Consider the following 57671-nt stretch of genomic DNA (forward strand, 5'->3'; position numbering starts at 1 on the left):
ATAGGATAGGGGTGGAAGCGTGGCGACACGTGGAGCTGACGAATACTAATCGATCGAGGACTTATCCTAAAAAATATACGCACTTTCGAGTGCACAAGTAAACACCTATGGCAGGTTGTTGCGGTTACAATACTTATTATCCAGTTTTGAAAGAACAAACTCTTTCATCTTTATACAGTCTGGTGGCGATAGCGAAGAGGCCACACCCGTTCCCATCCCGAACACGGAAGTTAAGCTCTTCAGCGCCGATGGTAGTTGGGGGATTCCCCCTGTGAGAGTAGGACGCTGCCAGGCAAAACCCCTAAGGGGTTTTTATTTTGTTTACTTTACATAATCGGCCCCTTGGTCAAGCGGTTAAGACACCGCCCTTTCACGGCGGTAACACGGGTTCGAATCCCGTAGGGGTCACCATTTGGAGGATTAGCTCAGCTGGGAGAGCACCTGCCTTACAAGCAGGGGGTCGGCGGTTCGATCCCGTCATCCTCCATTTTTTGTTTCATAATAAGCTGGTGTAGCTCAATTGGTAGAGCAACAGCCTTCTAAGCTGTCGGTCAGAGGTTCGAATCCTCTAAGGCGCGTAAATGATAAAAAAAGCATCTGGCCAGTTTCATGTAGACTAGCCTGATGCTTTTTTGTGCCTATTAAGGAAATTTCTTAATTTGCATGACGTTCGATTAATGATAGTTACTTTTTGGTAAAAAACGCCTTTAAACCTTCCCATAAATCCTCATGTACGAAATATAATTGGCATGCGTTATAAATTTTGTTATCTTCTGTTTTAAACTTAATCATCCAAGAAAGATGATCTTGAGAAAAAGTACTATCTGGGTCCTTAAAAGCATCTATGAAAAATACTCGATCCCCAACGTGAAAATCTCTAGATTTTTCCCATTCAAATTCTATGCCTTCTTCACAGCACGTAAAATCTTCTAGGATATAGATAGGGTCATTATCTAGACATTCATTAATCATCACAACATCTCCTAGTTAATTTACATCATGCTCGAAAGCGGAAGTCGAAGTAAGGTTTGAATGGCAACACGATTTGCTCCGTTACTATTTAGGAATGACCAAAGTATGTTGGCTTTTGCTGTTCTACCCATCAAAGCATAGGCAGTGTACCAAACTTCAGGACTTGCTACTTGAATCCCTTTCCAATTTCGGAAAGGCAGAATAGGAAGGTTACAAATCCCTTTCTCAGTGACAATAGAGAAATGTCCAATTACTTCAACCTGCGGATTGTTTTGATGAACTAATAATTTATAATGGCTTGCAAAAGGAAACACGCCGCTCTCAATTTCTTCTACATGTAATGAGTCCAAAACTCCTAAAACCAGTTCCTTAGGAGCATCTGTTGTCATATCCCAATCTCGGATAGTGTCAGTCAAACCTAAACTGTACAACAAGCCACTCCCTCCTAAAGCATAGGAGATACCCTGTCGTTCAAAACGTTCTGTAACTGCAAGTAATTGCAATAGATTTGGTTTCATTAGAGTCCTCCCTCAATACAACTTTATCATTCAAGTATATTATGTCGGATACTAAGGTTGTATATTCTATTCACCCGCAGTTGACACAAGGCGACAGGAAGGAAAGCTAAACCTTATCAAATTCAATTTGCGACTCTGTCACCAATTCCACAATGTACGAATTTTCCTTTTTGATTTCCATCATTCCGGTGTCGTAAAGATGTATCACCTCATAAATTTCTCCTTTGTATTTCACTTTATCTCCTAATTTAATCATAGTCGCGCCTTCTTTCATGCTAAGGTTTTATTGACTACAACGTATATTTTTTGAAAATTCAGAACTATTTTATGCTAAAAAGAAAACTATCCCGATATGCTGGAACAGTTTTCTTTTTAAAGGTATCGAGTCAATGAAGCTCTTGTTGTTTCTTTTTATTGTTCCCAATAGTAATTAGCCTAAAACCTTTGTATTCTCTGAACTTTAAAAAACAATCAATACGAGACAGTCGTTTTTTCGTTTCCTTCTTATTTTAAGAAGACAGCTGATTAGTCGTGTAGGGGCTGCATAACATGTGCATCGTCTATACACGTTTACTTGACATAACCCCACAATTATCGGCATTAAAAAGAAACTTTTAACCTTTTAATTAAAGTCCCCGTTAGTTCAACGACAATATGGAACGGGAGAAAACACTAATCCCGCTCATAATCATCAGTCATCAGCTCAACCTTTTCTGGCATTATTTTTTGAAGAGAGCCTATAGTTGAAAAACGTTCATCATTTGAGAACGCGGTAATATAATCACCATCATGCCCTACCCAAAACATAGTGGAATTTTCAGTTAAAGTTGGTACTGGGGTATTGGCCATCCATTTTAGCTTAACCAGTCTAGTTCGGTTGTTTTTAGTCTTTTTTACAGGATGAGGTGACTCATGTTCCCTCTCCTCTATCCTAAATATATCCTGTTTTAAGGACCATAATGATAAATTTAACATGCTCCCATTTCCATACAAATAAGGATAGTATTCTTTGAATTGCTGCGGGCTATGAATAATTGCCTTTACAAAGAACGTGTCTTTACGACTTCCCTTCATATAATTGAACTCTATATTTTGCATCTTAAACAGCTCTTCGTACTCTGCTTGTTGAAAATCATAGATTTCCGCAAGTGAATAAATAGGGTAGTAATCTGGATTTTCCATCCAGCTGCAAAAGAATTCTTCATGGACATCTGTATAATTACCATCAATATAACAAGAAAAGTCTACGATATATTTAATCTTTCCTTCTATATCAAATGGATAAGTCAATTCCGGTCCTGGTGTAGTTATTATTTTTTCAGGAGGAAAGTAGTTTATCTCTACCTTCATTTTAATCGCCTCTCTCAAAAGGTTTGAGTAGTTACATTTTTACTATATTACCACGTAAAACGTAGTTTTCGCTGGCTTATTAGTGTTATCAGCTGTTGAACTAACCTGATTTGTTAGTTGAAGAAGATCCCAAAGAACTTAATGAATACTCCATACACCCTTAGTTCACATAACGCCACAACAAGGGGGAAGCTTCTATACAATTATCCCCTTTATCCATCAAGGGGTTTTCTTTTTGTCTCTTGTTCTTCTCTATACACAATTTTATACATTGCTGATTTAACAAGGTTTCCGGCCTTCCAATCAGCCTGGTGGCTGCATAAAAAAATGGGGTTTTATGCACTATATTCCTTTTTAATTTATTTATAAATAAAACAAACATTAGAAAAAACTACACTGGATTTTGAAATATATTGGAACGATTTCGACAAATGATCTTAAAATATGTCAGTTTATTTGTTTAAAGGGATAAAAGCTAGGACTGTCCCAGTCCGTTGAAACTATACAATAGATTAATCGAGCATTTTTCAAAATGGTCTGACTCTTCTTCGAACTCGTAATTAGGACGGGGTGCAAAGCAGGTGGATGACTATTTAAAAAGAATTCGGCTTCCCACCATATGTGCCCAATTGGATACGTATGTACGGGAAGTAAACGAACAGCAGATCAGTCATAAAGCTTTTCTATTTCATTTACTATCCGTAGAAGTCGCTGAAAGGGGGCTAAGAAAGAATCCTTAAGAAAAAAGCTCAGTTTCCAGTTTGAAGAAGCTCCTTTTGTCCCCAAACGGCGTCTTCTCGAAGGTGGCTGACGGTCACTATGTCCAAGAGAAAAGGAACGTCTTATTTGTGGGCAGCTTGGTACTGGCAAAACGCATTTATCCATTGCCCTCGGGCTTTTGCCGAATGAACGCAGACCTTGTCATGGTCGATGAACTTGGCTACATTCCCTATCATCCCCGTGCAGCTGAATTGATGTTTCAATTCTTTTCCGCCCGTTACGAGCGAGGGAGCATGATTATCACTAGTAATAGAGAATTCAGCCGCTGGAACGAAGTTTTTCATGACGATCAAATGAAGGTTGCCTTGTTAGATCGAATTACACACTAGATATACTGATTTCTGAAGAATGAGGACAGTTACCGTTTCAAAGAAACATACTCGTCCTAACGAGAGGGGGTTCAACTTTTGGGTCGACGATTACCATTCCCTATGAAACTATGTTATAATTCAAAAAACTTATAATATCACATTAGAATACATATAAATACATTTTCGGTAAATTGAAATTTACAATTGGGGGGAACATTAGTATATGTCTTTAGAAAAAAATTATGAAGCGATCCAAGATGAACTCATTCGAATTAGCAATCAATTATACGAAAATCCGGAATTAGGAGATCAAGAGTATGAATCAATGAAGTTACTGGTTGATTATTTACGCTCCTATGATTTTGAAGTAGAGACAGGGATTGTTGATCGTCCAACTGCTTTTCGAGCGGAGTTTTCAAGTAGCAAGCCGGGTCCAACTATTGCTTATTTGGCAGAATACGATGCGTTGCCGGTAATTGGTCATGGCTGTGGTCATAATTTAATTGCTACGTTTGCTGTCGGCGCAGGAGTTATTCTTCGTCAGCATATAGAAGAAATCGGTGGAAAGGTAGTAGTCTTGGGGACCCCAGCAGAGGAAACAAATGGTGCAAAAGTACCGATGAGTGAGCTGGGAACGTTTGATGATATTGATGTTGCCATGATGGTACATGGCGCAGATGTATCTTCAGAAAGTGGTCCAATGCTTGCGATGGATGCGCTCCAGTTTGATTTTACAGGAAAAGCGGCACATGCAGCGGCATCTCCTGAAAAGGGAATTAATGCATTAGATGCAGTCATTCAATTATTTAACGGAATAAATGCGCTTCGTCAGCATGTTCCGGATGATGTAAAAATGCATGGAATCATTACAAAAGGTGGAGAGGTTGCAGGGATTGTGCCAGCAGCAGCTACAGCACAATTTTATATTCGTGCCAATGAACGGAAAATGGTAGATGAAGTGGTGGCAAAAGTGAAAAACATTGCTGAGGGAGCGTCTTCCATGACGGGAGCTTCTCTGGAGGTTTCCAACTATGAGCTGAGCTACGATAATATGATTACAAATCAGGCTTTGTCTGATACATTTACAAAGCATTTAAAAGCGTATAGTGTCAATCCGGTCTATCCAGCGGTACCGGCAACAGGGTCTGCAGATATGGGAAATGTCAGTCAGGTTGTTCCGGCTATTCATCCTTATGTCGGTATGAATGAACCTGGGCTTGTTTTCCATACAAAGGAATTTGCTGATAAAACAATAACGCCAGATGGAGAAGCAGCTATTCATGACGCTGTATTAGCACTGGCACATACTGGATATGACATTATCGTCAACAAGGATTTACTACATGCGATAAAAGAAGAATTTGAAAATCGGTAATTAAAATAATTCCATCCTAACAGGTAGTTTATTTCTTTATCGAGGTTGTTCAAAAAGTGCAATAAAAATAACGCATAAGGAAAAGAATTTCTACTAAGATCGCCCACCTCCTTTGGCGGATGTAGAAATCATCACATCCTGTGAAAAGTTTGTTAGCTTGCTTTTGAGTTCTTTGGAAAAGAAAAACACTTTTTCTGCGTGCAAGAACGTTTGCTCATGTATTAACTGCATACGCTCTGCTACCGGGAGCTTGCCTTGCGCTACTTCCAACTTTCGCCGCATAGGGCATGCTAGTATCGGCGTTGCAACAAATGTTTTCGATTGGGCGAGTAATCGCAGTCCTGGGTCGTTGCAATTTTAGCAGACGGGTCCTTTTTTATCACTCTTTTTGAACACACACTTATAAAAGTAGTAAACTGCCTGTTTTTATTTAATTTAGAAAGGTCCTTTTAGAATAGAGGAAAGGGGATGTTATCATGAGCGGCGTTTTGAAAATAGCAGACGAAAACACAAAAAATTCAAAAAAGAAAAAATGGGAATTTCCAAATGTCTTTGTTCTCATGTTTGGGCTAATTGTTATTACAGCTTTATTAACATACTTTATTCCGGCTGGAGAATATGAGCGGGAAGTAAAAGTAGTGGATGGCACAGAAAGAACGGTTGTTATCAATAATACATTCCATGAAGCGGAAGGCAGCCCGACCGGTTTTTTTGAGGTCTTCCAAACCATTCATAAAGGTATGACGCAAAGTGCAGATATTATTTTCTTTATTTTTATTGTCGGTGGAGCTTTTGGAATTTTAAATGCAACAAAAGCCATTGAAACAGGACTGGCCAATTTATCAATGAAGATGGCAGATAGGGAAATTTATCTGATTCCGGTAGTTATGACACTCTTTGCTTTAGGTGGCGGGACATTTGGAATGTCAGAAGAGACGATTCCATTTATTATGATTTTAGTACCTCTAGCAATGAAATTGGGTTTCGACTCTTTAGTCGGAGCCGGGATGGTTATCATTGGTTCTTGTGCCGGCTTTACAGCATCGTTTATGAATCCATTTACCATTGGGGTTGCGCAAGGAATTGCAGAGCTTCCAACCTTCTCTGGGATGGGTGTCCGATTTGTTATGTGGGTTATCTTTGTAGCTTTTAGTGTAGCTTTTGTAATGATGTATGCCAAAAAAGTGAAAAAGAACCCGGAAAAAAGCTTAATGTATAAGATTGATAAGAAAAGAAACTTTGATGATTCTTTAAATCAGAAATATACAAAGTTGACTGTCAGACAGGGTATTATAATTGGATTATTACTGGTCACCATTATTATTCTGGCAATTGGAGTAATTTATTTCGGTTGGTACATTGTGGAGATAGCCTCCCTCTTCTTAATTATGGGGATTATCGCCGGTTTTGTTGGAAAGCTACGTGTCAATCAAATTGCAGAAGGCTTTATTGATGGTTGTAAGGAGCTTATTGTCGGAGCTTTAGTCGTTGGTTTTGCATATGGAATACTTGTTGTTTTGGAAGAAAGTAATACCATTGATACCATACTATATACTGCATCCAATCTCGTGAGTCAGCTGCCGACAACTTTTACGGCAATGGGAATGTATATATTTCAGAGTCTGCTTAACTTCTTGGTTCCATCAGGAAGCGGTCAGGCAGCATTAACAATGCCAATCATGACACCGTTATCCGATTTAACGGAAGTGAGTCGCCAAACTGCGGTATTAGCCTTTCAATTGGGAGACGGTATTTCGAATGCCATTACGCCGACATCTGGTGTTTTAATGGCGTCATTAGCAATCGCTAAGATTCCTTGGACGATTTGGATCCGCTGGTCATTACCAGTAATTATTCTTTCTTACATCGTTGGGGCAATTATTATCACGATTGTTCATACATTTATCTGGACCGTTTAACTGAAATATCAAGTAAAAAATCCCTTTTCTAATTCGAAGGGGATTTTTTACTTGGCAAATAGAAAAGTATAGAATATTCCTATTTGGTCTAGTGACAGGGTAGCTGTTCTAGGCCACAGGATTATCCTCAATATATGGTCGTTCGCGAAAGTACACTTTTACGGACGGGATGTTTTTATTTTAAAAAATGGATTTCAACGTCCGAAAAACTCCCAATATTATTTACGAACGTTTACAAAGTTTTAAATACATGATGAACGTAGTAACGGAAATTAAGAGAGATGACAGTTAAAAAGCGATTATAAGAAATGAGATTGGGACAAAAAGGCTTATCTGTTAAGAATAGAGGAATATTAACCGCACTTAGAATGGATATGGCGAACCGTACCATAAGTAAATGAGGTTTTTCTACTAGAAAAGGAAGAAAAGCGGTTGTCCCTAAAGGGTCTCATTAATTGCCTTTTAGGGACAGTTTTGTTTTGAATAATTAGATATAAGTTTTTAACAGTTGGAAACCCTTAACTTGTAGATCAGATGTATTCTATTGAATCCCGATAAAAAACTGCTGCCAAGCATGATCTCTTCTCCCTCTATCTCTAAAGCTTTTAAGGAATAGGTAATTTATCTGGGTTCATTGTTATATACATTTCGACTATTTTTTCATTATTAATATAAAAGCTAAGGATACTTTGAATCTTATCATTCATGTATATCACGACTGCTGGTTGACAATTGACATTTTTAACCTCAACATAAAAGTCTTCAGGGGCCTTTTTTATGACTCCGTATAATAAGGCTAAAACGTTGGAGAAGGATACGATTGGACGTACAGCAGCTGTGACTTTTCCACCGCCATCAGAAAATAGTGTGACATTTTCTGATATAAGTTCTAATAAGGCATCCGTATTTTGCATTTGAAATGCTTCTATAAAGCGATTAATGATTAACTTATTCTTCTCATAGTTTAAGCTTTCACCCTCCACACGTGAGATCTTTTGCTTAGCCCTGCTAAAAATTTTTCTGCAGTTTTCTTCTTTCTTTTCAATGATGTCAGCGATCTCTGAGTAAGAGAAATCAAATACCTCTCTTAAAAGGAGGGTTGCTCGTTCATCTGGTGCCAAATGCTCCATCATTCGTAAATAGGCAATACTTAATCCTTCTTTTTGTATAAGCATCTCAGATGGATCAAAGGCCTGTAATCTTTCTATTAATAATGGCTCGGGATTCCATGGTCCCACATAATGTTCTCGTCTGTACCGTGCAGACTTTAATACATCCAGACAGAGGTTCGTCATCATCTTACAGAGATATGCTTTCTTAATCTTTATGTTTTCCTCACTTATTTGGTAAGCTCTTAGAAAAGTTTCTTGGACAATATCTTCTGCTTCCACTACTGAACCTAACATCCGATAACCTATTGAAAACAACAATGGTTTAAATAGGCGGTAATCTTCTTTCGTAATTTGCACTATTTTTCCTCTTCTCGTTTAAAATGATCTCTTCAGCTGCTTGTTTTCCACTGCTGACTGCGCCATCTGCCAAAATGAAGTTAGGGGAAGCCCAATCTCCTGCTATATATAATCCCGGAATTTCTGTTTTAGAACGCTGTAGCTTTTGCTCATCTCCTATTTGGGGTAAGCGCTGGTTCACTGTAATATTAGGGATAAAACGTCTTGTAATCACATATTGCTGCCATCCTGGCTGCAGCTTATCTAAGAATTGTTCAAGCTCGTTTTTAATACTTGTTCCATCAATGTGATCATCTGGATGATGATATTTAAATACATGAAGAACTGCACTATTTGTATCATCAGAAAGGCGGGCATAATTTGAATGCACAGAATAATAGAGGGGATCCGTGATGCCCATGGCGAACAATCTCCTTGGGTTAGGAAGTTTTGTTAAAGCAAGATCTAACGTTGCACCTCTTACAGCTGTTATCTGGGTAAAAAAGCTGTTTTGATAAAGATTAACCTTTTCGTTTAACATTTCATTAAGTTCATGAGGGCCAGTTGTACAAATTACATACTTCGCGTGAATTTCCTCGTCATTAGACAGGATTAATTTAAATTGATCCTGTTCAACGGGATCAATTTGTTTAACAAGAGTATGTGATTGAACCTGAACACCCAAGATGATTGCTTTATTGTGAAGTTGGTCAATGATCGTTTGCCAGCCGCCATCTAGATAAAGGACGCCTCCCATAGCATTTTTCATATTCGATACTATTACTTTGGCGCTCACCATTTCAGGAGCATGACAATATGTTGCAAGTCTGCCAAGTATATATAGTAATGACTTAACTTTTTTAGAGTTGGCTACTTGTGTAACCCATTGTTGGAATGTTTGCTCTGCTAACTTTTCAGGATTTATACTCATCACTTTCAACAAAACCGCGATCCATTCCATACGTTCTTTCCCATTCAAAAGACTTGTTGTAAAAAGTTCCAAAGGAGAAAGCGGGGCAGCATATTTGATATTGTTTTCAATTAATATACCGCCTAATTTGGGTGATTTTCCATTAAGACTAATACCTAATTCTTCGAGAATAGACTTGGCTTTTCCTTTTTTATAAAGGGCGTGCGGACCTAGATTCAAATACTGTTGATTCATCTTGTTTGTTCTAGCCCTGCCGCCAATCTTTTTTCCTTTTTCTACTAGTAATATAGATAAATTGGTTTTAGTTAAATAATTAGCTGCAACATAGCCTGCTAATCCACCACCAACAATAACAATATCCCATTTTTGAGTCATAAGATAACCTCCTAAAGTTATTTCATAACTCAAGACGACAAAGGGCGAATAGATGTGACATCGTTTTAAAAAATTTTAGAAACTTGTTCATAAATGAGCCCAAGGAACTTTTTCTAATCATCCATGGTAAGTTATATCTTTTTTAACATGGATGCTGTTTTGTTGGAAGAATCCATTTATTTGTAAATAAAATATAAAGTTCTGGCGCAAAAACTTCAAAACAATTGCAAGTAATCTCTAAATCTTGGACATACTGATACTATTACTCTAAAAAAGATGAGTGATCAGTATGAAAAAAGCAACATTTATTCAGATGAAACATATATCAAAGTAAAAGGTCAATGGATGTATCTGTATCGTGCAGTGGATTTTGAAGGAAACACGATTGATTTTTATCTCAGTAAAACAAGAGATCACAAGGCTGCAAAGCGCTTCTTCAAGAAAGCTTTGTGGTCTTTTCATGTTTCTAAACCTCATGTCATGACAGTCGACTCTTATGGTTGGTTTGCATTATCTAAAAATGCCTGAACTTGACTTTCCCCTTTCGAAACGTCCAGACCAATGACTGGATTCATTCTAAAATCTCCTCCTAGATTAGTAATTTGCCGGTAACCCCTAATCCTCCATGCAGTATCACAGCTTCGCTTGTTATACGAGATCTAAGTACCAACCAGTCTCAATCATATTTCTACAAGTAGGGGGCGAACCGTTTAGCTGACGGGAATAAAGCCCCACGAGCAGGTACGTTCTACCCTGGCTATTGATATAATAAGACCAAAATAAATAAGGTCAACCAGAAATATTTAGCATTCTGATTAACCTTATAATACGAACGGGGCAGGTTAGCTTAAGTACATTTCTTCACAAAGTTTAAAAAGAAAATAATTTTCGCGATTTTTACTTATAACAGCTTAACGTTTTAAATTAAAATGTTTCCTCTCTTCTGACAGACTTATTAAATTTCAAAAACAATTAATTCAATCATCTTTTCGTATAGAAAAACTTATTAAGAAACATGCATTGGAAAAAATATAAATCATATATAGGAGATATCCCGTTTGAATGCTTGAGGAGGATAATATGAAACCTATGTTACCTAGTGAAAAATATTTCGGTAATTTAGAACTAGTTTATGCATTTTATGGGGCTATGCCTACAGGTGTTACTGTTTCAGAAACTGGTCGTATCTTCATTTGTTTTCCGAAATGGGGAGACGATGTTAAATTTACGGTGGCGGAAATTGTTGAGAATAAATTGCAGCCTTATCCTAATTTACAAACCAATTTGGTTAACCCTGAGAACATTAAAAAGACTTTCATCAGTGTTCAAAGTGTAGTTGCTGATGGAAGGGGAACGCTTTGGATATTAGATACAGCGGCACCCAATTTTTCTGAACCTATTAAAGGGGGGGCAAAATTAGTCGCTGTTGATTTAGAAACCAATACAATAAGAAAAGTATATACCTTTACAGAAGATGTTATCTTGCCTACAACTTATCTAAATGATGTCCGTTTTGATTTTCGTGTTGGAAGAGCAGGTTATGCCTATATAACGGATTCTTCTTCAAGAGGACCAGGAGCTATTATCGTCGTAGATTTATCAAATGGAAACGCGTTTAGACGGTTAAATGGGGCAAATTCAACTTCACCCGATCCCTATTTTTTACCGAAAGTAGAAGGTCAAATTTTAATGAATCGAAACAAAGATGGTTCAACTTCTCCATTTAGATTGGCATCTGATAGTCTTGCGATTTCTCCCGATGGAAAGATATTATATTTTGCTCCACTAACCAGTCGTCATTTGTTCTCGATTTCAACAGAAGCCCTGAGAGACAGAACGAGACCGGACATGGATTTACCTTATCATGTGGGGTATTGGGGAGAAAAAGGTGCATCTGATGGAATGGTCACCGACGCAAAGGGAACTGTTTATGCTGGAGATTATGAAAACAACAGTATCCGTAAGATATTGCCAACTGGCATAATGGAAACTATCGCCCATGATCCGAGAATTTTGTGGCCGGATACTTTTTCAATTGGTCCGGATCAATATTTGTATGTCATTGTGAACCAATTACATCGACAGCCTAGATTTCATTATGGAAAAGACTTACGACAGAAACCTTATAGTTTACTCCGTATCAAAATTGATGAATTTCCTGCTCCGACCTTTTCATAATAAAAATAGTCAATTAATCGGTTTCATTATATAGAGTAAAACAAACACGAGTAAGCAAGAAGTATTAACTTTATTTACTTCTGTCAAATAAACTCAAAATGGTTTAATAGGAACAGTTTACTTGGTGAGTGTTAAACTGTTCCTGGAAATTTTTTATAATGTCGGTAAGTTCAATGCTGTATTGATATTATTTAAATCCAAACTGATCTGCTCGTTTGTATCCCAAGCATGATACCATCCTTTTTCTTCCATATATGTGGATATTTCTTCATGCATATCAAGAGCTTCCACTAAATGGCGAGTGAGCATTTCTTTAATTTCCGGTGTTCCTGCCTCCGTAATTGCCATGGCATAATTTCTAATTCCACTTTTAGCTGAAATGAGTAGATCCATTGCAACCACTTGATCCGATAGTGCGTCCATGCCAGTTAAATTTTCAATGATTGGATTCATGTTCATTCACCTCCTAATTTACTGCTTAGCGTTGGTAAGGATAGAAGCATATTCTTGTAATTGTACCGTAGATAAATCAATGTCTTGCTGCATAATATCTTTTAATCGCTGATCTGTAACTAACGCTTTCATCGTTTTAGACTTAGTCAGACAATTAGTCTTAAATGCAGCCATCTCATGGACCTCAAGAACTTCATGCAAGGCGTAGTTCATTTTTTCATACCTCCTTCCTTAAGGTTTCAACACGACTTTAATACATTCATCCATTTTTGTATCAAAAATCTCATAGCCATGTTTTGCATCACTAAGAGGAAGTACATGACTTACTACATCGCCTGGGTCAATCTTACCAGTCGTTACCAATTCAAACATGTATGGCATATAGTGGATGACAGGGGCTTGACCGGAGCGGATATTAATATTTCGCTGCATAATATCTCCAAGAGGGAAACCATTATATCTGCCGCCGTAAACGCCTGTAACTTGAATTGTCCCGCCTTTACGCACTGCTTGTGAAGCCATTATAAACGCACTTAATGCTCCCCCTTGAAGCTTCATTCCGCTCGCAAGGAACTCCATATCAGTCATTTTACCGTCCATACCAACTGCATCAATGACAACATCAGCGCCGCCCTTCGTCATTTCTTTCAAATGCATTCCCACATTTTCAAAGTGTTCGAAATTTACAATTTCAACTTTGTTGGTACGTTTGGCGTGTTGTAAACGATAGTCTACATAATCTACGGCAATCACACGCTTTGCACCTTTTAACCAACAAAATTTTTGAGCAAAAAGACCAACTGGACCGCAGCCGAATACAATAACTGTATCTCCGGCCTTTACGCCTGCATTGTCAACACTCCAAAAACCCGTGGTCATCGCATCAGCAATAACTGATAACTTTTCATCAGGTTCTTCACAGGTCTCAGGGATTTTGAAATGAGTAAAGTTGGCAAACGGCACTCTCAAATATTCAGCTTGCCCGCCTGGATAACCGCCAGTTGTTCCCGAATATCCGAAATACGCTCCCATATCACCATTATCATTAGAATTATCACATTGGCTTTCCAAATGGTTTTTACAATAAATGCATTCCCCGCATGCTATATTAAAGGGAATAATTACTCGATCTCCCTTTTTTAGTTTAGTAACACCTGGACCAACTTCTTCGACGATTCCCACTGGTTCATGACCAATAACATAGTTTTCTTGCAGGTTAGGAATCATTCCATGGATTAAATGTAAATCAGACCCACATATAGCTGTACTCGTCACTTTAATAATCATGTCATCTGGTTTTTCAATCTTTGGATCTGGGACGTCTTTGACTACAACATTTTTAATACCTTGATACGTTACTGCCTTCATTGGTTACAGCCTCCAGTGTTAGTGATCATCAGGTGTCTGGTCAAACATACCTTTTCTATTGGTCTCAACAGGAAATAGATTCATTTTGCCAATCATCAATGTATTGTTGGCAGAGAGTTGATCTAGTTTATACTGTTCACTTAGTTCGTATGGATGGAACCATTTTTTATTAATCATTAGTTCTGTAATTTCTTGGTGCATGGCAATCCCTTGCATTAACTGGTTTCGCAAGAGGGTTCTAACATCAGGTGATGCGGACTCCGTTAATGCTACAGCAATATTGCGGACACCTTCTTTGGCACGAAGAAGTAAATCCATCGCAAATGTGGTATCTGCTAGCTCTGGTACGTGTAGCGAGTTTATAGGGTCTAAATAATCATTATTCAATGAATTTGCCTCCTTTTCAATTTACTATTGGTGTTGGCCGGTTTTGAGGAACAGGAGCTTCAAAAGGTGCGCGTTGATAAACTGCCTGTAATTCTCCAAGCGCTTGAATGGATTGTTCAACATCTTTTTGCATTAATGATCTTAAATCATTATCAAATACCAGTCCTTGCATTAGTTTTGATTTCGCTAAGCAAAGGGTTTTAAAATTAATAATTTCGTGTAAATCCAATGACTCATGATCAGCTAATTTTTGATTATCCATTTCTAATTAACCTCCTTAATCGTTAATACAATCAATTGTATTGTTCCAAAAATAGGAGGGGAATATTCTTTAATGTTTTTTTAAATGGTTGGAATATTCATAAAGTGGGGGGATACATTTATTGTGATGGTTGAGGATGATTGCTGCGGCGTTTTTTCTTATAGCTAAAAAAATGTTCAACTGGAAATATCCGGTTGAACTTATAATATGAAAGGAAGAAGAAATGCCTTCTCCTTTTTACTCTTACTGTTGATTAAGAACCTCCATCTAAGAAAAATCGTATTTATTATTGAAGAGACTACTTATAACAGACATTGAAAATCTGACCAATAAAAGGGGAAAAGAAATCGAATAAAAAGTGGTTTTCCAATCCCACCCCTTTTTATATTTAACAAGCTGTGTGTTTTTTTCTAGCCATAGCTCAGTAATAGTCATCGGTACACTGGATTACAGAACTTTTAAAAGGCACTGAAGGATGTGAGAATCCTTAATCAGTTGATTATAAAAGACACAAGAAATTGGGAATAGTATATAATCAAACACCACACTTGTTTTAACTTGTTTTGGAACTCGGGAGGGATATTTAACATAATCTTTATTTACAACCAGTTTATCGGCCAATAATGCATAATAACTTTTTATAAAGAAAACAAAGAGCCAGTCCTTTTGATCTGAACCCAAAAAGTTAAACACGAATTTAGGCAGCTTCCTGAGCATGAGTCCGATATTGAATCGGACTCATGCCTTTTAATTTTGCCTTAATTCGTTTGTGATTGTAATAATGTATATACTTTTCTAATTCAAGTTTAAAATGCTCCACGCTCTCAAACTCCTTGAGGTAAAGCAATTCAGACTTTAATAAACCAAAGAAATTCTCCATAACTGCGTTATCTAAACAATTGCCCTTCCGGGACATACTTTGGGTTCTGGTACAAAAACTTCAAAACAATTGCAGGTAATCTCTAAATCTTGGACATGCTGATACTATTACTCTAAAAAAGGTGAATGATCAGTATTAAAAAGCAACATTTATTCAAGTGGAAACATTATCATCATGATATTATTTTACAAACAGTAAGATGGTACCTATGGTACAACTTGAGCTTTCGTCATTTAGTGGAGATAATGGAAGAACGTGGCTTATCGATGGTCCACACAACGATTATGCGTTCGGTTCATCAATATGGACCGGAATTAGATGAAAGAGTACGACGTCATCTTAAGCCAACAACTGACTACCGGAGAATCGATGAAACATATATCAAAGTAAAAGGTCAATGGATGTATCTGTATAGAGAGATTACTATATCGAAGAAGAAATCGTCCCGGTGATTCGGGAGATGGTCGATGGAGTAGTTATGCGATTGCGTGTGAATAACGTAGCCGCGGGTAAAGTGGCATTAGGCCTCGCGTATTCAAAAAATATAGAAGAAAAGGGATTTAAGAATCAAAGATTATTACATAAAAGAACAAACAGCACAAAAAAACTGACGGTTTGTTAAGTAACAATAAAGTTGTTTAAAAATACTTCTTTAACTAACGGGGCAAGATAGATTAATAAGGAAATGTACAAAGGGGTATAGATGGAAAGAGGATTTATACCCTTGTTCATTGAATATTTAGTATGTAGATCAAAAATCTAATGAGAAGAATAGACTAAATTAATGGGAGTATTTAAAGGAAGATTACTTTAAGTTCTATTAAGTTCTGTAAATTTATAAGATAGTCTTAATTATCAATTTAGATGTTCGATTACAATTGAAGTAGACGAGATGGAGTGAATAATAAACATGCAATATGGAATGTACGCAATTTCACTTGTTATTTTTGGATTGATACTTTGGAGGCGAACAAGAGCGATGGTCCGCCCGATTAAAGGTTCTGGTTTGCGAATTTTGTTACCAATGCTTTATATGTCACCTGCCTTCTCTGTGGTGATACAACCTTCTGTACACATGACTTCAATAGAAATTGTGGTTTCTGTGATATTTGGTATAATCCTATCTGCTCCATTGATTTATACAACTGGTTATGAGATTCGAGAGGATGGGAAAATATATGCAAAAAAGAGCATTGGTTTTGTGATTGCTTTAATCTCAGTATTTATTATCCGACGATTAGTTAATTACTTTTTACCAGGCATTGATGTTTTGACGTTAAATGCTCTATCTATCATTTCCCTGTTTGTGTATGTTGGGTTATGGAGAATCATAAGTTACACGAAATTCAAAAAGGTATATAACACACATGTAGCTATGTAAGACTTCGGAGTAATCATTAAATTCCAAATTACTATGAATGATAAAAATTTGTTACTTAATTAAAGGGTATTTTTGTTTAGTAAGAAAAGTTAGAGTCAACAGTAGACTGCTGGCTTGGAGTTAGTATAGTTTCATGGACACAGTTTAATTAAGTCCTTACAATTATTTTGAGAGGATGTGTCCGAATTGGAACGTAAGCCTGCAGGTAAAAAATATAATGATGACTTTAAGAAAACAATTGTGGATTTATATCATTCCGGTAGCTCAGTTAAAGAATTAAGCAGCGAATATGGCGTATCAGAAGTAACGATTTATAAATGGGTGAAAGACTTTACCCCCATCAGTTCGGAGAAAGAGGCCCTAACACCGAAAGAGTTAGCGGATATTCAGAAAGAAAACCTTCGGTTAAAACAGGAAGTAGAAATCTTAAAAAAGGCTATGGCCATATTCGCGAAAAAGTAACCGAAGCAGAGCTTAACGATTTTATCGAGGAACACAAAGATCAATATCCTATCCAGAAAATGTGCGAAGTGCTGGCCGTGCCAAGAAGCAGCTACTATGATTCCCTTGAAAAAACAACTTCAAAGCGTGCAATAGAAAACCGGGAACTCACGAAGGAAATCCGACGGATTCACCTGGAAAGTAAGGCTCGTTATGGCGCTCCAAAAATTCATAAAACCTTATTAAACAGAGGGTTTTTCCTAAGCCTAAAGCGCGTCCAGCGCCTAATGAAAAAGGCCGGCATCCGTTCGATTACCAAGAAGAAGTATCGTCCCTATCCCTCAAAGGAAAAGGTCGTGCAGCTGGACAACCTTTTAAAGCGAGACTTCTCTACCTGCACAATCAATGAAAAATGGGTGGCGGATATTACCTATATCCCTACGGTAAGAGATGGCTGGTGCTATTTGGCCTCTGTATTGGATCTGCATTCGAAAAAAATCGTTGGCTATTCTTTTTCTCGTTCTATGACATCCGACTTGGTGATCGAAGCACTTCAAAGTGCCTGTTTTTCTCAAAAGCCCCGAAAGGGCTTAATTCTTCATACCGATCTTGGCTCACAATATACCAGCAGTGAGTTTACTCAGCATGTTCAAAAACAAGGAATCAAGCAATCTTTCAGCCAGAAAGGCTGTCCTTATGATAATGCCTGTATAGAGTCATTTCACGCTATATTAAAGAAAGAAGAAGTTTATCATACGCAATACACGGACTATCTAGCTGCAAAGCTGGCCATATTTCAGTTTATAGAAGGCTGGTATAACCGAAAGAGAATTCACAGCAGTATTGACTATCAAACACCTCAAGCCATTGAGGATCAAACTAGAAGAACAGCTTAAGACTTAACCTTTTTGTGTCCAAATTATTGACTCAAGTCCAGGGGACCATAACATCGATTGTAAAAATAATAGTTTTAGATCAATGAAATTAATTTAACCTCGTTAAGGTTTTATAAGGCGAATACTAAAGTAAGAAAGTACAAACTCATTTTTAAGAGAAGCGTCGGAGACCAAATCAATGTCTTTGACGCTTCAGTTATCAAGGATTCTTCTGCAAAGGCATCCAAATAAGGCAAGTAAAATATCTAAACAACCTCATAGAACAAGATTATCGGTTCGTTAAAAGGTGAGTCCTTCCTATGTTAGGGTCCAAGTCCTTTGGAATAACTACATCATTCTTTCAGGAGAAGAAACCATGCATAGGAGCAAAAAAGAACAGATTGCAAAAAAATTGTCAAACTGACTGAAGGTACTTTGATTAAAAACTTTTCGAAGACAGCATGGCCTGATCCCCGTGGTACCGTTCAAACAGAAAGCGATCTCCTTGCCAAAACAGGGAATGGGACTGATCAAGCTGGGCCACTCGTTTGCCTTTTTTTAGATCATACAGAAGGACAGTCGTTTGAGGCTCATTTTCAGCAAATAGATCGAGCGCAAGATAACGTCCATCCGGGCTGGCGGTCATTCCTTCAATGCCAATTCCCTTCTGCCCGCCGATCGAATCAATCCGGTCAATAAAAGCAAACTGTCGGCTCTTCGGGTTATACGTCCAGATGGTCACGCCTGCTTTTTCCGTCATTTCTTGAACACTGAATACAATTTGTTCATTTGTTTGATTCCAGAGGAGTGAACCGAGCCGAATCGCATTGGTCTTTATTTTCTGCTTCGGCACATCTTCCAGTGAAAATAGGTGTTCCTGCTTTTGCCCCTGGATGAGCTGAAGGTCTTTCATCTCATCGAGCGCTGTGAATTCTTTTACCCCCATTTCCGCTGCACGGTGAATACTATAGCCGTTTTCACCATGCTTCAACTCGAATTCATAGGCGGTGATGCTATAATACGGCCGGGCCGTATCTTCACGGTACAATTCCGCTTGAATGAAAACTGCCTCGTCCCGTTTTTCCGTTTTGAGAATGCGGTAACCGGTTTGATGCGGGTTCGAATAGGTTAAAAATTCCGGCGGGTTCTCCATTAAGCTTCTGGCATAATCATCGTCTCTGACGATGAGTGCCTGCAAATATCTTTCCACTGTCTGTTCAGCAGAGAGAGAATCATGGGCCAGTTCAATTCTCATGATTTGTACCTGTTTGCTTTCTTTATCCAGCGTCCGTTTCTTCATGACGTAAAGCTGGTGCTTCCCAGAGTCCCATACTGGTGAACTGTACTGATATACACCTGTTTGTTTATTGTCAGCTTTTACAGAAGGGTTGGCGGTTACTTTCTTTTTTGTTTTTAAATCTGCATCGGTAATCCAGACGTCATCAATCCCATTTTCTTCTTTTACGTAGGAGAGATAGCGGCCATCCATTGATACCGATGGATCAGTTCCATGATCTATTGGCTGCTGTTTGTTCGTTTGCAAATCCTGCATGATAATGGCACCGGCTTTTTCATATACAAGCTGGTCGGCTTGCCGCATCAACACTGGTTTGGAACCGTCTGCCACTACAGTTTCTTTTTTTGTTTTTAAGGAAATTTGGACAATCTGCTCCCGGTCTTCCTCTTGTTTTACTGCATACAGTTCACTGTCATTTTTCCAGACAGGCTGATCATAGTGGATGTGAGTAGAGCCTTTTACAATAATTTTTTCTCTTTTCATTTTGATATTCAACTGCACGATATTGCCGTTCACGGAATATAGCAGCGTTTTTCCGTCAGCATCAAAGTGAAGCGTGCTGGCTTCAGATCCTCCCAGTTTTTGAAGACCAGTTTCTTTGTATAAAAAGATGCCTTCTCCTTTTATGGATACGTACAGCTGGCCGTGATCATGGGCTACAGCAGTAATGTCTCCTCTGCCAATATCAAAAAACGATACAGCATTTGTTACATTCAATTCTTGCGCCGTGACATGCTCTATCTGCTGTTGGTTAAATAAAACTCCCAAGAGTAGGACGGCAGCTGCCCCGGCATACAGCCAAGGCTTTTTCCAAACGGGCCTTCGCTTTTTAATGAGCGATTTTCGAAGACTTGTTTTTAACTCCTCATTCACCGGTATTTTATTCCGTGCTTCCTTAAGAAGGCGTTCTACCTGTTCGTTTTCCATCATGCTTCCCCCAGACATTTTTTTATAAGAAGACCGATTTTTTTGGTAATGCGTCCAGTTTTCACGCGGATCGAATTATCCGGCTTTTGCAGTACAGCTGCAATCTCTTTAAAGCGCATATCTGCAAAATAGCGCAGGTTGACGATGTCCATTTCTTCCCTTGGCAAATGCTGCAGGGATTTTTTTAAGCAGTTCAGTTCATCGACTTGCTCAAGCGGATCGTCAAACGGAATTGGCGCAGTATACAACTCAATGTCTTCACCGACCAACACATTTTTCTTTTTTCGATAATAATCAATGACCGTGTTTCGGGCGATGGTCATCAGCCATGCCTTATGGTTTGTTTCTTCCTGCAAAGAATCGAACCTTTCATATGCTTTGCGGAATGCTTCGCTTACGATGTCTTCCGTATCCCACTTGTTTCCGGTTTTTACATAAATATATCGATACATGTCATCAAAATATTGATCATACATAACCGCAAATTGATCAGCCACTCATAACTCTCCCCCCGGCTCCTTCTTTCTCTTCCATTTCATAAAACGAATCAGCGGCAAAAATGTAACTAAAAAAAGAAAACAATTTTTTTGAAAACCGATGTTACGTTTTCCAAGATGGAACGTTTATGTAGATGTAGCAAGTATAACTATTTTAAAGGAGTCGATTCTCGATGAAGAAAACAAAAAAAGTATTTATATCCACTGTTCTCGCTGCCTCTGTTGCTTTTGGCGCCATTCCTGTAGCTGCTGAAACGATTCAGACGGCTGCTGTCTCTCAGAGCCAGGAAACAAAGGTCATTACGTACGCTAAGAGCTTACTCGGTGTTCCATATAAAGCGAACGGTACAACAGTGAAAGGATTTGATGCATCCGGATACGTGCAGCACGTATATAAAAAGTTCGGTGTCAAACTGCCGCGCACCAGCAAAGATATGTTTAAAGCTGGTGTCAAAACGACTTCACTGCAGCCAGGAGATCTAGTGTTTTACGATACAAAAAACAAAACAAAAAAGGAGGTCAGTTTTGTTGGCCTTTACCTTGGAAACCAAAAGTTTATTGCTGTAACGGTGAAAAAAGGGGTCTCTATCCAAAACATGAATGACTCGTATTGGAAATCAAAATACATGGGGGCTAAAAAAGTATCAACTAAAAAGTAAACACACTGCTATAGTTTAAGGTATATCGTTGTCACGGTGGCTCCCTTTATCCTTTTTTCTTCCAACTGAAAATGCAATTAAACTTCTTCCTTTGTTCATTGGCGATCTCCTCACTTTATTTATAGGAGAGTTTCATAGAGAAATTCAATTCCCCTACATCCTCTAGATGTAGGGGAATTGAATTTTTAGATTCGGCAGTAGTGACTCCAAATAGTGGATGAATGAACTTCACTTGATATTGCCCAGAGTGACGGTCGGACCAAACATTTAGACTAGAAGAAGGAGCGGCAAGTGGACGGTTTCTCATCTTTTTGAACCGCAGACTCTGTGAATCATACTGATAGGTAAAAGTAAGATATTTTCAGTTTGTAAGAAGGGAATTGGGGTCTGCGGGCTCTAATCCCTTTTTCGATTTTTAGGAATAATCTCTCTTATAATCTAGAGTAGACCCTCTTTTAAAAGTTTAATATTTATTATAATATTAAGCCATATTTAACATCCCAGGCTGTTGGCAAACGTTTTTAATTATCAAATGCGTAAAGTGGATATCGACATAAAGGAGCAAAGAAATGTATAACAAAAATAAAACGGTTGTCCGTTCCATGGATATTTTAAATTTATTTATCGATCATGCTCAATTAACTTTCCAAGAAATCATTGATTTGTCCGGCATTCCTAAAACATCTGTTTACCGCATGCTAACGTCTTTAGAAGAGATGGGATTTCTAGAAAAGGGGGCAGATTCCAAGTATCGGTTAGGTCTGTTATTTCTTACTTTTGGTCATCTCGTTTCTTCCCGGCTTGATATTCGACAAATTGCTTATCCTATTATGCAAGAGCTGCACAATGACGTAGGTGAAGCGGTTAATCTAATTGTGAAGCAAGATCATGAAGCCATGTATATTGAAAAAATTGATACGAACCAAAAAGTTCGCTTATATACGGCAATCGGTAGAAGAAGTCCGTTATACGCTGGCGCTTGTTCACGAGTTATTTTATCTTTTTTATCCAATATAGAAATTGATCAGTATATTGAATCAACTGAATTAAAGCCTTTTGCAATGGGAACGATCACGGATAAGAAACGTCTGTATGAGACCATTAGACAAGCTCAAAAAGAGGGTTATACGATTAGTCACTCGGAGTTAGAAAATCATACATCTGCCATTGCTGCTCCTATCTTTGATCATAAAGGTGACGTTGTTGCAGGAATTAGTATTGCTGGGATTGAAGCGAATTATCAAAATGAAAATATACCTGTTTTTGTAGAAAAAGCAAAGCGGGCAGCCGAACAAATTTCTGAGCGGCTAGGATATATGAAAAGATAAAAAACATCCTCTATTTACTCCTAAAAAACAAGTGAATAGAGGATGTTTTCCATTTATTTTTCTGTTATCTCTAAACTATGTGTTTCGAGAAAGTTCGTATTAAAGTCTCCGCCTAAAAATACTTCATTTTGTAGAAGGGCTTTATGGAAAGGAATCGTTGTTGAAACGCCTTCTACAACAAACTCGTCTAAGGCACGAATCATTCTTGCAATGGCTTCGTCTCTTGTGCGGCCATGTACAATTAATTTTGCCACCATGGAATCATAAAATGGCGGGATCTTGTACCCTGCATATACCGCAGAGTCGATTCGGACCCCAAACCCGCCAGGTAAAATATATTTTTTTACTTCTCCTGGTGAAGGCATAAAGTTTTTGGCTGGGTTTTCAGCATTGATCCGACATTCAATGGACCAGCCAGTCATCGTTATCTCTTCTTGTTTGAACTGCAATGAATATCCGGAAGCTGCTCGAATCTGTTCTTTAATCAAATCGACTCCAGTAACCATTTCAGTAACAGGGTGTTCTACTTGAATGCGGGTATTCATTTCCATGAAATAAAAGGTGTCTTCTTTGTGATCGTAGATAAACTCGACAGTACCAGCGCCGACATAATCAACGGCTTTTGCCGCCAAAACAGCCGCTTTCCCCATTTTTTTCCGGGTTTCGGCTGAAATAGCGGGCGATGGTGTTTCTTCTACTAGTTTTTGCATTCTCCGTTGAATGGTACAATCGCGTTCGCCTAGATGGATCACGTTTCCATGTGTATCTGCCATAATTTGAACTTCTACATGGCGGAAGTCTTGGATGAATTTCTCTAAATAAACGCCTGGATTCCCAAAGGCAGTTTCCGCTTCCTGTTGTGTGACTTCGATTCCTTTTTTTAATTCCTCTTGGTCGTGTGCCACGCGTATTCCTTTTCCGCCACCGCCGGCTGTTGCTTTAATGATCACTGGAAAGCCTATTTGTTCGGCCACTTGTAAGCCTTCTTCATAATCATGTATGATTCCATCTGAACCAGGGACGATCGGAACACCGGCTTCTTTCATTGTTTCTCTAGCTACATCTTTGATTCCCATTTTTTGAATCGATTCTGGGGAAGGGCCAATAAATGTGATGTGGCAGTCCCGACATAATTCAGCGAAACCTGCGTTTTCAGCTAGGAATCCGTAGCCGGGATGGATGCCATCGACGCCCGTGATCGTGGCAACACTGATAATATTAACGATGTTAAGATAACTTTCTTTGGATGGAGCCTTGCCTATACAATAAGCTTCATCTGCCAGTTTGACATGAAGGGCCTCTCTATCGGCCTCCGAATAGACAGCCACTGTTTGTATCTCCATTTCTTTGCAGGCTCTAATAATTCGAACAGCTATTTCTCCGCGATTGGCGATCAATATTTTCCTTAGCATATTAGTCACTCACCTTTATCACAAATAAAGGTTGACCAAATTCAATGATTTGCCCATCTTCAGCTAAGATTTCTACTATTTCTCCGTTCACATCTGATGCCACTTCATTAAATAATTTCATCGCTTCTAACACGCAAACGGGTTGGTTTTTTTTGATCTTTGATCCTAACTGAACAAAAGGTACTGTATCCGGATTTGAACGTGAATAAAATGTTCCAACCATAGGCGCCTTAATTTGATGAAGGTCGTTATCTTCATTTAACGAAAGCTGTTCGGAAGCCGTCGTCATTTCATCTCTTGTCATTGTTTGGCCTTTTGAAGACCCTTGTCCTTCCATATTTATTTTCACATTTGCTGCATTGTGCTTTTGGAAATATAATTTGAGATCCTTATCTTCTAATTGAAGGACATCAATAGAAGACTGCTCAATATAGTCAATTAGTTCTTTGAATTCGTTTACTTTCATTATGTCATTTCCTCTCATCAGTAAAGTTCTTTAAAACGAATGCCTATTTTTATTTCATTGATGATTTGTTCTTTCTTTAATAATTCCATCTCTGCTTCTTCAAGTGAAACTTCTTTGAAGTATATTTTGGCAGTCGGCTGTAACTGCGCCATGCTCGGTAAATCAGCAGAAATAATTTGGCCGATTTTTGGATAGCCGCCTGTTGTTTGACGGTCTGCCATCAAAATAATGGGCTGTCCGTTTGGCGGTACTTGAATCGTACCCTGTGTAACACCTTCAGACAGCATTTCAAATTCTTTTGCTAAAGAGAGTGGGGGACCTTCCATTCGGTATCCCATCCGATCGGCTTGAGTCGTTAACGTATACGGTTCGTTAAAAAGGTTTTTTTTACTTGCTTCATCAAATCGATCAAACTCAGTGCCTCTTATCACACGAATCGTTTGTGTTTGTTGTAAATTGATCAGTGCATCATAATTAACTGCCCACGTAAAATCCTCATTACTCTCCTCTAACTTGTGAAATAAGGATGTGCTGAATTCATTCATTTCACCGAATTCAAGAACATCCTCTTTTTGCAAAGCTCTGCCTTTAAATCCGCCGATTTCTGCACGAAGGTATGTGCTTTTGCTTCCCATTACTTCTGGAACTGCTATCCCTCCGGCGAAAGCGATATAGGCCCGGCAGCCTTTTAATGGTGATTGAAACTGTAATACAGAGCCTTTTCTCACTAATATAGGTCGCCATGTTGATGCTTTTTCATCATCAATCGTTGCAAGTAAATCACCGCCAGTTATAGCTATTAACGCATCTTTCTCAAATTGAAGGGATGTACCTAATAATGTAATTTCTAAAGCGCCTTCATTTTCGGGATTTCCTACTAGTAAATTTGCTACTCTAAGCGAATATTTATCCATTGCGCCGCTAACAATGACACCATATTTTTGCGAATCGTATCTGCCTAAGTCTTGTACACTTGTTAACAGTCCTTGATTAAGCACTTTTACAGTCATTTCTTCTTCTCCTTATACGCTTGATATTCTTCAGGAGAAATCTGGACAAATTTAATTTTGTCGCCAGCCTGCAGCAAGGTCGGCGGCGTAAGGTCCGGCCGAAATAAATCCAGCGGAGTACGCCCAATAATCTGCCAGCCTCCAGGCGTTTCTACTGGATACACACCTGTTTGTTTGCCGGCTATTCCGACTGAACCGGGCGCAATGGCTAACCTCGGAGTTTCTCTGCGGGGCGTGGCAATTCTTTCATCCATTCCTCCTAAGAAGGGAAATCCTGGAGCAAATCCTAACATGTAAACTAAACAATCGCTTTGAGTATGTAGGCGAATGACTTCTTCGGCTGATATTTGATGATACGACGCTACATAATCCAAATCAGGGCCATATTCTCTGCCATATAGGACAGGAATCTCAACTACTCTTGCCTCCAAGCTTTGCGTTTCATCAACATACTGAACCAATTCACTCACTTTCGCGCGAACTATTTGGAAAGGAGTAAGAGGGGAATAATTATTCCTTTGTGTACGATATACAACTACCGGATTGTAATGGACAGTAATATTGTTAAAAGCCGGTACAGACTCAATAAAACCATCAAATGGATGAGTATTTAACAATTTGGACAATGCTTGAACTTTTTGATGAATAGATGGGCTTATACCTTCGCCAAGCTGTACAATGAGGGCAGAATCCCCTAAAGGTTTCATAATGGCTTCAGTGAAACAATCACTCATGACAACACCTCTTTTGGTTTCAAAATTCGGTACTAATGTTCTTAAAAACGGATAACTAAATTATAATTATCGAAAAATAAAAAAACAAGTATATAAGTTTAGTATTTTCAGCCAATTTGCAATAGTGTCTATTCAGACATTTTTTTTTATGCTAAAATGAATTTGCATTTCAAAACTAATGTTCCTAATTTCGGAACAACGCGTAATTTATCTTGCAAGCGCTTACCCCGAAATAGGGGGATGAGTGAAATGATTTGGAGGGGAAATGGATGTTTAAAGTAGATTTGAATTGCGATTTAGGGGAGAGTTTTGGACGATATAAACTCAGTGAGCAACAAGAAATATTGAAATATGTATCATCAGCGAATATTGCGTGTGGTTTTCATGCAGGTGATCCTAGTGTGATGAGGGAGACGGTCAAGCTTGCTATTGAAAATGGCGTAAAAGTTGGTGCACATCCCGGCTTGCCGGATTTAAATGGTTTTGGACGCCGTGAGATGAAGATTACACCGCAAGAAGCATACGATATGGTTGTCTATCAAATTGGTGCTCTGCAAGGATTCTTATCCACATGCAATGAAACGATGCAACATGTGAAACCACATGGAGCGTTATATAATATGGCAGCAAAAGACCCTGCGCTCGCGGAAGCTATTGCTCAAGCGGTCTACAATGTTTCGCCATCACTAGTTTTATTTGGACTAGCTGGGAGTGAGTTAACGAAAGCAGGAGAAAAGATCGGTTTACGCACAGCACATGAAGTATTCGCTGATCGCACTTATCAATCAGACGGTACGTTAACTTCGCGTTCGCAGCCGGATGCTCTCATAACAGATGAAGAACAATCTGTCTTGCAAGTGATAAAAATGGTAACCGAAGGCAAAGTCACTTCTCAGCAAAATACAGAAGTTTCTTTGAAAGCGGATACGGTTTGTATCCATGGAGATGGGGAGCATGCCCTTGCTTTTGCAAAATACATTAAAGAAACATTACATAAAAATCAGATCGCAATTACACCAATGAGTAGCTAGAAGGGGGAAGCTATATGACAGAACTAAAAAAAGAAACGGGGAAAGCTAAAAAGAAGGTGAACATAAGCGTCCTGCTTGGTGCCGCTTTTTTAATGGCTACCTCATCGGTTGGTCCAGGATTTTTAACGCAAACGACAGTATTTACCCAGCAGTTAGCTGCAAGCTTTGCATTTGTTATTTTAATCTCCTTGATTTTAGATGTCTTTGCCCAAATCAATGTTTGGAGAATCATTGCTGTATCAGGGCTGCGTGGCCAGGAGATCGCAAACAAAGTGCTGCCTGGATTAGGGGTATTTTTGGCAATTATTATTGTAATAGGCGGTCTTGCATTTAATATTGGGAATGTTGCAGGAGCGGGTCTTGGACTAAATGCCATGCTTGGCGTTGAACCTATTACCGGAGCAATTGTTAGTGCCGCATTTGCTATTTTTATTTTCGTATTCAAAGAAGCGGGTAAAGCAATGGACAAAGCAGCTCAAATCGCCGGCTTTGTTATGATTATCTTAATGTTGTATGTGGCATTTTCAACGTCGCCGCCTGTCGGAGAGGCCATCGCTAATACGTTCGTTCCTGAAGAAATTAGTATATTTGCCATCGTTACACTTGTTGGCGGCACAGTGGGAGGCTACATTACCTTCGCAGGTGGGCACCGCTTATTAGATGCGGGGATCAAGGGGATTGACTCGTTACCCCAAGTGACGAAAAGTTCTGTAACAGGTATTGCCGTTACCGGTGTCATGCGTGTAGCGTTATTCTTAGCTGTACTCGGAGTTGTATCTCAAGGGCTTGCCATTGATCCAGACAACCCTCCAGCTTCAGTGTTTCAACTTGCTGCAGGGGATATTGGTTATCGAATGTTTGGTGTGATTATGTGGGCCGCTGCTATTACGTCTGTCGTAGGGGCCGCTTATACATCTGTTTCATTTATACGTTCGTTCAGCCCAACAATCGAAAAGTATCATAATTGGATCATTATTTTATTTATTTTAGTCTCAACTGTCACGTTTGCCTTAGTCGGGCGGCCTATAAAGGTTTTACTATTAGTGGGAGCCTTGAATGCTCTTATTCTACCCATTGCGTTAGGTACGTTGTTAGTAGCTGCTTATAAAAAGGAGATCGTTGGCAAGTATAAACATCCACTATGGTTAACGATTGCAGGCGGATTCGTCGTCATCGTTATGGGATATTTAGGAATCATGACACTCATTGAGCAAATACCATTGCTGTTCAAATAATAGGGAAGGGAGAGTCTGTCCATGACTGACTATGAATATATGGCTCCGAATGAAATAAGGGGGCTTATCCGTAAACAAGAAATTACAGGGCCGACTGCTGGAATGTCAAAAGGATTCACACAAGCGAATTTAGTGATTTTGAAAAAAGAATATGCGTTTGATTTCTTGCTGTTCTGTCAGCGGAACCCGAAACCTTGTCCTTTATTAGATGTAACGGAACCTGGTTCATTCTATCCGAGCAAGATTGCTAAAGACGCAGATATTCGTAAGGACATTCCTAAATACCGCATTTATAAAGACGGTGTTTTTACGGAAGAGGCAACAGATATTACTGAATATTGGGAAGACGACATGGTCGGGTTCTTACTAGGCTGCAGTTTCACGTTTGAAACCCCGCTCATCGAAAGTGGCATATCTATTCGACATATTGAGGAGAATTGCAACGTTCCGATGTATAAGACGAATATTCCATGTGAAAAAGCAGGGGTATTTGAAGGCCCTACCGTTGTAAGCATGCGTCCGATGTCGCATCAAGAGGCGATTCGAGCTATCCAGATTACTAGTCGTTTCCCTTCTGTACACGGATCACCTATTCATGTCGGTGACCCAAGTCAAATTGGGATTACTGATATTACAAAACCTGATTTCGGCGATGCTGTGACAATTAAAGAAGGAGAAATTCCCGTGTTTTGGGCTTGTGGTGTGACCCCTCAAGCTGTTGCCCTGCAAAGTAGACCTTCACTGATGATTACTCATGCTCCTGGCCATATGTTTATTAGTGATATACGGGACGAAAAACTTAGCGTTTTATAGGAGAAATGAGGAATTCATAAAAACCCGGAAAGACAATGATTGTCTTTCCGGGTTACCTTATATGCACGGAACACAACATCCATCCCTAGTTGTATTTTCGTTTATCATTGCCTTTCCAGCTCGCTTACAACGCTTGATATTGCAAAGAAGAATAAACTTTTCAAAAAGGACATGCAAAGGAAGCTGAGATGATTTTTAGAGGGCGCTACATAACTTCTGAGGAAGCAGAGCGAATTCGACTCGTTAACGGTGTATTTCCTGCCGATGAATTTCATAAGTGTGTATTAGAATCTTCCAATAATCTGGCAGGTGGTTCTCCGAATCCATTGACATTATTGAAACAAGAGATTACAGCCTGTTTTGAAACAAAAGATGCAGTAGAAGGAATTCAAGCATCCGCAGAAAGTGTAAACCTATTTTCCATAGGGAATAGAATTCTCTATATGTGAATTAATGTAAATTTTAGACGGTAACAATGGGGTGAAGTTTTCCATCCAATGCAAAGGAGACTCTGCCTGTTTCTTCTGACACAACTAGCACAAGAGCATCACTTCGCTCGCTGAGACCTAATGCGGCATGATGACGGGTACCGAGCTTTTTTCACCTATAACCGCAATGGTTAAGGGAAGCACATTGGCTGCTGAAACAATTGATTTCCATAAATGATCACTGCACCGTCATGAAGGGGGATTCCGAGGTTTCAAGGAGAAAAACGTATTCATGTTCCCACATGTTAAGATTCATCTGCAACATAGAAAATTAGGGGTTAATGAAAAGCTAAAGCTGGCTAAAAAAGCTGAATCACTGAACAAAGGATATGAGTTAGTTACCTGGGCGTATGATCCGCCTGAGACAGTGAACGGGTATTTGAATTTTCATAAACTGGGGCAAGATGTTCTACTTACGTGGAAAACGGCTATGGAGAAATGCAGGACGATTTAAATCAGGGCATGCCATCTATGGAATGGTGGATTAAAAAAGACGAGGTGGAACGGCCTAGGAAGTATGTGGAGAAATGTTATCCCTCGTTAATTAAAATTATCCGCGATGCCGAGGGATATCTTGTACCTAAGGAATTGGAGTTGCTGGAGGATTTCGCAGAAGGACTGTTTTTTGTTCCGGTGCCGAGTAATTTTCAAACACTAAAGAAAAATAACTCAGGGCTTGCTGTAGCGCCGAGAATGAGCACTGAGAAGGTATTTACCTATTACTTTATAAAAGGATGGACCGTTGTCGATTTATTTAGAAGTAAGTCCGCTCCTGATTTGTGTTATTACGTTTTGAAAAAAGTGTGATTGTAGTGTAAGGCAAAAGAGACTTTTCCCCTTTGGGATCGTTTCTTTTGCCTTTTTAATTTAGTCATGAGGGCGCTGTTTCAATCCGTCATTCTTTTACAAATGCTTTCCCAATTTAAAGCGTCGTTACATATTGAATATTTCGAGGTGCATTTTTTTAGTTTTTGTGTGCACATTTTTTACATAATCCATCGGAACGGTCCGGTTTCAAAAAAAATCCTGTATAATGAACCAAAATTAGAAGAAGGTTCCCCTTTTCACACGTGTGGCTAAATTTTTCTGAATTTTTCGTAATCTTTAAATTGATTTAGAAAGCGTTTCATATCTCGTTAGGAGAACGTTTTTACATTACATAATAACGATTAACCCCAAAAAGGTGAACAGCGCTTTCCCGAAATTGAAAGGGGGTGAGGCACGTTTTTTCGTGTTGAAATTTTTAGCAGCAAGTACCTAAAAATCAAAAGTAGGGGGAAGGTATGTTGAGAAAAGTTAGCTCCATATTTCTAGTTATTCTTTTGCTGATCATGACGGGATGTTCAGGGGAAAACAGCACGGAAGCTCAAAAAGAAACGAACAATAAGAAAGATACTTCTTTTTCCTTGGGTGTGGCTACTTGGGTAGGATATGCCCCGTTATATATTGCACAGGAAAAAGGAATTTTCAAAAAGAATGGCATCAATGTCGATTTGATGAAAATGGAAAGCAACACCGACCGCCGAACGGCATTAGCCGCTAAGCGTATACAAGGTTTTGCCTCAACTGTAGATACACATGTGGTTTCTGCTGCAAGTGATGTGCCGGGTGTACAAGTTGTTGCCTTGGATGAATCATATGGCGGAGATGGCATCGTGGCGAAAAAAGAAATTAAGAGCTTGAAAGACTTAAAAGGAAAACGCGTAGCTGTGCAAACGGATGGAGGGGCAAGCTTCTTCTGGTTCCTTTATTTATTGAAACAAGAGGGAATCGACTTTAACAAAGAGATTAAGGCACAGAACATGACGGCAGGGGATGCAGGGGCAGCCTTCGTTGCCGACAAAGTGGATGCAGCCGTGACATGGGAACCTTGGTTAACAAAAGCGAAGCAGACCGATTTTGGAAGCGTTCTTGCAACGAGTGATATATCTCCAGGAGTGATTACAAGTACGATTGCCATGCATGAGGATTTTATTAAAGAAAATCCAGAAGCGGTAAAAGCTTTAGTTAAATCGTGGTTTGAAGCAGTCGACTACTATAAAACAAATAAAGAAGATGCATTGGAAATCATGGGGAAAGCAATGGGTCAATCACCAAAAGAAATTGAAGAAGCATTAAAAGGTGTCCGCTTCTATGATGAGCAAAAAAATAAAGAGTATTTTGGCACAAAAGAAAATCCAGGCCAAATTTATGAACTGTCAAAAATGGGTGCTGAGTTTTGGAAAGGACAAAACTTAATCCAAAAAGAGCCGAATCTTGATAAGTTAATCGATTATTCATTTGTTCAACAATAAGGAGGCGGTCTTGTATGGAAAAAGCATTAAAAACTAAAGAAGTCGTTAAACAGCCGCCTTTGCGCCAGGTTCCCAACAACCAACATGGAAAGCCAAGGAAAAATAAGTGGTTTCAGCCGCAGGGAGACATTCCGCATAGAACATATGTAATGATCAGTATAATGAGTATTGTTCTGCTGTTTGCTTTATGGTCGCTGCTAACTTACAGCGGACTAGTTGATTCTCTCTTCCTGCCAACACCAACTGACATTTTTCAATCAGGTGTGGTTTTGTTTACCGAATATGGATTTGTCGGTGATATTACGGTTACAGTCTATCGTGTACTTGTAGGGTTTGCTGCTGCTGTCATCATCGGCGTGCCGCTTGGGATCTTTATGGGTACGTTTAAAGTAGTGGAAGCTTTCTTTGAACCGGTCATCTCTGCTATCCGCTATATGCCAGCTTCTGCGTTTATTCCACTTTTCATTTTATGGATTGGGGTAGGAGAGCTAGAGAAAGTAACGATTATCTTCGTTGGAACCTTTTTCTCACTCGTTTTAATGACAGCTGTTGAAGTGGGAAATGTCCGCAAAGAGCTTTTAGAAGCCGCATATACATTAGGACGATCAAATTTTGGTGTATTGCGTTCGGTCATTCTGCCCGCTTCCATCCCAGGGATTATGGAAATTATCCGTCTCGTCCTTGGCTGGGCCTGGTCGTACATTATTGTAGCGGAATTAGTTGCATCTTCATCCGGGATCGGAAGCTTGATACTTGAATCCCAGCGTATGTTGAAAACAGGAAACATTATTTTTGGCATCTTAACAATTGGCGTATTGGGCTTGCTCTCCGACCTGATTTTGAAGGTGGCCATTCGAAAAGCATTTCCATGGCATTATGGAAGGTGATGAGAGAATGAGAAATCCAAAAGTACAAGTCGATCGTGTAACCAAAATATACACAGGGAACAAGAAAAATCCTCAAGTGCTTGCATTAGATACAACGAATCTGACAATTATGCCGAATGAGTTTATTACGATCCTGGGCCCATCGGGTTGCGGAAAGTCGACTCTTCTCCGAATTGTAGGAGGGCTTGAAGAGCAAACAACGGGCCATGTGTATTTAGATGGGGAAGAAACATTTGGGCCGTCATCCAATCGAGGAATGGTTTTTCAAGCCTATTCTTTATTTCCATGGCTGACTGTTGAAGAAAATATTGAATTTGGGTTAAAAACCAATGGAATGACAGCTGCACAAAGGAAAGAAGTGGTTCACAATTACATTGATTTGGTCCAATTAAAGGGGTTTGAAAAACATTACCCGCGACAGCTATCGGGAGGCATGCAGCAGCGTGTCGCTATCGCGAGAGCATTAGCGAACGATCCGGAGATTTTATTGCTCGATGAACCGTTCGGTGCACTTGACAATCAAACACGGACACTAATGCAGGAGCTGCTGCTGGAAATTTGGGAGAAATCGAATAAAACCATTTTGTTTATTACACATGATGTAGAAGAATCTATATTCCTCGCTAATCGCGTGATCGTCATGACTTCCAGGCCGGGACGGATCAAAGCGGATATTCCTATCGATTTGGAGCATCCACGCCCCTATAGTATTAAAATTGATCCTCGTTTTCTAGCATATAAAGAGCAGCTGACAGAATTAATTCGTGAGGAAAGCTTAAAGGCCATGATGGAAGTGAAATAATGAAAAATTAGCCAAATCGGCAACAGTTCAAAACAACGAACTGATTGTTTACTGCTTTTCTTCTGCTAAAGCAAAATAGAGGGGGAATTTCCTTGTCTCACGAACTCCAGCGCACCATTATCGCGCAACTGAAGCCATACATCCCTGGAAAGGCAATTGAAGAGGTAAAACAAGAGCTCGGTCTGAAAGAAATTATTCGTCTGGCTTCCAATGAAAATCCATTTGGCCCCTCTCCAAAGGCTGTACAGGCTATGCAAAAAGCTTTGCTTGAAAGCCAATTATACCCCGAAGCAACATGCAGAGAGCTTCGGGAAAAACTAGGTGGGATGTATGGAATCGCCCCTGACCAGATTATGATGGGCAATGGCGCCGACAATGTTATTACGTTGATTGGAACGGCCTATATCAATCCGGGGGATGAAGTGATCTATTGCATTCCGACGTTTCCCGCTTACAGGACTATCACGCTGCTCATGGGAGGAAATCCGGTAGAGATTCCTACGGCGAGGAATTATACTTTTGACCTTGATACTATCTTAGCAGCGATAACGAATAAAACGAAGCTTATCTTTATCTGTAATCCCAATAATCCTACTGGCACAATTGTTGAAGGAACGCAGCTTAAAAACTTTTTAAGACAAGTACCTCCGCATGTTGTAGTGGTGTTGGATGAAGCTTATGCAGAGTTTATTAATCGTGAAGAATACCGCACAGGGCCTGATTTTGTAAAAGCTGGTTATCAAGTGATTTTCGTCCGGACATTTTCGAAGTTGTATGGTCTCGCTGGAACAAGAATCGGATATGCAGCTGCCAGTAAAGAGCTTATTGCACCGGTACAAGTTGTACGAGAACCATTTGCAGCCAATCGTATTGCTCATGCAGGAGCTGTGGCTGCACTTGATGACGAAGAGTATAGAAGCAAGAGTTTACGGACAAATAAACAAGAAATGAAGAAACTAATAAATGAATTTCAGTCTTTTGGCTATCATGTGACTCCATCGCATGCCAACTTTTTATTTGTGGATATGAAAAAGGATATTATACAGATTTCTCAAGCATTAATGAAGCAGGGGATACTTATTCGACCGTGTACAGCATGGGGATTGCAAACGCATGCCCGTATTACTGTGGGTACGCTGGAGCAAAATGAACGTCTTATTCATGCGTTGCAAAAAATAAACTCTGGATTATCTATAACATAGGAAAGCGGTGGGGAAAGAGTGAAAGAAGGACGACATGTAGTTTGGATTCTAGATGATGAATGGGATGATCATCAATTAGAAGAAAGAATTTATGGACAGCATGGGTTTGAAGTCAAGGTTACGCGGTCGAATATGTTGGAAGAAGATCTTCCGCACTATGCTCCGCATGCGGATGGAGTAGTAGCGCAAGTAGGGTTTCCTTGTGGAGCCGACATCATTGATAAGCTGCAGTCTTGTAAAGTAATTTCTGTAACGGGGATTGGTTATAACCATGTTGACCTGGAGGCGGCCGCTCAAAAGGGAATTGTCGTTTCCAACGTGCCAGATTACTGCCTTGAGGAAGTATCCAACCATACAATCGCTCTTATATTAGGAATCACTCGCCGCTTATCCTCCTATAACCGGAAAGTAAAAGAAGGAAAGTGGGATCCGATGGATACTCTGCCGATTCATCGTTTTAGTGAACGTACGATTGGTTTACTTGGTTTTGGCCGTATTGCCCGAATGGTTGCAGCGAAATTAAAACCATTTGGCGTCAAAATCCTGGCTTATGATGAGTACGTTTCTGAGGAAGTTTTTCACACACATGAAGTGGCGCCTGTATCTTTAAATGATCTGCTTCGGCAATCAGACATCTTAAGCTTGCATGTGCCGCTCACTGCGGAGACGAAGCATTTGCTTGATTATGAGCGGCTGAAAATGCTTCCTAAAGGAGCTTTTGTCATTAATACTTGCCGCGGAGGTGTGTTAAGAGAGGATGATTTAAAGAAGCTGATTGAAGAGGGGCATATAGCTGGAGCGGGGCTTGATGTTTTAGAAAAGGAGCCACCCGCACCGGAGTATCCATTGATAGCAATGGAAGAAGTATTCATTACACCGCATGCCTCCTATATGTCAGAGGAATCACTTACCCAGCTGAGAGAAAGGGCATGCCAGGCGATTGTAGACGGAGTCGCGGGAAGACCATTGCCGCATGCCGTAAATCAGCCGAAGGTAAAGATCGAATAGAGGAGAGTGTCCTTGTTTCTAGAAGAAATAGTATTATAACTCCTTATAGATAAAAAATCTCTTGATGATGAACTGCACCCCAATTGTTAGACACCATCTAACAATTGGGGTGCTTTTTTATGGCTAAATTTACAGTTAAAGAGAAATTAAAAGATAGGAAACGGGTTCTGGTGCAAAAGCTCTAAGACACTTGCAAGTAATCTCTAAATCATGGACATACTGATACTATTACTATTAAAAAGATGTGTGATCGGTACGGAAAAGGAAGATTTGCTCAAAATTGAAATCTTTTCATACAGCTAAATCTATTCTTTCTGGAATAGAAGCGATGCCTATCATAAAAAAGAACAACTTGTTTTACCAATTAAATGAAGTCCATTCATCAATTTTTATTAAATTCACAATATGCAAAATTCAAATTCATTTTAAATACAACTAACCACTAAAGATCAGCAACTTCATTAAAAGACTGCCTGCTAATATAACACCCAATTTTTAAACAAATTTCGATGCAAAATTGGACCTCTCTTGGCATTCCAAAAAAGTTACAACTATTTTAAAAAACTTCACTATACATATTGATGGTAGAAAGATCAGAATGCCCAGCCCAGTCTTTTACAACAGCCAGTGGCACATCATTTTCCAGCATCATCGTCACAAAGGTATGACGAAACCAGTGGGGACTGATTTTCGAGTTTTTTCCGGCTAAGTCCACTGCTTCTTTCACAATCTTATAAAGGACCGCATATGTTAACCGCTTCTTTTTATGACGAGTTTCTTCCCTATTATATAGAGCGTAGAATAAAGGACGCTGCTTTTTTCCCTTTCCGATAACGTCCACAAATAAGTGACCTTGATGGCTGTACCGAAAACTACCCCAGTTTAAGTTTAACAGCTCGCTTGCTCGAAGCCCTGTGGTATACAGAAGATAACGGATTAACAAATTTCGTTTCTGCAGCTGTTCCCGCTTCTTTTTAGCTTTCACGATTTTGGGAAGAAAGAGATCAGCCATTAGGCGTCAACTTGACTTAATTCCCTGCGCGGCAAGCGGTTCAAGTCCTCATTTTGACGAGTTTCTTCTATTACATATTGTCCTTTTTTAGAGCCGGGGTTTGTGATCCAAGTAGAAAGGTGACTTTTATAACCAAAGTCTAACAAGCGACGGAAAAAATCTAATTTTCGTCTCGCCGACTTTACCGCATACTTGTCAGTAATGAAACGATTATACGCTTTGACTTCCGAAAACCCGATATCACGAAAAAACAGAGAATGGTCCATTAAGAAATTGAGTAGCGTTTTGTCGTCTGATCGATAAGCACGGATCGTATGAGGGGAGAAGTGTTTATTTTCGCCAAAAATCTTCATGGAAAAAATATCTCTAAAAAATCTTACTCCATACTTTCCGTAAGCGTTAAATTTCGATGTCCATCCAATAGATTCTTGTGAGCTGAATTTTCCTACAAATGAGCAAGGAACTGTTCACTAGTTACATAATTTAAAGTAGACAGATGATTCCTTTTTTCACCGCCTGTTCAAATTTTTATCATATTTTTTCATTTCTTTTGTCATGAAGACTTGAGCTTCTAAATGAAAAAATTAAAATAATTGAATTGCTGTTATGGAGTTAGAAAGGCCTAAACAAAAAGTTTCAAAACGGAAAAAACGGGTAAGTAAATAAATAGGTGGATTATGATTTAATGGTAGCTTTATAAATAAAATTGCATTTAATACACTCTTTAGAACAATGTACATATTAGCTGGCAGAAGACTATAAGGATAAAGAGGAATGTAGAATCTCCGAGTAGAGTTAAAAATATAAACATTAGAAACTAAAAACAAGGGGCAATTAAACATTCCCGGAAGAAGTAGATTAAAGCAATCAACCGTTGATTGCTTTATTTTATAAGAGACAAATCCAGTAATCCCCATATGGGTATTTAGCATTTTAATAAAACCCTCTAGAATAACACCTGATTTTAAACTTTATAATAGTTAGAGTTTTTAGAAATGAAGGTTTGTAAAATAGGGCCAAATGGAAAGGGATTATTAACTCAATGAAGAGCCGGCTGATCTGTTAAAAAAGGAGTATGGTATGGACTTAAATAATAAAAAAATGAATTCTCAACTGAATCATACAGAACCGGAAGAAGTAGATTTATTTTATCGCGCTATATTTGAACACAATCCGGATACTGTCTTTTTTCTGAATACAGAAGGAAGCATAGAAAAAGTGAATGAAGGATTCTCTGACATCCTTGGTTACAGAAAAGAAGAAATTCTATCAAATTCAATAGAACAGTTTTTAGAAAAAGGTGAAATTCCCTTATATAAAAAGAGTATTCATGAGGTTTGCAGCGGAGACATCCAACAATTTGACACTCTTTTTGTTCATAAAAATAAAGGCCTTCTTCACATAGACTTGACGCTAATTCCGGCAAATTTTAAAGGAGAATTAATAGGCATTGTTGGAATAGCAAAGGATATTACAGAGGAAAAAGAAACGGCAAATGAATTAATAGATACAGAGCTTAAATTCAAAAGTTTGGTAGAGGATACTTTTATTGGCGTTTATATCATTCAAGAAGGAAAATTAATATATGGTAATCCTCGTTTACATAGTTTGTTGGGAACTGAAGCTTCAACAAGACCGATAATTTTTCTAGATTATGTCCATCCTGATGATCAAATCCAATTGATAAGTGTAGAAAATCAATTAATTGAGGGAGATATAGGCTTAGATCATTCCTTTAGAATTATTAACAAAGAAGGCTCTTTTATTGATGTAGAAGCACACACAAAGAAGATTTGTTCTCAAAATAAATCAACCATTATTGGAACGCTGCAAGATGTAACAGAACGAAAGAAAGCAGAGGAATTAAACAAATATTTGGCTTACCATGATTCCTTAACAGAACTGCCAAACAGGAGATTCTTTCAAGAAAAGTTAGAAGAACAATTAATTATAAGCAACGCACTCCAGCAAAAACTGGCTGTTATGTATTTAGATTTGGATCGATTTAAGTATATAAATGATACGCTCGGCCATTTTACAGGGGATAAGCTGTTACAGCAAATTTCAAAAAGGTTAAAAATCTGCCTGGGTGAAAAAACGATACTTGCTCGTTTAGGAGGGGACGAGTTTTCCGTTATAGTACCCGACATTACAAGTGAGGATCCGGTTACTAGGCTTGCTAAAACGATAATCGAAGCGTTAACCGATCCATTTTTCATTGAAGGCTATAAACTTTTCGTTACGACAAGCATTGGAATAAGCATTTATCCAAATGATGGCCAGGATGCCCTTACTTTAATGAAAAATGCAGATTCGGCCCTTTATAAATCGAAGGAAAGCGGAAAAAACACTTATTATATCTATTCACCTTCTATGAACATTCAAACCTACAAAATCTTCAATTTAGAGATGGGGCTTCGACACGCCCTGGAACTGAATCAATTTGAATTTTATTACCAGCCAAAGGTATGTGCCCGTACCTTTCAAATAGTAGGCGCTGAAGCCTTAATTAGATGGAATCACCCGGATTGGGGATTGGTATCCCCCGGAGACTTTATTCCCTTGGCAGAAGAAACAGGCCTAATCACAGAAATAGAAAGGTGGGTCAAATTCACTGCCTGTGCTCAAAATAAAGCATGGCAACGTGCAGGGTTGCCGGCCATCCCTATATGTATTAATATCTCGGCCATACGGTTTATGGAAAATAATCTAGCGGATAATATTATAAAGGCCTTAGAAGAAACCAAGCTTGACCCCAAGTACTTAGATGTTGAGGTAACAGAGACATCTGTATTAGAAAATGAGAAAGCGGTGATATCCACATTAGATAAGCTCAAAAATATTGGTGTCTGTGTATCTTTGGATGATTTCGGAACAGGTTATTCCTCTCTTTCCTATCTAAAGCGATTTAAAGGAAGAATTGATACGTTAAAAATTGATCGATCCTTTATAAAAGACTTAAATAGAGAAGATGCTGATAACTCTAACTTTATAACGAAAACCATTATTGAGTTAGCCCAGCACCTTCAGATGAAAGTGGTGGCAGAAGGGGTCGAAACGGAGGAGCAGCTCCAAATCCTTCAAAGCTATAACTGTGAGATGATTCAAGGTTATTATTTCTCAAAGCCTGTTCCGGCTGACAAATTTGCTCAACTATTACAAAAAGGGAAACTTGAAATTTCACAAAAGAGTCCTAATAAAGAGATTAATAAATTAAAGAAAAAACATAAATTTGCTGGTATCAAACTCGACTTTCCTTTGTTTGCCGCTATGACACTGATTCAAATTAATGGCAAAAAAGTTAATCTAGGAAAGACTAATGTTTTAATTGAGAATATTGGTTTAGACGGGCTTCAGTTTTTATCGGATATAAGATTAGCCGTTCATCCGGACATTATATTGGAATTTGAAATGAATTTACTTGGCCAAACCATTAAACTATATGGCTCGGTGGTCTCGATACATGAAATAAAGTCGGGTACTTTCCAATATAGACTAGAATTCTTAGAGGGCGAAAAGGAACGATCCAATTTAGCAAGAGTGATAAATAAGCTTTCTATTTCGTGACCAAAATGTGCTCTTTTAAATGGTTACTCATGATGTTTATAAGAAGAAAACAGGGAAAAGTTCTTTAAACATTTTAAGCGATAAGCTTTTGGCAAAAAGAGGCGCACTGCATAGGGGGAAGATGCCTAGACAAGGCTAGAATAAAAAAGAATACTGGAAGATTTGACTCTCCCAGCTTTTGTTCAGAAAAATATATATAACCTATAGCAGCTGCCAATTTTAATTCGGTATAAATTCAAACTTGCTGATAACTATTTCTATTTCTTTTCCGTATAGAGGAGCTTCTCCTTTATTGAGCCAGAAATTTATACTAACTTTTTCATTTTTTGAATTGGGAATATTTTCCCCTTCATAGGTCCACTGATTAATAATATAATTAGCGTTTGGTGATGTTTCTGAATGACCATGATGAGAATAGAAAAAGATCTTTTCCGGCGTCCATTCAAATGCGTGTGTAGTCCAGTCTCCTGTTAATGACTTTTTGAAGGTGTAGTTATTGTTTGGCTGCACCATATACTGACCTACGTTAGCATTGCCGGATTGTCCCCACCTGGAAAATTCAATATCTATTTCACGAAAATCGTTTTCGGCTGCATCACGTGATATGGAATCATAAGTAAACAAACCGATAACGGCATTCGGATCAAGTAAATCCGTTCTCGCTTCTAGATAGAAGCGGTATGTACCGTAGCCCAAGGTTTCCTTATTAATCACTTCTGCTGCATACCACTTTCCATTTCGATGAATGATCCTTAAATGAAGCTTGCCTTGGTCATCGACCCATACGCTCTCATTTGTTCCTAGCCAATTATTTGGCCCTGGGCCAACTTTTTCTCCTTGTTTTACTTCCCACTCATACCCGCTGAATTGAATAGTAGGTGCTGGTTGAGAGGTGTAAAAAGCAGTTATTAAGTTTTTTTCCTTCAAGCTAATTCCTCCTGTTATAGTGAGCCCTAATGCAGTCAGGAGTAGAGCAAGTATGACGAAAGGCTTCCGCTGTCTAAAAATAAGAAATACGCTAATGTTATTTTGTTTTATTCTCGGCATTTTTTTGGAACCATTCCGTGTAGGTCAACACTTCTATTTTATCTTTTTTCTCTGAAAGATAGCGGACAAGTTCTTCGAATTGCTGCTCGGGATAGTACATAGGATCGTCTATTTTCTTCTCTCCTTTTGAAAAGCGATGATTGACAAAGACGATGGTTCCTTTTGCAGTAATCGCCTTATCAATGATTTGCTTTGAATAATTTATTTGCTCTGGGTCTGTTAAGTTATGGACTTCAACTTTATATCTTGGAAAAGTATTTTTGGGTAATTCGGTTTCGCTCAGTGTTCGGGCACTGACAAAATGATGTTTCTTTAAAATAGCCAGAGTGTCTTTATTGTAAGCCCCATACGGATAAATCAGTACTTTTCTCCCTCGCGAATAGCAATTATTATCAAGCCATTTTGTTGTTTTCATAATTTCTTTTTCTTGTTCATCCTTATCTAAACTAGTGAGTTTTTTATGATGATATGTGTGATTTAATAAATCCCACTCTTCATTCTCGTAAAGGTTCTGAAGTTGTTTGTAAGTTATATAGTTTTCTTTGTCAACTCTAGAAGGGATTACACTAATGTTTCCTTTAAAACCGTATTTTTTTAAAATAGGATAAGCGGTAGTATATTCACTTTTCCATCCATCATCCATCACGAAAATGGCGCTTGCTTTATTTTGATCAACCTGTACATCGGCTGCTTTAGGAGCGTTACATGACTTGGGTAATGTGTGAACCATACTCGCTAAACTGTTGCCGCTGTAAAAGGGATATAATAGAAGCAGAGCTGTCATAAAGAAGGCATAAACTCCAAACATTTTTTTATCCATAAATTATGCTCCCACTTTCTGCTTTTCAAATTTATACACTCTTCCTGTACGGGCCACCTTGTTCCAGCTCTTGCGATTGAATAGATAAAGGAAGGTGCCAAACATAACGAAAAATAGGGTAACAAAACGATAGACAAGTAAATCAAGACACAATACTTTTAAAAAGATGAGAATATCTTTTCCTTTTAAACGGACCCCCTCTTTGTAAGAAAGATATACAGCTATAGAGTTGTAGATAATATTGCAAATGAACGAGCCAATTATATATACGGCTGCAGACTGCAAGGCAAACTCTGTGTCATGCTCAAGTGAAAGGAAGACAAACGATGTAAGTGTAAAATAAGAACCGATCACACCGATCAGAAAGGCATCAATTAAAAAGAAAAATCCTAGTGTTCTAGTCAGGAATGTTTTCAGAAAAAAAGGAAAATGTTTTATGACACAGTCGATAAATGCCTTTTGCCAGCGAATTCGTTGTTTAAATAAATCTCCCCATGTTTCTGGGCATTCTGTGTAACAAATTGCCTCCGGAATAAAGACAATTTTTTTGTGGGGGGAACGGTGAATGTATTGTTGAAAGCGTAGAGTAATATCAATATCTTCACCTAATGTTTCCTTATAACCATTCAGTTCGAGTAAAATATTCCGTTTGAATATTCCGAATGCACCTGAAATAATAGCGAGTGCGTCTAGTTTAGCCAAAGACTTCTTATAGACATAGAAACCTTTTAGATATTCAAATATTTGAAATTGAACAACGCTTTTAAGGTTCTTGAATGATAAGGTCAATGGTTCTTTGGAACGTTTTGCTTGTAATGCGTGAACCATTCCACCAGCCGCAATAATATTTGGGTCTTGCATGTAATTGTTCACAATCGATAAAGATTGTTTTTCGAGAACACTGTCTGCATCTAGGGTAATAATATTTTCTTTTGAAGCGAGTGGAATGGCTGAGTTTAATGAATCGGCTTTTCCGCCATTTACTTTGTCGATTACATAGAAGTTTTGAAATGTGCGGGATTGATAGACGTGTTTAATAGGTTTGTGAGACAACTTGCCAGGGTGATAGGAAATGGCTTGTAAATTCAGCAATGTATGTAGGGTATCTAGCGTGTGATCCGTTGAGCCATCATTAATAAAAATGACCTCATAGTTGGCGTAGTTTAATTGATGAAGTCCATCCATCGTTGTTCGTAAAATCATATCTTCGTTATAGCATGGAATCAGAATGGAAAAGCCTTGTTCTTCATGCGCGAATAGTGCCTCTAATTTCTTCCTTCCTTTATTTTTCCAATCAATGGCATTAAATAAGTGGAACAACGGGAATAAGGTGGAAAAGAAGAAAACTAGAAAGAGCCAAATGAGCAATATAATCCCTCCTCAGAGATGTTTTGACAAAATAAACAAACTTATAGTAATATTTTATAAACACGATGGTGCCAGAAATTTAATTATTTGTTATTTTGTTAGGTTCTTTAATATTTGGATTGTAAAAAATATTACCGATTGGTTCATTAAGAAAGTTTGAAATTTTGTACATTGTAGCCGCGCTTGGAAAGTAATTGCCGTTTTCGATTCTTGACATGGCAGTTCTGCCAATGCCAATGTGAGCGGCTAATTCATCTTGAGTGATATTTTTTCTTTTTCGAATAATAGCAATATTATTGGCTAACAAAACATTCCCCCCTTTTTTTAGTGAATGACAATAATTGTTTTGAACCACAACACAAATATAAAACCTTTTGTTTTGCATGTCAACACATTTTGTTTTGAAAATAGATCCTTTTTCATATCCAATATTGAAAAAAGGTGACAAAAACTAAGTCGGAAGTGATTCTTAATGAATAAATTCGGAGAGCGATTGCGGCAGTTGCGTGAAGAGAAAAAGCTAACTTTGCGGACTTTAGCAGAACGGTCTAATATTAGTTACTCATTTATTGCTTCTCTAGAAAAAGGGCGATTCAAACCCTCCAGGGAGTCCGTTTATGCTCTTGCCAAACCATTAGAAACCGATGCAAATGAGCTATTAATGCTAGCAGGCTTTCTTCCCGATAGCCCTGTTATTACGAAACCAGCAGAAAAAAGCCAGGATGTTTTGTTGAATGATTTTGATGAGTCTGTATCTGTTTCGTTTGAGAAACTGCTTGAAGGATCGGTATTATTTAGAGGAAAAAAATTGTTGAAAGAGGATAAGCTAGCAGTCATTGCTTTTCTGGATACGCTGCTAACCTTAAAGGAAAAGAAGTAAAAGGATTACTTTCAAACAAATGATTTTTACTCATATCAATTTATTTTTAGGTGTTAAATATACTTTTTCTTTTGAAATCCCGGATAATTTTTAAGCCCGGGGTTTTTTATTTGTAAAAAAAGGGCAACAAAAACAGAAACGTGCTTTTTTATAGAACAACAACTAGATTAATTGTCGAGCAAATATTCTGGACGAAAAGAATATTTCTCTTTAAAATATGCATTATGACACGCGTCTTTAGGCTGATTAGAATGGCGCAAATAAGGAATTGCTAATTAAAAAAGGAGTAATTGATATGAAGGCTTACATGGTTAATGATTATCATCTCTTTACTAATTATAAAGAAGTATCTACGCTTATTCATGATGTTGTTCACTACACGGAATTAGATAGTCGGGAAACTGTTTACTCCTTTTCAATTAAAACGGGAACAGTAAACTGGGAAAAAAACTTGTTTATCACCGATAGTGGAGATGAGGTACCTTTGAAATATGAAGAAGATTATGATATGTATTATTCAGCTTTATGAGTACTTGAGCCCATAACTACAAGGTGATAATAGTTGATATATCGGTTGAAAGTATATAAAAAAGGGGGATCATTGACTTCATCATTTTTAATGCACAGCTAAATACTTACGTAAGAGCCTTTTCCTGTGCTGGGCTTTTTTTATTTGTACTGAATAAAGGCACATTCTTTAACAAGCAATGCACAACTCCTATTAGAACTTCATTTAAACAATACCTTAATGAATAGTCGTTATTTTGATTTCTTCCTAATAGATCAATATCCAAAAAATTCTCTGAATATAAAACAACTCAGATTTGTATTCTGGATCACTATTAAAATTATTCTAGTCCCTTTCGGTTACACTGTTTCTCACTTTTTCACAAATATTTGAAGAGCTTCTTGTTTTACCTTCAGGCTTTCCACGTGATAAAAGCACTTAAAATCTTTATTGATCTATGATAAAGAAATCCACGATAATATAGCTGAATATGAACAAAAACTAGACAAAATAATAAATGAAAAAGGGATTGTTTCTGTATGTGCTTATAACGCGATCAGAACAGCTGAAGCATTAAAAGCAATGTTAGAAAATTGCCATGGAATAATGATAACAGATGATGAAACAGTAAACTTAAAATGGCCGCTTCTAAAACGATCGACAGACTGAAATGGAGGAAATGACTTCTTCCTTCATTAGCCGGGCGTCAAGTCAAATTTAAATCTGAGAACGAACCCTACCTAGAGAAAGGCCTTTATTTCATTTTTCAACTGCCCAGCGCCGTCCTTTAATAAGAGGTAGTCCTTGTTTTACAGACGGAGATTAGTTTGATTACTAGTTACACAAATATACACCACTTAAGTTAGTGTAGTATCACCAATTGGGTATATAATGTAACTATTAGTTTTGCACGTAGCTTCAAAAAACAATTAGATTTATTACATAACAAGGGTAATCCTTTAACGAAAGGAGGATTTGCAATGAAGAATTCTCTAAAAGAGAAGGCGGTGTCGTTTTTGCAATTAGTTGCATCAGGGAGAGTGCGTGAAGCATACAGCAGATACATTGGTCCGGATTTCCGCCACCATAACCCTTTTTTTTGTGGAGATGCTAACACTCTTATGCTCGCAATGGAAGAGAATGCCGCTAAAAATCCCCACAAAATTTTTGAAATAAAACGTATTATCGAAGAGGGGGATACCGTTGCGGTTCACTCTCATGTAAAGCAAAAGCAAGGTGACCTCGGAGGAGTTGTGGTCCATATCTTCCGCTTTCATAATGACCTCATCGTCGAACTTTGGGATGTGGGTCAGCCTGTACCCGAGAACTCTCCTAATGAGAATGGCGTGTTTTGATGTAGAATATTGTTGTTACGCTTAAAGCGGTGGGGGCTCTCTAATAAGAATGGTCTTCAACAATCGGGCGCAATTGTTGTGCAATACAAGTAGAAAATGAGCAAGTCTTTTTAAATCAGCTGGATGAGAATTCATTTTGATCAATCTTGATATACTAGATCATCCAAAATTAGAAAATCAAGCTTCTCCAGCTGTAAATGAAAAAGGAGAAAAACAGGGGTTACAGACTGTTTTTCTTCCTTTCAATGGATGTATTAAGACTGTTCAGCAATAAACGTGAACCAAACATCTAACTCATTTACTTCTTTCAGTGTTTGATAGTGTTCGAAAAGATATTGTTTGTCTAAAGAATCAACATTGCTTGCTAGCAACTTAAAGTCCCACTCACGGTCTTCGAGCGACTTCCAATGAACGGCTGCCCGAAGTCTATCCAAAATAATGTCTTCAATGGAAATAAGGTTAAAAAGATTTTCATCATCTATGAAAATCTTTTTAACCTTAGAGTAATCACCTTCTAAATAACTACTCGGTATTTCTAGAGCAATCTCTATATTATCATTATAAAATGCCTACTGTCTTTTTTGAAATCCAGCTGGCCAAGAATATTTACTATCGTTTCGTACTCATCTGATACCATATCAATATCCCTGGTGGTGTAATGATTTTGAGTATAGATCGTAACCGAAAGACCTCCAACAATGATTGGTTTTACCCTTCTTTCAACAAGCAGCTTAGTTAATATAGCTGCAGTTTTAAGCATAGCCTCATACTTTCCGCGCTTTTTAGCTTATTGATCTCTATTTGAGCTTGTCTGATATTCGACTACTAATCCTCCATTAAAAGTACAGGTTTATTTTTGTTTAAAACTACTCAATATTCTCGACTCTGTAGGATGTTTTGGACGCAGTCAGCCTTTATTCCAGCCACTATTATTAATGCGCTTTTCAAAAACCTCGATTTGTTTCTGAAACTTTAAAGAATTGTTAATGACTTGTTGTTTGATATCCTTTAAATTTGCAGGGATCATATTGGGATCATCCTTGTTTTTTCGCATTTTTCCAATGCATATACATCCTTTTTTATAGACACTATATGCATTCTCTCTATTTACCATACTATACGAGCCTAGCAATTAGTAATTCGAAAATATCCTGCTTTTGCGTCATGCCACCATCGCTCACTATCATTCTGACTCTGCGTAAAGAAGAGGATTCCAATATCTATACAGACAATCCTCAGTTTAACTTATATAAGTCTCTTACCCTTTTTTCTTTTTGTAAATATAGATGGGGATGCTTCAGCTTTTTTACTATCACGTTGATTTTAGTTTTAGGGTCAGAAGAACATAACAGTACCTCTTTACGGCTTTTACTTGTTCTTTTCGCTTGACTCCCACATTATTTTAGGAACTATCGTATTGATTCAGGGACAGATGAATTTCCAATCCAATTGGCACTTTTCAAGCACTCCAACAATCAAAAATTAGGGGAGGGGAGATTCAGTACAAAAGAGTTGTCTTGGGGGATCGTATAGCTATACAGGACGAGTAAAGCTATATTAATAATAGGAAACAGCGAGAAATGCAGATCGGTATAATCATGGTTTGCGATGTTACCATGGTGAACAAGTGTGTATATAAAGGAACCTCTCATCGAAAAAGAGAAACTTTTATAAACTTGCTCATCAGCTCAAAGTGGAACTTCATACAACTTGTTCAGTAGGGACGAGAAGTTACAGGGGTATATAATGAAACAGTAAATAGAATTGACTTTGTTTATCAATATAGCAAACCAGGAAAAGTCAGCCGATATGACAGTTGTAGATTTATAAAAAAGATAGAGCATTTAAAACAAAGTTCGATTGTTACATAATTTTACAGTGAATATTTTTGAAAGCTATACAAATTAAACTTAATCGAAATCAAGATGCGCCTATAGAGGTGTGTCTTTTTGTTATTAAGCCAGGTTGTTGAGGAGACAGGAGGAGTAAGAATACTCATAAAGATGGTTTGTTGAGCATTTACGAGGTAATGGGTTACAAGAGTTGAAGAACTGTGAGCTGTTTAGACAGCTCATTTTTTATTGAAGAATGAAGCAGGGTTTTCTTTTTATCTAAATGAATAGAGTAGAACTTCACTTTCTGAAATATTAGTGAATGTCCACCTTGGTTCGAATCATGGGTTAAACCAAAACCTTCACAACGGACCAAATCCCGACAATTCCGATGTTATATTTTGCCGAACATAGCAGTTGAGGGATTTGGGCCACCCCCCATATTGAAAAAGTGTAAAAGCAGTTTAGAGGAAATAACATTATAAACGCTACAAAAAACGAATGGAAAATTAGTAATTAATGTAAAACGTTCGTGATTTGGTTGACGGAACTCTGAATTATTGTTATTATAATTCCAAATTAAATGTAGAATAATGTCGCATGCCGTCGTATAAAATTGGGGATATGGCCCAATAGTTTCTACCAAGCCGCCGTAAAGGGCTTGACTACGAGGTAAGTGTAAATGGAAGAAGCGATCAATTCTTCCTTTTGTATTTACACATGCCCTAGTCAATGCTCCGGTAGCTATCGGAGCATTTTTATATTTTAAGATGTGTATAAGCTATCATGAGAGGCAGCACTTCAGGGGAATTTTGGTGGATCTTAGCGTGGAACAAAGTGCGACGTTATTCGAGTGTTCCAACAAGAAAACAGTTAGGTGAATCCCAAACAATTTATAAAAACTCATCATGAAGGGATTGAGAGAATAATGAAGGAGAAAATTTACTTTAATCATGATGGCGGAGTTGATGATCTTGTTTCGCTATTTTTATTACTAAAAATGGACACAGTTGAGCTCACAGGTGTTTCAGTCATTCCGGCAGATTGTTATTTAGAACCAGCAATGTTTGCGAGCCGAAAAATTATTGATCGTTTTGGAAAAGGCGGCCTTGACGTAGCCGAGTCAAATTCACGCCCCAAAAACCCTTTTCCAAAAGATTGGCGTATGCATGCGTTTTATGTTGATGCCCTCCCGATTTTAAATGAATCTGGAAAAGTTGTAACACCAGTGGCTGATAAACTAGCACATCTTCATTTAATAGATACGGTTTTAGCAACTGAAGAGAAAACAACGTTATTATTTACAGGCCCGCTTACTGATCTTGCTCGTGCATTGGATGAAGCTCCTGAAATTGAAGAGAAAATTGAAAGACTTGTTTGGATGGGGGGCACATTCCGTGAAGCAGGAAACGTACATGAACCTGAACATGATGGAACAGCGGAATGGAACGTGTTTTGGGATCCTGAAGCAGCCGCTCGTGTATGGGATACCAGCATAGAAATTGATTTAGTGGCGCTTGAAAGTACAAACCAAGTACCGCTAACTTTAGATGTACGTGAGCGTTGGGCTAAAGAACGCAAATACCTGGGTGTTGATTTTCTTGGACAATGTTATGCGATGGTACCACCACTTGTTCACTTTTCAACGAACTCCACATACTATTTGTGGGATGTGTTAACAACTGCATTTGTTGGCAATCGTGATCTGGTGAAAGTACAAACCATTAACAGCATTGTACACACAGACGGTCCAAGCCAAGGCCGTACAGTTGAAAGCGCTGAGGGACGACCTGTCAATGTCGTTTATGATGTGAATCGCGATGCGTTCTTTGATTATATAACTGAACTAGCTAAAAAGGCTTAATGATTAGAAAAGTACAGCTTAGACACTAACAACTTAGAAAGAGGAAAATGATGACGACTAAATATCAACTTAAAATTATGATCTTTCTCCAGTTTTTCATTTGGGGATGTTGGCTAGTTACACTTGGCTCGTATATGATCAATACATTACAGTTTTCTGGCTCACAAGTTGGAGCGGTTTATGGCTCATCTGGACTTGCTTCTCTTATAATGCCGAGTCTGATAGGGGTTATCGCTGACCGATGGATGAAAGCGAATAGATTGTATGGAATTTGTCATTTTCTTGGAGCGATTTGCTTATTTATAGCCGCACAAACTTCGGACCCAACCGTTATGTTTTGGGTGATGTTTTTTAACGCTATGGTTTTCATACCGACGATTTCATTATCCTATACCATTTCCTATATTGGTTTAGAAAAAGAAGGACTCGATACGACGAAAGAATTCCCATCCGTTCGTGTATATGGAACCGTTAGTTTTATTCTTGCCATGTGGATCATTAGTCTTGGCGGATTTGAGTTAAGCAATATCCAGTTATACATTGCTGCAGGGGCTGCCGTTTTACTAGCACTCTTTTCATTTGTATTGCCTGATTGTCCAACATCAAGTGTTAAGAAGGACAAGTCGTTGGTAAGCCATTTAGGACTTGACGCTTTTGTCCTATTTAAACAAAAGAAAATGGCCATCTTTTTCGTGTTTGCAATGCTGATAGGTGCTGCACTGCAAATTAACTTGGCATTTGCTGACCCCTTCCTTCATGATTTTGCGCTAAATCCTGACTATAAAGAAAGTCTTGCTGTGAAATATCCAGCGATTTTATTATCAATTGGACAATTTTCAGAAGTAGTCTTTATTCTAGCCATACCATTTTTCTTACGTAAGTTTGGGATTAAAACGGTCATGCTTTTGAGTATGGCGGCTTGGACAGTGCGATTTGGTTTATTAGCTTTTGGAGACCCAACTGGATTAGGGTTCATCTTATTACTATTATCCATGCTAGCGTACGGTGCAGCGTTTGACTTCTTTAATATTTCTGGATCGATGTTTGTAGATAAAGAAGTGGATCACCGAATTCGTGGGAGTGCCCAGGGCTTATTCATGACAATGGTGAACGGGCTAGGGGCTTATTTAGGAGCTGTGATTAGTGGGAAAATAGTGGATTATTTAACGGTTGACGGAGTAAAAGACTGGCAGAATATCTGGTTAGTTTTTGCAGCCTATACCATCGTTCTTGGAATCTTATTTGCGATAAGTTTTAAATACAAAAATAACCAGGATACAGTGAACCATGTAAATAAAGCTACCTAATCTGTATGATTTAGAGTCAAGTTAGGATATGAGCTATAAAAAAGCAGCCAATTTCTCCTTCTTTGGGGAAATGCTGCTTTTTTGAATTTTAGTAGTGTGGAAAGAGGTCATATGTAAACACTGATTTTGAAAAGAGGGGGCTCCATTACTCATCCATATTTTTCGGAATTTAGCAGATAAACATTTTCATATAAAGGATATTCAATTAAACATTCACTTAGTGTAACTCTTAAGGATTTTGTTGAATCGGGGCTGAATTTGTGACAAGTAAATAGATTTTTTTGTTCAATTTAAGTTGGTGTGAATTTGAGATCAAGATGAACCTTTTAAAAAAGTTTAATCAAAAATGCTGTATTGCAAGATTTTTTCTTATTCAGCAATCGGGCACGGTTGTTGAGCAATACAGGTAGAAAATGATCAATCTTTTTTTCAAAACGGCTTCTTTTATTTATTTTAAATTTGTTTTTTTGATAGGGCCATAACTAAAAGTAATCTCTCTTCATATCGTTGCAGGAGTGCTCACACGCAATACAAGGTAGGTTCTCCCTTTGGCTCTGTCATTCAGTCAGAACAGCAGGATGACATACTCCTCTCCAAAAGAACAAATAAGGAAAATGGATTTCAATTAGCTATAGTCAAACTTTGGGATCACTTTTATACTGATAATCTATTAAATGATCCTACAAATGGAACTGTCAGAAAATACAAAAAACTGTTAAAATGTAGGGAACACCTAGAATTAGCTTCAATTTAATCTCTTGAGGAGGGAAAAAATGAAGCATTATGTTCGGGTAATTCCATACCAGGTAATTGAACAGTCAGAAGAGGTAAAAGAAGTTCCAAAAGGCGTGGAATTGATACAAGCTCCTAAAATTTGGAGCGAAGCAAAGGGCAAAGGCATAACGGTGGCTGTCTTGGATACAGGCTGCGATACGTCACATCCCGATTTACAAGAACGGATTATAGGCGGGCGAAATTTTACGGATGATGACGGAAGCAACCCTGATATATTCAAGGATTACAATGGGCATGGAACTCATGTTGCCGGAACGATTGCTGCCCAGAAAAATGACAAAGGCGTGGTTGGAGTCGCTCCTGAAGCCAGTTTACTCATTGTGAAAGTATTGAATAAAAAAGGCTCTGGACAATATGAGTGGATTATCAAAGGCATCAATTATGCTATAGAACAAAAAGCGGATATTATCTCGATGTCACTGGGAGGTCCAAATGATACTCCTGAACTTTATGAAGCGATCAAAAGGGCTGTTGCCAACAATGTCCTCGTGGTTTGCGCAGCAGGGAATGAGGGGGACGGCGATGACTCAACTGATGAATTCGCTTTTCCAGGCTGTTATAATGAAGTGATTAGTGTAGGTGCGGTTAATCTTGAGCGGCGCTCTTCCCATTTTACCAATTCCCATAATGAAATCGATTTAGTTGCCCCAGGTGAAGAAATTCTTTCTACGTATTTAAATGGAAAGTATGCGACTTTAAGCGGAACTTCCATGGCTGCACCCCATGTTTCTGGAGCCCTTGCTCTCATAAAACTTCTCGCGAACAATAGCTTTGAACGGAAGCTCTCAGAACCTGAGCTTTATGCTCAATTAATTAAAAGAACCGTTCCACTGGGTAACTCTTCAAAGCTTGAAGGAAACGGGATGATCTATTTAACGGTCCTTGACCATTTGGCAAAAGTATTTGATCAAGAAGTTAAAACCATGTTTTTAAATAATCAAGGAATTATCAGCTAAAACAATTTCATTGAATGGGGAGAAGCCCGTTGACAGATAGTTTCCTTTAAGTGGATTCTTCTGTTAACAAATAATAGACCGGGATTAAGACCGAGCGTTTTGGTGGAATATAACCCTAGATTGTTTTAGAGAATGATATAAAACACAATAGAATAGGGATTCTCAAGGGTGGTTAGCTCGTCCTCAGAAGAAAGGAGGGGGAGTGCTCGTGACGGTCTTTGAAGCGTTGATGTTAGCATGTACTGTTGCAGGCTTAATCATAGGAATGCTGTCATTTGACCATAAAAAATAACCCACCCTTGAGCCTGCAAGCATAAAGGGTGAGTTAGGTTCGTTTTGAATAAATTATAGCGATCGCCCTAGCAGGGAACCGTCTATTGTATCGACCGCTTGGTGTTCCAGCACCAGCGGTTTTTTATTATATGCTACTTTATGATTATATAATACCCGAAATCGAGCAAGGAGAACAATAAAAATGTCGAATTTCGATAAAGTTCTTTTAATTGTAATGAAACTGCACTAAAAGTAACAATAATGTAAAACATACGATTTCCCGCTACTTCCTTAAATGCGTTTTTATGTTGGTGATTATAAAATGTAATAAGAAAGGGGAAGCACATTGGATAACATGAAAAGAGTAGCTGAAAATAAAAAAATAGGTTTAACAGCTGCATTACTAGAATTAGAGCATAATAAAAAGATGTTTGAAAGTGAAAAAGAGTATTATGACGGGGAAAAGGATCAGCGTATAATTACAAACTATTACGATCAAATTTATTTCAATGAAGCGGGCAAAGAAGAATTATTTAAACAATTGAATCAGTTAGTTGCCAGCACACATATTAATTGGCTTCCTTATAACTCCAAAACCCGAAATCGTCTTTATTCACTAGTCGACCTTCAGACTGATGGGAACTTGAAGAGCATATATTCAGGAAAAGAAAAAGATCCTGAACAAGTCATGAAAGAAGATTACGAATTAGACCGGAAAAGAGAACAAGCTTATGACGAGTTGTTAAAAAGTAACTCGGTTAATAGCGATAATATACAAGAAATAATGGCCTCCTTTGAAAGTGAAAACATATACAATTGTGAACACGTTGTTCCCCAATCATGGTTTGAGAAGCGTCACCCCATGAAAGGAGATTTGCACCATCTTTTTACGTGCGAAAGAGAATGCAATTCCTTAAGATCTAATCATCCTTATTATGATTTCGTCGATTATTCCCCTAAAATGGAGATGGAAGTCATCAAAACGCAATGCGGAAAATATGAAAAGGCTAGATTTGAGCCTGAAAGCGGCAAAGGAGAGGTTGCCAGAGCAACGTTATATTTTTTATTAAGGTACCCAGGAGAAATCAGCCAATATAGCAATAAAGACATTGAACTGTTGCTGAAGTGGCACAGTGATTATAAAGTATCTATTTATGAAAAACACCGCAACAAGGCGATTTTTGATATTCAAAAAAACCGGAATCCCCTAATAGATTTCCCGCAATACGCTGACAAAATAGATTTTATGTTAGGTTTATCTAAATGATTAAGTAAAATTGGAATCCATCCGCTGTTTGGTCATATTTTAAAGTGAAGTTAAATAGATGAATAAGCGGGCCTTAGTGTGGAAAAGCACTAAGGCCCGCTTTTTTAAAGAAAAGAATCTATTTCGTTTACAATGGATTAAAAAGCTTTTAAGAAGTAGCTTTTTCTTTTCTATCTAGTAATTGCAATGCTTCTTGTAATGAATTTTGTTCTTCATCATTTAGAGGAACCATCGGTAGACGAACACCGCCTACAGGGATTCCCGCTAGGTTTAATGCCGCTTTTACAGGGGCTGGGCTTGGTGCCGCAAATAGCGCTTTGATGATTGGGAGGAGGTTGCGATGGGCTAAAGCAGCCTCTTGGAGTTTACCATTTTTAAAGTTTTCAATCATCACTTGCATTTCGTTCCCAATAACATGAGAGGCAACCGAGATCACACCTGCGCCGCCAATCGATAATACTGGTAAGGTTAAACCATCATCACCGCTGTATAATGAAAAATCTTCAGGTGTTTGGCTGATGATTTCCGTCATGGCATCTAAATTGCCGCTTGCATCTTTAATAGAAACGATATTTGAAATTTTTGATAGGCGAACGACCGTCTCAACAGACATATTGACAACGCTTCGTCCAGGTATATTATACAGCATAACCGGTAGTGACGTAGATTCAGCAATCGCTCTAAAGTGTTGATACAATCCTTCTTGAGACGGCTTGTTATAGTAGGGAACAACGAGCATAATGCCATCTACGCCTGTTTTTTCTGCAAGCTTCGTTAACTGAATAGAAGCTCTTGTGTTGTTAGAACCGGTACCCGCAACGACAGGAACTCTGCCGTTCACGACTTCAACTACAAATTTAAATAAATCAACTTTTTCTTCCGTTGTTAATGTAGGGGATTCTCCAGTCGTACCAGCTACTACTAAACCGTCCGTACCGTTGTCAATTAAATAGTTGATTAAATTTTTAGTCGCATGAAAATCAATCTCGCCATTTTCATCAAAGGGGGTCACCATTGCAGTTAAAATTTGTCCGAAATTCATTACTTCTCCACGTCCTTTTTAGTTTTATATAATAGAGGGAGAAGGGCAGTAGTTAATTAACGCAAAAAAGCAGCAACAGGGCTTCGTTGCTGCAGTAGAAACAATTATGTAACAAAAATTATTTCTGTGCGTAAGATAGCCCTCCATATAGTTTTTTCCTATATGACAGTTCTGTATTTATTCAATAACAGACCCAGCTTCAAGAAATATGAGATTCTTTCAGCTTCGGCAGATTCCCCTTTTCACAATCGTCATCGGACCTCATCATCCTCAAATTATGTACTCATGGTCTCTGCGCCTCTATCCTTACTTCAAAAAATATTGAAATAAGTAAATATGTAATTAAATTATACAATATCAGTTTTTTCATAGATTTGCAATGAAAAGTTAGGTTCGCCTCTAAGCATTTTTTGGAACGCGCTTCAAAGAGTAGCGATCTCCAGCTGATGAAATAAAACAGGATCATCCAGTGATGGCGGAAGTGGCTTATACACTTTTGGAAAGAGCGTATTTAATTCACAAAAGAGCAGTCGAAAAGATGTATGATTAAAAGCCAACAGATCTGTTGACTTTTAATCTATTATATAAGTGAATTCGGACCTGCCGAGCGGTGTAAAAAATCAAAGTGTGTCACTCGGTTGCGGCCGTTCCGTTTAGATGAGTAGAGCGCTCGATCAGCTTTAGATTGGAGAGAGGTCACCGTATCCTCTAATGACATGGTCACAGCTCCAATACTAACGGTAAACGAAGGGGAGGTTGAATAAGATGCTTCGGCAAGGGAACGGATTTTTTCACCAACTTGTAAGGCCTGCGGCTGATCAGCATTAGGAAGAATCACCGCGAACTCTTCTCCTCCATATCGAGCCACTACCTCATCTTCTTTCGTTGATTCCTCAAGCAATAGTGCCAATACCTGTAAAACTTTATCCCCCGCTAGGTGACCAAATGTATCATTAATATTTTTAAAATGATCAACATCAAGAAGAAGGAGAGAAAGGGGGAGGGAAGACTCCTGGCATAGGGACATATTTAAAGATAAGGCTTCCTGAAAGCTGCGCCGATTCTTAAGGCCTGTCAATCCGTCTGTCTCTGCCAATACCTTTAAACGGGAGTTCATTTCCACAAGCTCTTGTTGTTTATGCTCTAATTGCCTCTGTAATAGCTCAAGTTCTGTGATCATTTCTTCTTTTATCCGATTTTGCTCTTCCATTTCTCTTTTAATTTCCAAGATTGATTGCTCATATTCACGGCGGCGTTTCATCAGGGTAAACATGCAATGAGTAGCAGTCTCTTTCTCCGTCACCTTGCGCAGAGCATTTAGCAGAAACGGCAGCGGATGCTCTCCTTTTGGTTGAAGAGGGAGATACATTTCTTCCACAGTACCTTGTAACTGAATTAACGGAAAAAAATACAATTGAAAAAAGGAACGGCCGGAAACCGTCATAATACAGTTGATATGTTTTCCTCGCAACTCATTTATATCG

The 57671-nt window shown here is 38.4% G+C and carries 55 protein-coding genes, 3 tRNA genes, 1 rRNA gene, 6 pseudogenes and 2 riboswitches (1 of these 67 only partly in view); of the genes and pseudogenes, 35 read left to right on the forward strand and 30 right to left on the reverse strand.

Annotation, left to right across the window (positions count from 1 at the left end):
* The first annotated feature begins 178 nt into the window (after nt 1-178).
* The 4 genes from rrf to AC623_RS08890 all read left to right on the forward strand — a co-directional run bounded on the left by rrf (nt 179) and on the right by AC623_RS08890 (nt 575).
* A 5S ribosomal RNA gene (gene rrf / locus AC623_RS08875) occupies nt 179-294 on the forward strand.
* Nucleotides 295-336: 42 nt separating this feature from the next.
* Nucleotides 337-411 (forward strand) — tRNA-Glu (locus tag AC623_RS08880).
* A 3-nt stretch (nt 412-414) separates the two neighbouring features.
* A tRNA-Val gene (locus tag AC623_RS08885) sits at nt 415-487 on the forward strand.
* Nucleotides 488-513: 26 nt separating this feature from the next.
* Nucleotides 514-575, forward strand: a tRNA-Arg gene (locus tag AC623_RS08890).
* Between the two features lie 109 nt (nt 576-684).
* Here AC623_RS08890 and AC623_RS08895 read toward each other — a convergent pair.
* The 4 genes from AC623_RS08895 to AC623_RS08905 all read right to left on the reverse strand — a co-directional run bounded on the left by AC623_RS08895 (nt 685) and on the right by AC623_RS08905 (nt 2840).
* Entirely contained in the window at nt 685-972 is a 288-nt protein-coding gene (locus AC623_RS08895) for a hypothetical protein (RefSeq protein ID WP_049662120.1), read from the reverse strand.
* 20 nt (nt 973-992) lie between these two features.
* Nucleotides 993-1490, reverse strand: a complete 498-nt coding sequence (locus tag AC623_RS08900; protein WP_049662121.1) for a hypothetical protein — start codon at nt 1488-1490, stop codon at nt 993-995.
* 106 nt (nt 1491-1596) lie between these two features.
* Entirely contained in the window at nt 1597-1746 is a 150-nt protein-coding gene (locus AC623_RS21430) for a hypothetical protein (protein WP_156187014.1), read from the reverse strand.
* Nucleotides 1747-2162: 416 nt separating this feature from the next.
* A complete protein-coding gene (locus AC623_RS08905) occupies nt 2163-2840 on the reverse strand; it encodes a hypothetical protein (RefSeq protein ID WP_049662122.1) in 678 nt (225 codons plus the stop codon).
* Nucleotides 2841-3688: 848 nt separating this feature from the next.
* Here AC623_RS08905 and AC623_RS21910 point away from each other — a divergent pair.
* From AC623_RS21910 to AC623_RS08920, 3 genes are all read left to right on the forward strand, one after another.
* Entirely contained in the window at nt 3689-3949 is a 261-nt protein-coding gene (locus AC623_RS21910) for an ATP-binding protein (protein ID WP_231603424.1), read from the forward strand.
* Between the two features lie 205 nt (nt 3950-4154).
* A complete protein-coding gene (locus AC623_RS08915) occupies nt 4155-5306 on the forward strand; it encodes a M20 family metallopeptidase (protein WP_049662123.1) in 1152 nt (383 codons plus the stop codon).
* A 476-nt stretch (nt 5307-5782) separates the two neighbouring features.
* Nucleotides 5783-7225: a YfcC family protein gene (locus AC623_RS08920; protein WP_049662124.1), complete on the forward strand. Its 1443-nt coding sequence runs from the start codon at nt 5783-5785 to the stop codon at nt 7223-7225.
* A 605-nt stretch (nt 7226-7830) separates the two neighbouring features.
* On the opposite strand, the gene AC623_RS08925 is transcribed toward AC623_RS08920, so the two are convergent.
* Complete coding sequence (locus AC623_RS08925) at nt 7831-8694, reverse strand: RNA polymerase sigma-70 factor (RefSeq protein WP_082174370.1); 864 nt, start codon at nt 8692-8694, stop codon at nt 7831-7833.
* Complete coding sequence (locus AC623_RS08930) at nt 8660-9979, reverse strand: phytoene desaturase family protein (RefSeq protein ID WP_049662125.1); 1320 nt, start codon at nt 9977-9979, stop codon at nt 8660-8662. Before AC623_RS08930 ends, AC623_RS08925 begins: the two co-directional genes overlap by 35 nt.
* Before the next feature lie 312 nt (nt 9980-10291).
* On the opposite strand from AC623_RS08930, the pseudogene AC623_RS08935 reads away from it, so the two are divergent.
* Both AC623_RS08935 and AC623_RS08940 read left to right on the forward strand, forming a co-directional pair.
* Nucleotides 10292-10471, forward strand: a pseudogene (locus tag AC623_RS08935) (DDE-type integrase/transposase/recombinase); the annotation flags it as partial.
* A 588-nt stretch (nt 10472-11059) separates the two neighbouring features.
* Complete coding sequence (locus AC623_RS08940) at nt 11060-12157, forward strand: L-dopachrome tautomerase-related protein (RefSeq protein WP_049662127.1); 1098 nt, start codon at nt 11060-11062, stop codon at nt 12155-12157.
* A gap of 153 nt (nt 12158-12310) precedes the next feature.
* On the opposite strand, the gene AC623_RS08945 is transcribed toward AC623_RS08940, so the two are convergent.
* The 7 genes and pseudogenes from AC623_RS08945 to AC623_RS21030 all read right to left on the reverse strand — a co-directional run.
* A complete protein-coding gene (locus AC623_RS08945; RefSeq protein WP_049662128.1) occupies nt 12311-12610 on the reverse strand; it encodes a spore coat protein in 300 nt (99 codons plus the stop codon).
* An 18-nt stretch (nt 12611-12628) separates the two neighbouring features.
* Nucleotides 12629-12823: a hypothetical protein gene (locus tag AC623_RS08950; RefSeq protein WP_049662129.1), complete on the reverse strand. Its 195-nt coding sequence runs from the start codon at nt 12821-12823 to the stop codon at nt 12629-12631.
* An 18-nt stretch (nt 12824-12841) separates the two neighbouring features.
* Nucleotides 12842-13978 carry a zinc-dependent alcohol dehydrogenase gene (locus AC623_RS08955; protein ID WP_049662130.1) on the reverse strand — a complete coding sequence of 379 codons (1137 nt, stop codon included), beginning with the start codon at nt 13976-13978 and terminating at the stop codon, nt 12842-12844.
* An 18-nt stretch (nt 13979-13996) separates the two neighbouring features.
* Nucleotides 13997-14365, reverse strand: coding sequence for a spore coat protein (locus AC623_RS08960; RefSeq protein ID WP_049662131.1), 369 nt, complete (start codon nt 14363-14365; stop codon nt 13997-13999).
* Nucleotides 14366-14381: 16 nt separating this feature from the next.
* A complete protein-coding gene (locus tag AC623_RS08965; protein ID WP_049662132.1) occupies nt 14382-14627 on the reverse strand; it encodes a hypothetical protein in 246 nt (81 codons plus the stop codon).
* 447 nt (nt 14628-15074) lie between these two features.
* Nucleotides 15075-15344 carry a CBO0543 family protein gene (locus AC623_RS22285; protein WP_442853530.1) on the reverse strand — a complete coding sequence of 90 codons (270 nt, stop codon included), beginning with the start codon at nt 15342-15344 and terminating at the stop codon, nt 15075-15077.
* A pseudogene (locus tag AC623_RS21030) lies at nt 15325-15552 on the reverse strand (transposase); the annotation flags it as partial. The gene AC623_RS22285 and the pseudogene AC623_RS21030, both read right to left, overlap by 20 nt.
* 89 nt (nt 15553-15641) lie before the next feature.
* Here AC623_RS21030 and AC623_RS08980 point away from each other — a divergent pair.
* From AC623_RS08980 to AC623_RS21435, 5 genes and pseudogenes are all read left to right on the forward strand, one after another.
* Nucleotides 15642-15929 (forward strand): annotated as a pseudogene (locus AC623_RS08980) (IS6 family transposase); the annotation flags it as partial.
* Nucleotides 15930-15967: 38 nt separating this feature from the next.
* A complete protein-coding gene (locus AC623_RS22290; protein WP_442853531.1) occupies nt 15968-16129 on the forward strand; it encodes a hypothetical protein in 162 nt (53 codons plus the stop codon).
* A gap of 357 nt (nt 16130-16486) precedes the next feature.
* Nucleotides 16487-16888, forward strand: coding sequence for a CcdC protein domain-containing protein (locus AC623_RS08985; protein WP_231603426.1), 402 nt, complete (start codon nt 16487-16489; stop codon nt 16886-16888).
* A 186-nt stretch (nt 16889-17074) separates the two neighbouring features.
* Nucleotides 17075-18225 (forward strand): IS3 family transposase gene (locus AC623_RS08995; RefSeq protein ID WP_156187015.1). Its coding sequence is split into 2 segments (ribosomal slippage): nt 17075-17312 and nt 17312-18225, totalling 1152 coding nucleotides; the frame shifts between segments, so codons are not numbered across the junction.
* A gap of 218 nt (nt 18226-18443) precedes the next feature.
* Nucleotides 18444-18628: pseudogene (locus AC623_RS21435) on the forward strand (IS6 family transposase); the annotation flags it as partial.
* A gap of 15 nt (nt 18629-18643) precedes the next feature.
* On the opposite strand, the gene AC623_RS09000 reads toward AC623_RS21435, so the two are convergent.
* Together AC623_RS09000 and AC623_RS09005 are read right to left on the reverse strand one after the other, a co-directional pair.
* Nucleotides 18644-20428: a hypothetical protein gene (locus AC623_RS09000; RefSeq protein WP_049662138.1), complete on the reverse strand. Its 1785-nt coding sequence runs from the start codon at nt 20426-20428 to the stop codon at nt 18644-18646.
* Entirely contained in the window at nt 20428-20925 is a 498-nt protein-coding gene (locus tag AC623_RS09005) for an RNA polymerase sigma factor (RefSeq protein WP_049662139.1), read from the reverse strand. Before AC623_RS09005 ends, AC623_RS09000 begins: the two co-directional genes overlap by 1 nt.
* A 173-nt stretch (nt 20926-21098) precedes the next feature.
* On the opposite strand from AC623_RS09005, the gene AC623_RS09010 reads away from it, so the two are divergent.
* Together AC623_RS09010 and AC623_RS09015 are read left to right on the forward strand one after the other, a co-directional pair.
* On the forward strand, nt 21099-21584 hold the full coding sequence (locus AC623_RS09010) for a C40 family peptidase (protein ID WP_053104106.1): 486 nt from the start codon (nt 21099-21101) through the stop codon (nt 21582-21584).
* 569 nt (nt 21585-22153) lie between these two features.
* Nucleotides 22154-22912 (forward strand): IclR family transcriptional regulator, encoded by a 759-nt coding sequence (locus AC623_RS09015; RefSeq protein ID WP_049662140.1) that lies wholly within the window; start codon nt 22154-22156, stop codon nt 22910-22912.
* Nucleotides 22913-22965: 53 nt separating this feature from the next.
* Here the strand turns inward: AC623_RS09015 and accC are convergent, their stop codons facing one another.
* The 4 genes from accC to pxpB are packed head-to-tail and all read right to left on the reverse strand — an operon-like array spanning nt 22966 to nt 26534.
* The gene (gene accC / locus AC623_RS09020) at nt 22966-24324 is read right to left on the reverse strand and encodes an acetyl-CoA carboxylase biotin carboxylase subunit (RefSeq protein ID WP_049662141.1); all 1359 of its coding nucleotides are present in this window, start codon (nt 24322-24324) and stop codon (nt 22966-22968) included.
* Between the two features lies 1 nt (nt 24325).
* On the reverse strand, nt 24326-24790 hold the full coding sequence (accB, locus tag AC623_RS09025; protein ID WP_049662142.1) for an acetyl-CoA carboxylase biotin carboxyl carrier protein: 465 nt from the start codon (nt 24788-24790) through the stop codon (nt 24326-24328).
* A gap of 17 nt (nt 24791-24807) precedes the next feature.
* Complete coding sequence (locus AC623_RS09030; RefSeq protein WP_049662143.1) at nt 24808-25800, reverse strand: biotin-dependent carboxyltransferase family protein; 993 nt, start codon at nt 25798-25800, stop codon at nt 24808-24810.
* Complete coding sequence (gene pxpB, locus AC623_RS09035) at nt 25797-26534, reverse strand: 5-oxoprolinase subunit PxpB (RefSeq protein ID WP_049662144.1); 738 nt, start codon at nt 26532-26534, stop codon at nt 25797-25799. Before pxpB ends, AC623_RS09030 begins: the two co-directional genes overlap by 4 nt.
* A gap of 269 nt (nt 26535-26803) precedes the next feature.
* Here pxpB and AC623_RS09040 point away from each other — a divergent pair, with 269 nt between their 5' ends.
* The 4 genes and pseudogenes from AC623_RS09040 to AC623_RS09055 all read left to right on the forward strand — a co-directional run.
* Complete coding sequence (locus tag AC623_RS09040) at nt 26804-27565, forward strand: LamB/YcsF family protein (RefSeq protein WP_049662145.1); 762 nt, start codon at nt 26804-26806, stop codon at nt 27563-27565.
* A 14-nt stretch (nt 27566-27579) separates the two neighbouring features.
* Nucleotides 27580-28800, forward strand: a complete 1221-nt coding sequence (locus AC623_RS09045; protein WP_049662146.1) for an NRAMP family divalent metal transporter — start codon at nt 27580-27582, stop codon at nt 28798-28800.
* A 21-nt stretch (nt 28801-28821) separates the two neighbouring features.
* Nucleotides 28822-29613 carry a putative hydro-lyase gene (locus AC623_RS09050; protein ID WP_049662147.1) on the forward strand — a complete coding sequence of 264 codons (792 nt, stop codon included), beginning with the start codon at nt 28822-28824 and terminating at the stop codon, nt 29611-29613.
* 179 nt (nt 29614-29792) lie between these two features.
* Nucleotides 29793-30062 (forward strand): annotated as a pseudogene (locus tag AC623_RS09055) (enoyl-CoA hydratase/isomerase family protein); the annotation flags it as partial.
* 13 nt (nt 30063-30075) lie between these two features.
* Here the strand turns inward: AC623_RS09055 and AC623_RS21035 are convergent.
* A pseudogene (locus tag AC623_RS21035) lies at nt 30076-30307 on the reverse strand (diadenylate cyclase); the annotation flags it as partial.
* Between the two features lie 26 nt (nt 30308-30333).
* Between AC623_RS21035 and AC623_RS09060 the strand changes: the two are divergent.
* The 7 genes from AC623_RS09060 (at nt 30334) to AC623_RS09090 (ending at nt 36294) form a co-directional block, all read left to right on the forward strand.
* On the forward strand, nt 30334-30555 hold the full coding sequence (locus tag AC623_RS09060; RefSeq protein WP_049662149.1) for a hypothetical protein: 222 nt from the start codon (nt 30334-30336) through the stop codon (nt 30553-30555).
* The gene (locus AC623_RS09065) at nt 30519-30908 is read left to right on the forward strand and encodes a hypothetical protein (RefSeq protein ID WP_156187016.1); all 390 of its coding nucleotides are present in this window, start codon (nt 30519-30521) and stop codon (nt 30906-30908) included. Before AC623_RS09060 ends, AC623_RS09065 begins: the two co-directional genes overlap by 37 nt.
* Nucleotides 30909-31384: 476 nt before the next feature.
* Nucleotides 31385-32395, forward strand: a complete 1011-nt coding sequence (locus tag AC623_RS09070; RefSeq protein ID WP_231603430.1) for an ABC transporter substrate-binding protein — start codon at nt 31385-31387, stop codon at nt 32393-32395.
* 14 nt (nt 32396-32409) lie between these two features.
* Entirely contained in the window at nt 32410-33282 is an 873-nt protein-coding gene (locus AC623_RS09075) for an ABC transporter permease (RefSeq protein ID WP_082174372.1), read from the forward strand.
* 7 nt (nt 33283-33289) lie between these two features.
* Nucleotides 33290-34084 (forward strand): ABC transporter ATP-binding protein, encoded by a 795-nt coding sequence (locus AC623_RS09080; protein ID WP_049666436.1) that lies wholly within the window; start codon nt 33290-33292, stop codon nt 34082-34084.
* 92 nt (nt 34085-34176) lie between these two features.
* Entirely contained in the window at nt 34177-35286 is a 1110-nt protein-coding gene (hisC, locus tag AC623_RS09085; protein WP_049662151.1) for a histidinol-phosphate transaminase, read from the forward strand.
* 18 nt (nt 35287-35304) lie between these two features.
* Nucleotides 35305-36294 carry a C-terminal binding protein gene (locus AC623_RS09090; RefSeq protein WP_049662152.1) on the forward strand — a complete coding sequence of 330 codons (990 nt, stop codon included), beginning with the start codon at nt 35305-35307 and terminating at the stop codon, nt 36292-36294.
* 556 nt (nt 36295-36850) lie between these two features.
* Here AC623_RS09090 and AC623_RS09095 read toward each other — a convergent pair.
* Both AC623_RS09095 and AC623_RS09100 read right to left on the reverse strand, forming a co-directional pair.
* Nucleotides 36851-37306 carry a tyrosine-type recombinase/integrase gene (locus AC623_RS09095; RefSeq protein ID WP_049662153.1) on the reverse strand — a complete coding sequence of 152 codons (456 nt, stop codon included), beginning with the start codon at nt 37304-37306 and terminating at the stop codon, nt 36851-36853.
* Nucleotides 37306-37659 (reverse strand): hypothetical protein, encoded by a 354-nt coding sequence (locus AC623_RS09100; RefSeq protein WP_049662154.1) that lies wholly within the window; start codon nt 37657-37659, stop codon nt 37306-37308. Before AC623_RS09100 ends, AC623_RS09095 begins: the two co-directional genes overlap by 1 nt.
* Nucleotides 37660-38386: 727 nt before the next feature.
* On the opposite strand from AC623_RS09100, the gene AC623_RS09105 reads away from it, so the two are divergent.
* The gene (locus AC623_RS09105; RefSeq protein ID WP_049662155.1) at nt 38387-40873 is read left to right on the forward strand and encodes a sensor domain-containing protein; all 2487 of its coding nucleotides are present in this window, start codon (nt 38387-38389) and stop codon (nt 40871-40873) included.
* 219 nt (nt 40874-41092) lie between these two features.
* Here AC623_RS09105 and AC623_RS09110 read toward each other — a convergent pair whose 3' ends face one another.
* The 4 genes from AC623_RS09110 to AC623_RS09125 form a co-directional block, all read right to left on the reverse strand.
* Nucleotides 41093-41800 carry a glycoside hydrolase family 16 protein gene (locus tag AC623_RS09110; RefSeq protein ID WP_049662156.1) on the reverse strand — a complete coding sequence of 236 codons (708 nt, stop codon included), beginning with the start codon at nt 41798-41800 and terminating at the stop codon, nt 41093-41095.
* 97 nt (nt 41801-41897) lie between these two features.
* Nucleotides 41898-42740 carry a polysaccharide deacetylase family protein gene (locus AC623_RS09115; protein ID WP_049662157.1) on the reverse strand — a complete coding sequence of 281 codons (843 nt, stop codon included), beginning with the start codon at nt 42738-42740 and terminating at the stop codon, nt 41898-41900.
* Nucleotides 42741-42743: 3 nt separating this feature from the next.
* Complete coding sequence (locus tag AC623_RS09120) at nt 42744-44108, reverse strand: glycosyltransferase family 2 protein (protein WP_049662158.1); 1365 nt, start codon at nt 44106-44108, stop codon at nt 42744-42746.
* Nucleotides 44109-44187: 79 nt separating this feature from the next.
* Complete coding sequence (locus AC623_RS09125; protein ID WP_049662159.1) at nt 44188-44415, reverse strand: helix-turn-helix transcriptional regulator; 228 nt, start codon at nt 44413-44415, stop codon at nt 44188-44190.
* Nucleotides 44416-44580: 165 nt separating this feature from the next.
* Between AC623_RS09125 and AC623_RS09130 the strand changes: the two genes are divergently transcribed.
* The 3 genes from AC623_RS09130 to AC623_RS09145 all read left to right on the forward strand — a co-directional run bounded on the left by AC623_RS09130 (nt 44581) and on the right by AC623_RS09145 (nt 46851).
* Nucleotides 44581-44988 carry a helix-turn-helix domain-containing protein gene (locus AC623_RS09130; RefSeq protein ID WP_049662160.1) on the forward strand — a complete coding sequence of 136 codons (408 nt, stop codon included), beginning with the start codon at nt 44581-44583 and terminating at the stop codon, nt 44986-44988.
* Between the two features lie 295 nt (nt 44989-45283).
* Nucleotides 45284-45517 carry a hypothetical protein gene (locus AC623_RS09135; protein WP_049662161.1) on the forward strand — a complete coding sequence of 78 codons (234 nt, stop codon included), beginning with the start codon at nt 45284-45286 and terminating at the stop codon, nt 45515-45517.
* A 959-nt stretch (nt 45518-46476) separates the two neighbouring features.
* On the forward strand, nt 46477-46851 hold the full coding sequence (locus AC623_RS09145) for a nuclear transport factor 2 family protein (protein WP_049662163.1): 375 nt from the start codon (nt 46477-46479) through the stop codon (nt 46849-46851).
* 254 nt (nt 46852-47105) lie between these two features.
* Here the strand turns inward: AC623_RS09145 and AC623_RS21735 are convergent, their stop codons facing one another.
* Nucleotides 47106-47285, reverse strand: a complete 180-nt coding sequence (locus AC623_RS21735) for a hypothetical protein (RefSeq protein WP_197090958.1) — start codon at nt 47283-47285, stop codon at nt 47106-47108.
* 113 nt (nt 47286-47398) lie between these two features.
* Complete coding sequence (locus tag AC623_RS21915) at nt 47399-47611, reverse strand: DUF6036 family nucleotidyltransferase (protein ID WP_049662164.1); 213 nt, start codon at nt 47609-47611, stop codon at nt 47399-47401.
* A gap of 1658 nt (nt 47612-49269) precedes the next feature.
* Nucleotides 49270-49371, forward strand: a riboswitch (purine riboswitch).
* A gap of 240 nt (nt 49372-49611) precedes the next feature.
* Between AC623_RS21915 and AC623_RS09155 the strand changes: the two genes are divergently transcribed.
* The 4 genes from AC623_RS09155 to AC623_RS09170 all read left to right on the forward strand — a co-directional run bounded on the left by AC623_RS09155 (nt 49612) and on the right by AC623_RS09170 (nt 55145).
* Nucleotides 49612-50547 carry a nucleoside hydrolase gene (locus tag AC623_RS09155; protein WP_049662165.1) on the forward strand — a complete coding sequence of 312 codons (936 nt, stop codon included), beginning with the start codon at nt 49612-49614 and terminating at the stop codon, nt 50545-50547.
* Between the two features lie 50 nt (nt 50548-50597).
* Nucleotides 50598-51854: a nucleoside permease gene (locus AC623_RS09160; protein ID WP_049662166.1), complete on the forward strand. Its 1257-nt coding sequence runs from the start codon at nt 50598-50600 to the stop codon at nt 51852-51854.
* 773 nt (nt 51855-52627) lie between these two features.
* Complete coding sequence (locus tag AC623_RS09165; protein ID WP_049662167.1) at nt 52628-53605, forward strand: S8 family peptidase; 978 nt, start codon at nt 52628-52630, stop codon at nt 53603-53605.
* Nucleotides 53606-54233: 628 nt separating this feature from the next.
* Nucleotides 54234-55145 carry an endonuclease I family protein gene (locus AC623_RS09170; RefSeq protein ID WP_049666438.1) on the forward strand — a complete coding sequence of 304 codons (912 nt, stop codon included), beginning with the start codon at nt 54234-54236 and terminating at the stop codon, nt 55143-55145.
* A 148-nt stretch (nt 55146-55293) separates the two neighbouring features.
* Here AC623_RS09170 and dapA read toward each other — a convergent pair whose 3' ends face one another.
* Together dapA and AC623_RS09180 are read right to left on the reverse strand one after the other, a co-directional pair.
* Nucleotides 55294-56187 (reverse strand): 4-hydroxy-tetrahydrodipicolinate synthase, encoded by an 894-nt coding sequence (gene dapA / locus AC623_RS09175; RefSeq protein WP_049662168.1) that lies wholly within the window; start codon nt 56185-56187, stop codon nt 55294-55296.
* Between the two features lie 128 nt (nt 56188-56315).
* Nucleotides 56316-56498, reverse strand: a riboswitch (Lysine riboswitch).
* Between the two features lie 269 nt (nt 56499-56767).
* On the reverse strand, nt 56768-57671 hold the 3' portion of the coding sequence (locus AC623_RS09180; protein ID WP_049662169.1) for a sensor domain-containing diguanylate cyclase. 101 nt of this gene lie beyond the right edge of the window; the window shows 904 of its 1005 coding nt (coding positions 102-1005); its start codon lies beyond the right edge, outside the window; its stop codon occupies nt 56768-56770.

This window comes from Bacillus sp. FJAT-27231 (genome assembly GCF_001183975.1).
Lineage (GTDB): Bacteria > Bacillota > Bacilli > Bacillales > Domibacillaceae > Pseudobacillus > Pseudobacillus wudalianchiensis.

Coding starts and splice junctions, on each gene's coding strand:
- AC623_RS09050 (WP_049662147.1), top strand. CDS start 28,822: ATGACTGACTATGAATATATGGCTCCGAATGAAATAAGGGGGCTTATC.
- AC623_RS09130 (WP_049662160.1), top strand. CDS start 44,581: ATGAATAAATTCGGAGAGCGATTGCGGCAGTTGCGTGAAGAGAAAAAG.
- AC623_RS08905 (WP_049662122.1), bottom strand. CDS start 2,840: ATGAAGGTAGAGATAAACTACTTTCCTCCTGAAAAAATAATAACTACA.
- AC623_RS09165 (WP_049662167.1), top strand. CDS start 52,628: ATGAAGCATTATGTTCGGGTAATTCCATACCAGGTAATTGAACAGTCA.
- AC623_RS09105 (WP_049662155.1), top strand. CDS start 38,387: ATGGACTTAAATAATAAAAAAATGAATTCTCAACTGAATCATACAGAA.
- pxpB (WP_049662144.1), bottom strand. CDS start 26,534: ATGAGTGATTGTTTCACTGAAGCCATTATGAAACCTTTAGGGGATTCT.
- AC623_RS09155 (WP_049662165.1), top strand. CDS start 49,612: ATGAAGGAGAAAATTTACTTTAATCATGATGGCGGAGTTGATGATCTT.
- AC623_RS09160 (WP_049662166.1), top strand. CDS start 50,598: ATGACGACTAAATATCAACTTAAAATTATGATCTTTCTCCAGTTTTTC.
- AC623_RS08965 (WP_049662132.1), bottom strand. CDS start 14,627: ATGGATAATCAAAAATTAGCTGATCATGAGTCATTGGATTTACACGAA.
- AC623_RS21915 (WP_049662164.1), bottom strand. CDS start 47,611: ATGCTTAAAACTGCAGCTATATTAACTAAGCTGCTTGTTGAAAGAAGG.
- AC623_RS09000 (WP_049662138.1), bottom strand. CDS start 20,428: ATGGAAAACGAACAGGTAGAACGCCTTCTTAAGGAAGCACGGAATAAA.
- AC623_RS09060 (WP_049662149.1), top strand. CDS start 30,334: ATGTTCCCACATGTTAAGATTCATCTGCAACATAGAAAATTAGGGGTT.
- AC623_RS09135 (WP_049662161.1), top strand. CDS start 45,284: ATGAAGGCTTACATGGTTAATGATTATCATCTCTTTACTAATTATAAA.
- AC623_RS08945 (WP_049662128.1), bottom strand. CDS start 12,610: ATGAATCCAATCATTGAAAATTTAACTGGCATGGACGCACTATCGGAT.
- AC623_RS09070 (WP_231603430.1), top strand. CDS start 31,385: ATGTTGAGAAAAGTTAGCTCCATATTTCTAGTTATTCTTTTGCTGATC.
- AC623_RS09080 (WP_049666436.1), top strand. CDS start 33,290: ATGAGAAATCCAAAAGTACAAGTCGATCGTGTAACCAAAATATACACA.
- AC623_RS09010 (WP_053104106.1), top strand. CDS start 21,099: ATGAAGAAAACAAAAAAAGTATTTATATCCACTGTTCTCGCTGCCTCT.
- AC623_RS09015 (WP_049662140.1), top strand. CDS start 22,154: ATGTATAACAAAAATAAAACGGTTGTCCGTTCCATGGATATTTTAAAT.
- AC623_RS08955 (WP_049662130.1), bottom strand. CDS start 13,978: ATGAAGGCAGTAACGTATCAAGGTATTAAAAATGTTGTAGTCAAAGAC.
- AC623_RS08900 (WP_049662121.1), bottom strand. CDS start 1,490: ATGAAACCAAATCTATTGCAATTACTTGCAGTTACAGAACGTTTTGAA.
- AC623_RS08920 (WP_049662124.1), top strand. CDS start 5,783: ATGAGCGGCGTTTTGAAAATAGCAGACGAAAACACAAAAAATTCAAAA.
- AC623_RS08915 (WP_049662123.1), top strand. CDS start 4,155: ATGTCTTTAGAAAAAAATTATGAAGCGATCCAAGATGAACTCATTCGA.
- accB (WP_049662142.1), bottom strand. CDS start 24,790: ATGAAAGTAAACGAATTCAAAGAACTAATTGACTATATTGAGCAGTCT.
- AC623_RS09170 (WP_049666438.1), top strand. CDS start 54,234: ATGAAAAGAGTAGCTGAAAATAAAAAAATAGGTTTAACAGCTGCATTA.
- AC623_RS09095 (WP_049662153.1), bottom strand. CDS start 37,306: ATGGCTGATCTCTTTCTTCCCAAAATCGTGAAAGCTAAAAAGAAGCGG.
- AC623_RS08950 (WP_049662129.1), bottom strand. CDS start 12,823: ATGAACTACGCCTTGCATGAAGTTCTTGAGGTCCATGAGATGGCTGCA.
- AC623_RS08985 (WP_231603426.1), top strand. CDS start 16,487: ATGGTCCGCCCGATTAAAGGTTCTGGTTTGCGAATTTTGTTACCAATG.
- AC623_RS09040 (WP_049662145.1), top strand. CDS start 26,804: ATGTTTAAAGTAGATTTGAATTGCGATTTAGGGGAGAGTTTTGGACGA.
- AC623_RS09030 (WP_049662143.1), bottom strand. CDS start 25,800: ATGACTGTAAAAGTGCTTAATCAAGGACTGTTAACAAGTGTACAAGAC.
- AC623_RS08930 (WP_049662125.1), bottom strand. CDS start 9,979: ATGACTCAAAAATGGGATATTGTTATTGTTGGTGGTGGATTAGCAGGC.
- AC623_RS09100 (WP_049662154.1), bottom strand. CDS start 37,659: ATGAAGATTTTTGGCGAAAATAAACACTTCTCCCCTCATACGATCCGT.
- AC623_RS22285 (WP_442853530.1), bottom strand. CDS start 15,344: ATGCTCAGGAAGCTGCCTAAATTCGTGTTTAACTTTTTGGGTTCAGAT.
- AC623_RS09145 (WP_049662163.1), top strand. CDS start 46,477: ATGAAGAATTCTCTAAAAGAGAAGGCGGTGTCGTTTTTGCAATTAGTT.
- AC623_RS09115 (WP_049662157.1), bottom strand. CDS start 42,740: ATGGATAAAAAAATGTTTGGAGTTTATGCCTTCTTTATGACAGCTCTG.
- AC623_RS09075 (WP_082174372.1), top strand. CDS start 32,410: ATGGAAAAAGCATTAAAAACTAAAGAAGTCGTTAAACAGCCGCCTTTG.
- dapA (WP_049662168.1), bottom strand. CDS start 56,187: ATGAATTTCGGACAAATTTTAACTGCAATGGTGACCCCCTTTGATGAA.
- accC (WP_049662141.1), bottom strand. CDS start 24,324: ATGCTAAGGAAAATATTGATCGCCAATCGCGGAGAAATAGCTGTTCGA.
- AC623_RS22290 (WP_442853531.1), top strand. CDS start 15,968: ATGGTCGATGGAGTAGTTATGCGATTGCGTGTGAATAACGTAGCCGCG.
- AC623_RS08940 (WP_049662127.1), top strand. CDS start 11,060: ATGAAACCTATGTTACCTAGTGAAAAATATTTCGGTAATTTAGAACTA.
- AC623_RS21430 (WP_156187014.1), bottom strand. CDS start 1,746: ATGATTAAATTAGGAGATAAAGTGAAATACAAAGGAGAAATTTATGAG.
- AC623_RS08895 (WP_049662120.1), bottom strand. CDS start 972: ATGATTAATGAATGTCTAGATAATGACCCTATCTATATCCTAGAAGAT.
- AC623_RS09045 (WP_049662146.1), top strand. CDS start 27,580: ATGACAGAACTAAAAAAAGAAACGGGGAAAGCTAAAAAGAAGGTGAAC.